This window comes from Streptomyces albiflavescens, assembly GCF_014645835.1.
Classification (GTDB): domain Bacteria; phylum Actinomycetota; class Actinomycetes; order Streptomycetales; family Streptomycetaceae; genus Streptomyces; species Streptomyces albiflavescens.
Genome location: NZ_BMMM01000005.1, coordinates 415092 through 472762, shown reverse-complemented (window position 1 = coordinate 472762; position 57671 = coordinate 415092). Strand labels below are relative to the sequence as shown.

The 57671-nt window shown below is 69.7% G+C and carries 50 protein-coding genes and 8 pseudogenes (2 of these 58 cut by a window edge); 34 read left to right on the top strand and 24 right to left on the bottom strand.

The annotated features are described in order from the left end of the window. Positions 1-648, bottom strand: the 5' portion of a protein-coding gene (locus IEY95_RS17335; RefSeq protein ID WP_229703050.1) for an IclR family transcriptional regulator. 99 nt of this gene lie to the left of the window's left edge; the window shows 648 of its 747 coding nt (coding positions 1-648); the start codon lies at positions 646-648; its stop codon lies beyond the left edge, outside the window. 202 nt (positions 649-850) lie between these two features. Here IEY95_RS17335 and betA point away from each other — a divergent pair, with 202 nt between their 5' ends. The 3 genes from betA to IEY95_RS17320 are packed head-to-tail and all read left to right on the top strand — an operon-like array spanning position 851 to position 4217. After that, positions 851-2521: a choline dehydrogenase gene (gene betA / locus IEY95_RS17330; RefSeq protein WP_189186902.1), complete on the top strand. Its 1671-nt coding sequence runs from the start codon at positions 851-853 to the stop codon at positions 2519-2521. Positions 2522-2524: 3 nt separating this feature from the next. Then, on the top strand, positions 2525-3361 hold the full coding sequence (locus IEY95_RS17325) for a methylenetetrahydrofolate reductase (protein WP_189186901.1): 837 nt from the start codon (positions 2525-2527) through the stop codon (positions 3359-3361). Positions 3362-3374: 13 nt separating this feature from the next. Beyond that, a complete protein-coding gene (locus tag IEY95_RS17320) occupies positions 3375-4217 on the top strand; it encodes an alpha/beta fold hydrolase (protein ID WP_189186900.1) in 843 nt (280 codons plus the stop codon). A 90-nt stretch (positions 4218-4307) separates the two neighbouring features. On the opposite strand, the gene purU (IEY95_RS17315) is transcribed toward IEY95_RS17320, so the two are convergent. Beyond that, positions 4308-5180: a formyltetrahydrofolate deformylase gene (gene purU, locus IEY95_RS17315; RefSeq protein ID WP_189186899.1), complete on the bottom strand. Its 873-nt coding sequence runs from the start codon at positions 5178-5180 to the stop codon at positions 4308-4310. A gap of 218 nt (positions 5181-5398) precedes the next feature. On the opposite strand from purU (IEY95_RS17315), the gene IEY95_RS17310 reads away from it, so the two are divergent. The 10 genes from IEY95_RS17310 (at position 5399) to folP (ending at position 20735) form a co-directional block, all read left to right on the top strand. After that, positions 5399-6868, top strand: coding sequence for an aldehyde dehydrogenase family protein (locus tag IEY95_RS17310; RefSeq protein WP_189186898.1), 1470 nt, complete (start codon positions 5399-5401; stop codon positions 6866-6868). A 38-nt stretch (positions 6869-6906) separates the two neighbouring features. Further along, positions 6907-7974, top strand: a complete 1068-nt coding sequence (locus tag IEY95_RS17305; protein WP_189186959.1) for a quaternary amine ABC transporter ATP-binding protein — start codon at positions 6907-6909, stop codon at positions 7972-7974. Continuing rightward, positions 7974-9974, top strand: a complete 2001-nt coding sequence (locus tag IEY95_RS17300; protein WP_189186897.1) for an ABC transporter permease — start codon at positions 7974-7976, stop codon at positions 9972-9974. The genes IEY95_RS17305 and IEY95_RS17300 overlap by 1 nt, the downstream gene beginning before the upstream one ends. A 13-nt stretch (positions 9975-9987) precedes the next feature. Then, complete coding sequence (locus IEY95_RS17295) at positions 9988-10950, top strand: ABC transporter substrate-binding protein (protein WP_189186896.1); 963 nt, start codon at positions 9988-9990, stop codon at positions 10948-10950. 236 nt (positions 10951-11186) lie between these two features. After that, positions 11187-13625: a GcvT family protein gene (locus tag IEY95_RS17290; RefSeq protein ID WP_189186895.1), complete on the top strand. Its 2439-nt coding sequence runs from the start codon at positions 11187-11189 to the stop codon at positions 13623-13625. 37 nt (positions 13626-13662) lie between these two features. Then, positions 13663-14523, top strand: coding sequence for a bifunctional methylenetetrahydrofolate dehydrogenase/methenyltetrahydrofolate cyclohydrolase (locus tag IEY95_RS17285; RefSeq protein WP_189186894.1), 861 nt, complete (start codon positions 13663-13665; stop codon positions 14521-14523). A 58-nt stretch (positions 14524-14581) separates the two neighbouring features. After that, positions 14582-15814 (top strand): sarcosine oxidase subunit beta family protein, encoded by a 1233-nt coding sequence (locus tag IEY95_RS17280; protein ID WP_189186893.1) that lies wholly within the window; start codon positions 14582-14584, stop codon positions 15812-15814. Between the two features lie 26 nt (positions 15815-15840). Further along, positions 15841-19098, top strand: a complete 3258-nt coding sequence (locus IEY95_RS17275; protein WP_189186892.1) for a sarcosine oxidase subunit delta family protein — start codon at positions 15841-15843, stop codon at positions 19096-19098. Then, entirely contained in the window at positions 19091-19693 is a 603-nt protein-coding gene (locus IEY95_RS17270; RefSeq protein ID WP_189186891.1) for a sarcosine oxidase subunit gamma, read from the top strand. Before IEY95_RS17275 ends, IEY95_RS17270 begins: the two co-directional genes overlap by 8 nt. Positions 19694-19799: 106 nt before the next feature. Next, positions 19800-20735, top strand: a complete 936-nt coding sequence (gene folP, locus IEY95_RS17265) for a dihydropteroate synthase (protein WP_189186890.1) — start codon at positions 19800-19802, stop codon at positions 20733-20735. A gap of 16 nt (positions 20736-20751) precedes the next feature. Here the strand turns inward: folP and IEY95_RS17260 are convergent, their stop codons facing one another. Both IEY95_RS17260 and purU (IEY95_RS17255) read right to left on the bottom strand, forming a co-directional pair. Then, positions 20752-21498, bottom strand: coding sequence for an IclR family transcriptional regulator (locus tag IEY95_RS17260; RefSeq protein ID WP_189186958.1), 747 nt, complete (start codon positions 21496-21498; stop codon positions 20752-20754). Between the two features lie 158 nt (positions 21499-21656). Then, entirely contained in the window at positions 21657-22529 is an 873-nt protein-coding gene (gene purU / locus IEY95_RS17255; protein WP_189186889.1) for a formyltetrahydrofolate deformylase, read from the bottom strand. A gap of 89 nt (positions 22530-22618) precedes the next feature. Here purU (IEY95_RS17255) and IEY95_RS17250 point away from each other — a divergent pair, with 89 nt between their 5' ends. The 12 genes and pseudogenes from IEY95_RS17250 (at position 22619) to IEY95_RS17200 (ending at position 31756) form a co-directional block, all read left to right on the top strand. Next, on the top strand, positions 22619-22777 hold the full coding sequence (locus IEY95_RS17250; protein WP_189186888.1) for a hypothetical protein: 159 nt from the start codon (positions 22619-22621) through the stop codon (positions 22775-22777). Between the two features lie 170 nt (positions 22778-22947). After that, positions 22948-23067, top strand: a pseudogene (locus IEY95_RS50710) (NAD(P)/FAD-dependent oxidoreductase); the annotation flags it as partial. Between the two features lie 100 nt (positions 23068-23167). After that, positions 23168-23416 (top strand): oxidoreductase C-terminal domain-containing protein, encoded by a 249-nt coding sequence (locus IEY95_RS49065; RefSeq protein ID WP_229703046.1) that lies wholly within the window; start codon positions 23168-23170, stop codon positions 23414-23416. Positions 23417-23463: 47 nt separating this feature from the next. Continuing rightward, entirely contained in the window at positions 23464-23853 is a 390-nt protein-coding gene (gene gcvH, locus IEY95_RS17240) for a glycine cleavage system protein GcvH (RefSeq protein ID WP_189186887.1), read from the top strand. Next, complete coding sequence (gene glyA, locus IEY95_RS17235; protein WP_189186886.1) at positions 23850-25106, top strand: serine hydroxymethyltransferase; 1257 nt, start codon at positions 23850-23852, stop codon at positions 25104-25106. Before gcvH ends, glyA begins: the two co-directional genes overlap by 4 nt. 68 nt (positions 25107-25174) lie before the next feature. After that, positions 25175-26557 carry an L-serine ammonia-lyase gene (locus tag IEY95_RS17230; RefSeq protein ID WP_189186885.1) on the top strand — a complete coding sequence of 461 codons (1383 nt, stop codon included), beginning with the start codon at positions 25175-25177 and terminating at the stop codon, positions 26555-26557. A gap of 59 nt (positions 26558-26616) precedes the next feature. After that, a pseudogene (locus tag IEY95_RS17225) lies at positions 26617-27296 on the top strand (GTP 3',8-cyclase MoaA family protein); the annotation flags it as partial. A 53-nt stretch (positions 27297-27349) separates the two neighbouring features. Next, a complete protein-coding gene (gene fdhD, locus IEY95_RS17220) occupies positions 27350-28210 on the top strand; it encodes a formate dehydrogenase accessory sulfurtransferase FdhD (protein ID WP_189186884.1) in 861 nt (286 codons plus the stop codon). A 56-nt stretch (positions 28211-28266) separates the two neighbouring features. Beyond that, positions 28267-29592 carry a D-inositol-3-phosphate glycosyltransferase gene (gene mshA, locus IEY95_RS17215; protein ID WP_189186957.1) on the top strand — a complete coding sequence of 442 codons (1326 nt, stop codon included), beginning with the start codon at positions 28267-28269 and terminating at the stop codon, positions 29590-29592. A 283-nt stretch (positions 29593-29875) separates the two neighbouring features. Beyond that, complete coding sequence (locus tag IEY95_RS17210; RefSeq protein ID WP_189186883.1) at positions 29876-30367, top strand: transposase; 492 nt, start codon at positions 29876-29878, stop codon at positions 30365-30367. Between the two features lie 147 nt (positions 30368-30514). Continuing rightward, entirely contained in the window at positions 30515-31174 is a 660-nt protein-coding gene (locus tag IEY95_RS17205) for a DUF1707 SHOCT-like domain-containing protein (protein ID WP_189186882.1), read from the top strand. Positions 31175-31477: 303 nt separating this feature from the next. Beyond that, positions 31478-31756, top strand: a complete 279-nt coding sequence (locus tag IEY95_RS17200) for a hypothetical protein (protein ID WP_229703044.1) — start codon at positions 31478-31480, stop codon at positions 31754-31756. Between the two features lie 267 nt (positions 31757-32023). On the opposite strand, the gene IEY95_RS17195 is transcribed toward IEY95_RS17200, so the two are convergent. Next, positions 32024-32959, bottom strand: a complete 936-nt coding sequence (locus IEY95_RS17195; RefSeq protein WP_189186881.1) for a LysR family transcriptional regulator — start codon at positions 32957-32959, stop codon at positions 32024-32026. A gap of 133 nt (positions 32960-33092) precedes the next feature. On the opposite strand from IEY95_RS17195, the gene IEY95_RS17190 reads away from it, so the two are divergent. Both IEY95_RS17190 and IEY95_RS49060 read left to right on the top strand, forming a co-directional pair. Continuing rightward, positions 33093-34373 carry an MFS transporter gene (locus IEY95_RS17190; protein ID WP_189186880.1) on the top strand — a complete coding sequence of 427 codons (1281 nt, stop codon included), beginning with the start codon at positions 33093-33095 and terminating at the stop codon, positions 34371-34373. A gap of 238 nt (positions 34374-34611) precedes the next feature. Continuing rightward, positions 34612-34733, top strand: a pseudogene (locus IEY95_RS49060) (plasmid stabilization protein); the annotation flags it as partial. A gap of 63 nt (positions 34734-34796) precedes the next feature. Here IEY95_RS49060 and IEY95_RS17185 read toward each other — a convergent pair. Beyond that, complete coding sequence (locus tag IEY95_RS17185) at positions 34797-35180, bottom strand: VOC family protein (protein WP_189186879.1); 384 nt, start codon at positions 35178-35180, stop codon at positions 34797-34799. Positions 35181-35265: 85 nt separating this feature from the next. Between IEY95_RS17185 and IEY95_RS17180 the strand changes: the two are divergent. Next, positions 35266-35630 (top strand): annotated as a pseudogene (locus IEY95_RS17180) (helix-hairpin-helix domain-containing protein); the annotation flags it as partial. On the opposite strand, the gene IEY95_RS17175 reads toward IEY95_RS17180, so the two are convergent. The 5 genes from IEY95_RS17175 to IEY95_RS17155 form a co-directional block, all read right to left on the bottom strand. Then, positions 35530-37098, bottom strand: a complete 1569-nt coding sequence (locus IEY95_RS17175; protein WP_189186878.1) for a glycosyltransferase family 39 protein — start codon at positions 37096-37098, stop codon at positions 35530-35532. The pseudogene IEY95_RS17180 and the gene IEY95_RS17175 overlap by 101 nt on opposite strands. Positions 37099-37535: 437 nt before the next feature. Beyond that, positions 37536-38615, bottom strand: coding sequence for a sensor histidine kinase (locus IEY95_RS17170; RefSeq protein WP_189186877.1), 1080 nt, complete (start codon positions 38613-38615; stop codon positions 37536-37538). After that, positions 38608-39303, bottom strand: coding sequence for a response regulator transcription factor (locus tag IEY95_RS17165; RefSeq protein WP_189186876.1), 696 nt, complete (start codon positions 39301-39303; stop codon positions 38608-38610). Before IEY95_RS17165 ends, IEY95_RS17170 begins: the two co-directional genes overlap by 8 nt. 92 nt (positions 39304-39395) lie before the next feature. Next, entirely contained in the window at positions 39396-40100 is a 705-nt protein-coding gene (locus IEY95_RS17160; protein WP_189186875.1) for a VanZ family protein, read from the bottom strand. Positions 40101-40423: 323 nt separating this feature from the next. Beyond that, positions 40424-40747, bottom strand: coding sequence for a hypothetical protein (locus IEY95_RS17155; protein ID WP_189186874.1), 324 nt, complete (start codon positions 40745-40747; stop codon positions 40424-40426). A 747-nt stretch (positions 40748-41494) separates the two neighbouring features. On the opposite strand from IEY95_RS17155, the gene IEY95_RS17150 reads away from it, so the two are divergent. Both IEY95_RS17150 and IEY95_RS17145 read left to right on the top strand, forming a co-directional pair. Beyond that, positions 41495-41710, top strand: coding sequence for a hypothetical protein (locus tag IEY95_RS17150; protein ID WP_189186873.1), 216 nt, complete (start codon positions 41495-41497; stop codon positions 41708-41710). Positions 41711-42270: 560 nt separating this feature from the next. Further along, positions 42271-42425, top strand: a pseudogene (locus IEY95_RS17145) (IS5/IS1182 family transposase); the annotation flags it as partial. 292 nt (positions 42426-42717) lie between these two features. Here IEY95_RS17145 and IEY95_RS17140 read toward each other — a convergent pair. From IEY95_RS17140 to IEY95_RS17100, 9 genes and pseudogenes are all read right to left on the bottom strand, one after another. Next, positions 42718-43299, bottom strand: a complete 582-nt coding sequence (locus IEY95_RS17140; RefSeq protein ID WP_373294478.1) for a maleylpyruvate isomerase N-terminal domain-containing protein — start codon at positions 43297-43299, stop codon at positions 42718-42720. Positions 43300-43408: 109 nt separating this feature from the next. Continuing rightward, positions 43409-43585: a group II intron maturase-specific domain-containing protein gene (locus IEY95_RS50705; protein WP_373294485.1), complete on the bottom strand. Its 177-nt coding sequence runs from the start codon at positions 43583-43585 to the stop codon at positions 43409-43411. Between the two features lie 100 nt (positions 43586-43685). Then, a complete protein-coding gene (locus IEY95_RS17130; protein WP_189186871.1) occupies positions 43686-43988 on the bottom strand; it encodes a putative quinol monooxygenase in 303 nt (100 codons plus the stop codon). A 6-nt stretch (positions 43989-43994) separates the two neighbouring features. After that, a complete protein-coding gene (locus IEY95_RS17125) occupies positions 43995-44657 on the bottom strand; it encodes a glycerol-3-phosphate responsive antiterminator (RefSeq protein WP_189186870.1) in 663 nt (220 codons plus the stop codon). Between the two features lie 42 nt (positions 44658-44699). Then, positions 44700-46253, bottom strand: coding sequence for an FAD-binding oxidoreductase (locus IEY95_RS17120; RefSeq protein WP_189186869.1), 1554 nt, complete (start codon positions 46251-46253; stop codon positions 44700-44702). Next, entirely contained in the window at positions 46250-47923 is a 1674-nt protein-coding gene (locus IEY95_RS17115; protein WP_189186868.1) for a glycerol-3-phosphate dehydrogenase/oxidase, read from the bottom strand. The genes IEY95_RS17120 and IEY95_RS17115 overlap by 4 nt, the downstream gene beginning before the upstream one ends. 74 nt (positions 47924-47997) lie before the next feature. Next, on the bottom strand, positions 47998-49569 hold the full coding sequence (locus IEY95_RS17110) for an FGGY family carbohydrate kinase (RefSeq protein ID WP_189186867.1): 1572 nt from the start codon (positions 49567-49569) through the stop codon (positions 47998-48000). Between the two features lie 92 nt (positions 49570-49661). Then, positions 49662-51092 carry an MFS transporter gene (locus IEY95_RS17105; protein WP_189186866.1) on the bottom strand — a complete coding sequence of 477 codons (1431 nt, stop codon included), beginning with the start codon at positions 51090-51092 and terminating at the stop codon, positions 49662-49664. A 343-nt stretch (positions 51093-51435) separates the two neighbouring features. After that, positions 51436-51567, bottom strand: a pseudogene (locus IEY95_RS17100) (ABC transporter); the annotation flags it as partial. A 257-nt stretch (positions 51568-51824) separates the two neighbouring features. Here IEY95_RS17100 and IEY95_RS17095 point away from each other — a divergent pair. Next, on the top strand, positions 51825-52211 hold the full coding sequence (locus tag IEY95_RS17095) for a hypothetical protein (RefSeq protein ID WP_189186968.1): 387 nt from the start codon (positions 51825-51827) through the stop codon (positions 52209-52211). A gap of 48 nt (positions 52212-52259) precedes the next feature. Here the strand turns inward: IEY95_RS17095 and IEY95_RS17090 are convergent. Beyond that, a pseudogene (locus IEY95_RS17090) lies at positions 52260-52691 on the bottom strand (helix-turn-helix domain-containing protein); the annotation flags it as partial. A gap of 20 nt (positions 52692-52711) precedes the next feature. Between IEY95_RS17090 and IEY95_RS17085 the strand changes: the two are divergent. Then, positions 52712-53254 (top strand): GNAT family N-acetyltransferase, encoded by a 543-nt coding sequence (locus tag IEY95_RS17085; protein WP_189186865.1) that lies wholly within the window; start codon positions 52712-52714, stop codon positions 53252-53254. A gap of 304 nt (positions 53255-53558) precedes the next feature. Next, the gene (locus IEY95_RS17080; RefSeq protein WP_308429314.1) at positions 53559-54482 is read left to right on the top strand and encodes an immunity 49 family protein; all 924 of its coding nucleotides are present in this window, start codon (positions 53559-53561) and stop codon (positions 54480-54482) included. An 89-nt stretch (positions 54483-54571) separates the two neighbouring features. On the opposite strand, the gene IEY95_RS17075 is transcribed toward IEY95_RS17080, so the two are convergent. Both IEY95_RS17075 and IEY95_RS17070 read right to left on the bottom strand, forming a co-directional pair. Next, positions 54572-56713: a serine/threonine-protein kinase gene (locus IEY95_RS17075; protein ID WP_189186864.1), complete on the bottom strand. Its 2142-nt coding sequence runs from the start codon at positions 56711-56713 to the stop codon at positions 54572-54574. Between the two features lie 195 nt (positions 56714-56908). Beyond that, the gene (locus IEY95_RS17070) at positions 56909-57184 is read right to left on the bottom strand and encodes a hypothetical protein (RefSeq protein WP_189186863.1); all 276 of its coding nucleotides are present in this window, start codon (positions 57182-57184) and stop codon (positions 56909-56911) included. An 82-nt stretch (positions 57185-57266) separates the two neighbouring features. Between IEY95_RS17070 and IEY95_RS17065 the strand changes: the two are divergent. After that, positions 57267-57395, top strand: a pseudogene (locus IEY95_RS17065) (IS5/IS1182 family transposase); the annotation flags it as partial. 82 nt (positions 57396-57477) lie between these two features. On the opposite strand, the gene IEY95_RS17060 reads toward IEY95_RS17065, so the two are convergent. Further along, on the bottom strand, positions 57478-57671 hold the 3' end of the coding sequence (locus IEY95_RS17060; RefSeq protein WP_189186862.1) for an aldo/keto reductase. It continues 646 nt past the right edge of the window; 194 of the gene's 840 nt are visible here — the last part of the coding sequence; the start codon falls outside the window, past its right edge; the stop codon is at positions 57478-57480.

The window sequence follows — 57671 nt, the reverse complement described above, 5'->3', positions numbered from 1 at the left end:
TCCGGAGGCGCTGAGCGCCGCGATGACCTCGCCGTCCCGGTTGCGGACCGGGGCGGCCATCGCGTGCAGACCGACCTCCAACTCCTCCAGGGTGAAGGCGTATCCCCGCTCCCGGGCCTCGGCGAGGTTCTTCTCGAGCTTCGTCTTCGCGGTGATGGTGTGCGGGGTGATCTTCTTCATGCCGGCGGCGGACAGCAGCGCGGCGCGCTCCTTGCCGGGCAGATGAGCCAGCAGGATCTTGCCGCTGGACGTGGCGTGCAGGGGCGTCAGCTGGCCGACCCAGTTGTGCGCGGTGACGGCTCCCGGACCACGCACCTGGAACAGGTTGATCGCGTAGTGCTCCTGCATGACGGCGATGTTGACGGTCTCGCCGATCTCCTCGGCGAGACGTTCGCACACCGGGCGGCCCTGCTGTGTGATGTCGATACGGCCCGTGACCGCCCCGGCCAGGCGGACGATGCCGAAGCCGAGCCGGTACTTGCCGCGCTCACCGGCCTGCTCCACCAGACCGCGCGCCTCCAGCGCGCCGAGCAGGCGGAACGCGGTGGACTTGTGCACCTCGATCTCGCCCGCTACCTCGCTGACGCCCGCTTCGCCACGCTGGGCGAGGATCTCCAGGACGCTGATGGCGCGATCGACCGACTGCACGCCGCCGGTTTGCGAATTTGACGTTTCTGAGTCAGGGCTGTAGTTGCTCACAGTGAAACTATACGCGCAGTAAACAACGTAGCTGCAAGTGACCATGCCGAAATGAAGACCTCGAAAGTTGCGCGGTTCGCAACCTGGTGCGTATGGCGCTACCGGGTTTAACATGCCTCGCATATCTACGGCGCGAGCGAGACGAGGCACCATGGCTCCCCAGCAGTACGACTTCGTCATCGTCGGCGGCGGTTCGGCCGGCAGTGCACTGGCGAACAGACTCTCCGCTGACCCGGCCAACCGCGTGCTGGTCCTGGAGGCCGGCCGGTCGGACTACCCGTGGGACGTGTTCATCCACATGCCCGCGGCGCTGACCTACCCGATCGGCAGCCGCTTCTACGACTGGAAGTACGAGTCCGAGCCCGAACCCCACATGGGCGGCCGTCGCGTCTACCACGCGCGCGGCAAGGTACTGGGCGGCTCCAGCAGCATCAACGGCATGATCTTCCAGCGCGGCAACCCCATGGACTACGAGCGCTGGGCCGCCGACCCGGGCATGGAGACCTGGGACTACGCACACTGTCTGCCGTACTTCCGGCGCATGGAGAACTGTCTGGCGGCCGACCCCGACGACGAGTTCCGCGGCCACGACGGCCCCCTCGTCCTCGAACGCGGTCCGGCCGACAACCCCCTCTTCAGCGCCTTCCTCAAGGCCACCCAGGAGGCGGGCTACGCGCCCACGGACGACGTCAACGGCTACCGGCAGGAAGGTTTCGCCAAGTTCGACCGGAATGTCCACCGTGGGCGCCGGCTGTCGGCCTCGAAGGCGTACCTCAAGCCCGCCATGAAGCGGCCCAACCTCACGGTCACGACCCGTGCCCTCGTCACGCGCGTCCTCTTCGAGGGCAAGCGCGCCGTAGGTGTCGAGTACCAGCGCGGCAAGGGCGCGCTCCAGCAGGTCCGCGCCAGGGAGGTCATCCTGTGCGGCGGAGCCATCAACTCCCCGCAGTTGCTCCAGCTCTCCGGCGTCGGCAACGCCGAGGAACTGCGAGCCCTCGGCATCGACGTCGTCCACGACCTCCCCGGCGTCGGCGAGAACATGCAGGACCACCTGGAGGTGTACATCCAGTACGCCTGCAAGCAACCCGTCTCCATGCAGCCGTACCTGGCGAAGTGGCGGGCCCCATTCATCGGCCTGCAATGGCTGTTCAGGAAGGGCCCGGCCGCGACCAACCACTTCGAGGCCGGCGGCTTCGCCCGCAGCAACGAGGACGTGGACTACCCCAACCTGATGTTCCACTTCCTGCCCATCGCGGTCCGTTACGACGGCTCCGTGCCTGCCGGCGGCCACGGCTACCAGGTGCACGTCGGACCCATGTACTCCGACGCCATCGGCTCCGTGAAGATCAAGAGCAGGGACCCGCGCGAGCACCCGGCACTGCGCTTCAACTATCTCTCCACCGAGCAGGACCGCCGCGAGTGGGTCGAGGCGATCAGGGTGGCGCGCAAGCTCCTCAGCCAGCCCGCGCTTGCTCCCTACAACGACGGGGAGATCTCGCCCGGACCGTCGGTGGAGACCGACGAGGAGATCCTCGCGTGGGTGGCCAAGGACGGCGAGACCGCCCTGCACCCGTCCTGCACCTGCAAGATGGGCACCGACGAGATGTCCGTCGTCGACCCCACCAGCATGCGGGTGCACGGCGTCGAGGGCCTGCGCGTGGTGGACGCGTCGGTGATGCCGTACGTCACCAACGGCAACATCTACGCCCCGGTGATGATGGTCGCCGAGAAGGCCGCAGACCTGATCCTCGGCAAGGAGCCGGCGGCGCCGTCGAAGGCCGCGTACTACCGCCACCGTGACGTCCAGACGCAGGTGGAGTAGGCGTTGGGCGCGACAGGGCTCACGGCGCTGCTGAACAGCGTCCGCTACGAGGTGCTGCCCGCGAAGGCGACCGAGGACAAGGTCCTCGCCCATGTCCCGCGCGACGTCGTCGTCACCGTGACCGCGTCGCCGGTCAAGGGCCTGGAACCCACGCTCGGCCTCACTGAGAGGCTCGCGGCACACGGCTACCGGGTCGTCCCGCACGTGGCGGCGCGGCTGCTGCGGGACGAGGTGCATCTGAAGGAGGTCGCGGACCGGCTGCGCGAGGCCGGTGTGGACGACGTCTTCGTCCCGGCCGGTGACGCGGACCCGCCGGCCGGGGTGTACGACGGGGCGCTGCCGGTGCTGCGTCGGCTGAGCGAGCTGGGCAGCCCCTTCGCCCGCGTCGGCATCACCGGCTATCCCGAGAGCCATCCGCTCATCCACGACGACCTCACCATCCAGGCGATGTGGGACAAGCGTGAGCACGCCACGTACCTCGTGAGCAACCTCTGCTTCGACCCGCGGGTGCTGGGGGACTGGCTCGCTCGTATACGGCGCCGGGACGTCACCCTGCCGGTCCATGTGGGTGTCGCGGGGCCCGTGCAGCGGGCGAAGCTGCTGACGATGGCCACGAAGATCGGGGTGGGGGAGTCGACGCGCTTCCTGACGAAGCACGCCTCGTGGTTCGTGCGTTTCGCGGCCCCCGGAGGGTATGCGCCCGAGCGGCTGCTGTCCCGCACCGAGGAGGCTCTCACCGCACCCTCGGCGGGGGTGGCGGGTTTGCACCTGTTCACGTTCAACCAGATCGCCGAGACGGAGCGGTGGCGCCGCGCGCTGCTCGACCGCTTGGGCGGCTGAACCGGGGAGAAGGATGACCACCGGCACCGACTGGCAGCTGACTCGAACCTTCACCAGCTCCTCGGGCGACGTCTGCTGGGACCGGCTGGGGCAGCCCGGCCGGCCGCCGGTCGTCCTGCTGCACGGCACCCCCTTCTCGTCGTTCGTCTGGCGTGCCGTCGCCCGCTCCCTCGCCCGCGACCATCGGGTGTTCGTCTGGGACATGCCCGGCTACGGAACCTCCGAGAAGGCGGAGGGACAGGATGTGTCCCTGGCCGCCCAGGGCCGCGTCTTCACCGAGCTCCTGAGCCACTGGGGCCTCGCGGAACCGCTCGTGGTGGCGCACGACTTCGGCGGCGCCGTCGCCCTGCGGGCACACCTGTTGCACGGCGTCGGCTACCGCGCTCTGGCGCTGGTGGACCCGGTCGCGCTGGCGCCGTGGGGCTCGCCGTTCTTCCGGCTGGTCCGCGAACACGCCGATGTCTTCGAGCGGTTGCCGCCCACGCTCCACGCCGCCCTGGTGCGTGAGTACGTCACGTCCGCCAGTGCCCCTGGCCTGCACCCGGCGGTCCTGGACCGGCTTGTCGAGCCCTGGCTGGACGACCCCGGCCAGGCGGCCTTCTACCGGCAGATCGCCCAGGCCGAGCAGCGCTACACCGACGAGATCCAGGGCCGCTACGCCGGGATCGATATCCCCACGCTCGTCTGCTGGGGCGAGGACGACACCTGGATCCCGGTGGCGAAGGGGCGCGAGCTCGCCGCGCTGGTCCCCGGCGCGCGGTTCGAATCGATCGCCGGCGCGGGCCACCTCGTCCAGGAGGACGGCCCCGCGGAGCTCACGGCCGCGCTCATCGCCTTCTTCCGGCTGCCGCGGTGACCGAAGGACAGCATGTCCGGGGCCGTATACGACAGCCGTATACGGCAGGGGCGGGACCGGAATCCGGTCCCGCCCCACTGTGGCCGCGGTTCAGCGGAAGACCACCGTGCGGTTGCCGTCCACCATCACGCGGCTCTCGCTGTGCCACTTCACCGCGTGCGCGAGCACCTGCGCCTCCACGTCCCGCCCGACCGTGACCAGTTCGCCCGGGTCGAGCGAGTGGTCCACCCGGACCACGTCCTGCTCGATGATTTGGCCCTCGTCCAGGTCCGACGTCACATAGTGCGCCGTAGCGCCGACGAGCTTCACTCCGCGCTGGTAGGCCTGGTCGTAGGGGCGCGCCCCCTTGAAGCTGGGGAGGAAGGAGTGGTGGATGTTGATGGCGCGGCCCTCCAGCTGCTTGCACAGGTCGTCGGAGAGGATCTGCATGTAGCGGGCCAGCACCACGAGGTCGATGTCCAGCTCACGCATCAGCTCCAGCAGCCGTGCCTCGGCCTCGGGCTTGGTGTCCTTGGTGACCGGGACGTGGTGGAAGGGGATGCCGTAGGTCTCCGCGAGCCCCTCGAAGTCCTGGTGGTTGGAGACGATCGCGGGGATCTCGATGTTGAGGGCGCCGGTGCGCCGGCGGAAGAGCAGGTCGTTCAGGCAGTGGCCGAACTTGGACACCATGATCAGCGTCCGGGTCGGCGTGGCCGCTTCGCTCAGGGCCCAGGAGATGCCGTAGGCCTGGGCCACGGGACCGAACCGGTAGCGCAGATTTTCCAGCTGGACGTTCGGATCGGACACGTCGAAGTGGACCCGCATGAAGAAACGACCTTGAAGTCGGTCGTCGAACTGCTGGCTTTCCAGGATGTTGCCGGAGTTCCTGACGAGAAAGCCGCTCACGGCGTGAACCAGTCCCGCGCTGTCGGGGCAGGAGAGGGTGAGGACGTACTCACGGCCAGGTTGTGGGCGAGGGGACATGCGCGGCCTCCGTTGGTGCGTATTGCACAACATGGTGAGCTATACGCAACATGGTCGGCTCGGCGCCGCTCGCGGTCAAGGGTGGGTGGGCAAAGGTGCGCATGGTGAAATCGTCATCCGCCAACCTCTTGACGTCGGTCTGCCTATTCGACACTGTGTTCCACCACAAGCAATTGGGTGCACGATGCGCAACGAATTTCCATGGAAAGGCTCGGCGCGTGGCAGACCTGTATGTGGATGGCGAATGGCGGGATCCAGTGGCCGGCGGTCACCGGGAGATCCGATGTCCCGCCGACGGCACGCTCGCGGCGACCGTATCGGAAGCGACACGCCCCGACGCCGAGGCCGCGATCGCCGCGGCCCGCCGCGCCTTCGACGCCGGGCACTGGCCGAACACCTCCGAGCGTGAGCGGGGCGCGCTGCTGCTGCGCACCGCCGACATCCTGGAGCGCGACGCCAAGGCTTTCGCCCGCGCCGAGTCCCTGGACACCGGCAAGCGACTGGTGGAGAGCGAGTACGACATCGCCGATGTCGTCTCCTGCTTCCGCTACTACGGCGGCCTCGCGGGCACGGACGCCGGCCGGGCGATCGACACCGGCCGCGACGACGCCGTGAGCCGGGTCGTATACGAGCCGGTCGGCGTGTGCGGGCTGATCACCCCCTGGAACTACCCGCTGCTGCAAGCCAGTTGGAAGGTCGCCCCGGCGCTGCTCGCCGGCAACACGATCGTCCTCAAGCCCAGCGAGCTCACCCCCTCCACATCGATCCTGCTGATGAAGGCGCTGGAGGAGGCCGGGGTCCCGGCCGGCGTCGCGAACCTTGTGCTGGGCACCGGGCCCGAGGTGGGCGCGCCGCTGTCCGAGGACCCCGCCGTGGACATGGTCTCCTTCACCGGAGGCCTGGAGACCGGCAAGCGGATCATGGCCACCGCCGCCGCGACCGTGAAAAAGGTGGCATTGGAACTCGGCGGCAAGAACCCCAACGTCGTGTTCGCCGACGCCGACTTCGAGACGGCCGTCGACTTCGCCCTCACGGCCGTCTTCCTGCACTCGGGACAGGTCTGCTCGGCCGGTGCCCGGCTGATCGTCGAGGACTCCCTGCACGACCGCTTCGTCGATGAGGTCGTCCGCCGGGCCCGGCAGATCCGCCTCGGCGGCCCCTTCGACCCCGACGCCGAGACCGGGGCGCTGATCTCCGCGGCGCACCGGGACAAGGTCGAGGCCTACGTGGCCGCGGGGATCGCCGAGGGCGCCGTACTGCGCTGCGGCGGCGCCCGGCCCGTAGACCCCGCGCTGGCGAACGGCCATTACTACCTGCCCGCCGTGCTCGACGAGTGCCGGCAGGACATGCGCGTGGTGCACGAGGAGTCCTTCGGGCCCGTGCTGACCGTGGAGCGTTTCACCGACGAGGACGACGCCGTACGCATCGCCAACGACACCGAGTACGGACTTGCCGGGGCCGTATGGACGCAGGACGCCGGCAAGGCCCAGCGGGTCGCCCGGCGGCTGCGTCACGGCACGGTGTGGATCAACGACTACCACCCCTATGTGCCGCAAGCGGAATGGGGTGGCTTCGGGCACTCGGGCGTGGGCCGGGAGCTGGGACCGACCGGCCTGAACGAATACCGAGAGCCCAAGCACATCTGGCAGAACATCCAACCCCGGCCGCAGCACTGGTTCCGCGGCTGAACGCCGAAAGAAGGTCGAACGTGACCACACAGACCGAGATGCCGCAGCGGCGCGGCACGCCCCAGGACTCGGGCTCCACCCCGGTCATCTCCGTGCGCAGGCTGTGGAAGGTGTTCGGGCCGAAGGCCGACCAGGTCCCGGACTCCGAGGAGCTGTGCGGCCTCACCCGCCGCGAGCTCATGGACCGCACCGGCTGCACCGCCGCCGTACGCGACGTCCACTTCGATGTCTCGCCCGGCGAGGTCTTCGTCGTCATGGGCCTGTCCGGTTCCGGCAAGTCCACGCTGGTGCGATGTCTGACCCGGCTGATCGAACCCACCGCCGGTGAGGTCGTCTTCGAGGGCGAGGACATCCGCCAGGCCGACGACAAACGCCTGCGCGACCTGCGCCGCCGCAAGTTCTCCATGGTCTTCCAGCACTTCGGTCTGCTGCCCCACCGCCGCGTCGTGGACAACGTGGCGTTCGGTCTGGAGATCCGGGGCATGGGCCGGGCCGAGCGCGTCAAGCGGGCCCAGGAGGTCGTCGAGCTGGTCGGCCTCGCGGGCTACGAGAACTCCTACCCCGACCAGCTGTCCGGCGGTATGCAGCAGCGTGTGGGCCTCGCCCGGGCGCTGGCCGGCGATCCGGACGTGCTCTTCTTCGACGAGCCGTTCTCGGCGCTCGACCCGCTGATCCGCCGTGACATGCAGAACGAGGTCATCCGCCTGCACCACGAGGTCGGCAAGACGATGGTGTTCATCACCCACGACCTCTCCGAGGCCCTCAAGCTGGGCGACCGCATCCTGATCATGCGTGACGGCAAGATGGTCCAGTGCGGCACCGGCGACGAGCTCGTAGGCGCCCCGGCGGACGACTACGTCCGCGAGTTCGTCAAGGACGTGCCGCGCGGCGACGTACTCACCCTGCGCTGGATCATGCGCCCGCCGACGGACGACGACGCCCTGGACGGCCCCGAGTTGGGCCCGGACGTCGTGGTGAAGGAGGCCACCCGGGCGGTGCTCGCGGCCGACAAGCCGGTCAAGGTCGTCGAGAAGGGCAAGCTGCTCGGCATCGTCGGCGACGAGGAGATCCTCGCGGTGGTCGCCGGGCAGGAAGGCGGCGCGTGATGACCGTCGCCATGGAGAAACCCGAGAAGACGCAGCCGGCCGAGCCGGCCGCGCCCGTCAAAGAGGCACGCAAGGTCAGCCGGTCCATGGTGGTCGGCGCCATCCTGGTCGCCTGGCTGGTGCTGTTCTTCGTACTGCGCGGAAAGCAGACCCTCGCCCTTGCGGCGGCCGACCTGACCGACCTGCACCGGTGGTTCAACGACGTCAACGACTCGATCGGCGCGAACCGCAACTCCAACCCGCTCTTCCTCTACTTCTTCAACGAGATCCGCCTGGTCATCGACTCCCTGGTGACCTTCGTCCAGGAGCTGATCTCACAGTCCTCAGGCGACCGGCCCGTCCCGCAGATCGGCTGGCTCGGTGTCGTCGGCCTCGCCGGCTATGTCTCCTGGGCCATGGGCAACTGGCGGGTCGCGCTGCTGGCGGTCGCCGGCTTCACCTTCCTCGGCCTGCAGGGGCTGTGGCAGGAGAGCATGGACACCCTGGCGCTCACCGTCTCCGCCGTCTTCGTGGCGTTGCTGTTCGCTATCCCGCTGGGCGTGTGGGCGGGGCTGTCCGACCGGTTCAACCGGATCATCACGCCCCTCCTGGACTTCATGCAGACGATGCCGACCTTCGTCTACCTGGCCCCGCTGACGCTGTTCTTCCTCATCGGCGGAGCCTCCGCCACCATCGCCACGGTGATCTACGCGGCACCACCCGCGATCCGCATCACCGCGCACGCCATCCGGACCGTGCCCGAGACCACCGTCGAGGCGGCCGACTCCCTGGGCGCGACACGACGGCAGGCCCTGCTGAAGGTCCTGCTGCCGATGTCCAAGCGAACCGTGGTGATGGGCGTCAACCAGACCATCATGGCCGCGCTGGCCATGGTCACCATCGCGGCCCTGATCGACGCGCCCGGCCTCGGCAAGACCGTCGTACAGGCGCTGCAGTCGCTGGACGTGGGCACGGCCTTCAACGCGGGCCTGTCCATCGTCGTCATGGCGATCGTCCTCGACCGGGTCACGACCGCGGCCAGCACGCGCGAGGAGGAGGCCCGGCGCTCGAAGAACCGCGTCCTCGCCTGGCGGCGGCCGCTGCTGGGCGCGGGCGCGGCGGTGACGGGCGTCCTGATCTACATGTCGCACACCTACGTGTGGGCGGCGGAGTTCCCCGGCGAGGGCGGTATCGGAAGCTCCATCGCGAGCGCGGCCGACACCGCGACGACCTGGGTGCAGGACAACCTCTCGGGCCTCACCAACACCATCCGCGACGTCATCACCAACGGGCTGCTCAACCCGTTCCAGTCGCTGCTCACCGACTCCCCGTGGTGGCTCGTCGGTGCTGTGCTGATCGCGGTCGGCGTCGTCCTCGGCGGCCTGCGCGCCGGCCTCACCACGGCGGTGTGCGTGGGCCTGCTGGTCGCCACCGGCGTGTGGTCGGACGGCATGACGACGCTGGCGTCGACCGTCGTCGCCACCGTGCTCGTGATGCTGCTCGGCATCGTCTTCGGTGTATGGATGGGTCGCAGCGCCCTCGTGGACCGGATGCTGCGGCCCAGCCTGGATGCGGCACAGGTCATGCCGCCGTTCGTCTATCTCGTGCCGTTCCTCGCGCTGTTCGGCGCGACCCGCTTCACGGCGATCGTCGCGGCCATCGTCTACGCGGCTCCCGTCGCCATGAAGATCATCGCGGACGGCGTGCGGAACGTGCCCGCGACGACCGTGGAGGCGGCCACCTCCGCCGGGTGCAACACCTGGCAGATCATCACCAAGGTCCAACTGCCGATGGCACGCAGCGCCCTGACTCTCGCCACCAACCAGGGCCTGATCTACGTGCTGTCGATGGTTGTGGTGGGCGGCCTGGTAGGAGCGGGCGCCCTCGGCTACGACGTCGTGGCCGGCTTCTCGCAGGGACAGCTGTTCGGGAAGGGGCTCGCCGCAGGGCTCGCCATCGTCCTTCTCGGAGTCATGTTCGACCGGATCACTCAGGCAGCGGCTCGCCGCACCAGCGCATAAAAGGAGCACCACCATGGCAAGACACTGGCGAGCCGGAGCGGCCGGCCTGGCCGTCCTCGGCCTCACCCTCACGGCCTGCGGCGGCGCGAAGGTCGGGGACGACAAGGCCGGCAGCTCGGGTAGTTCCGGCAAGTGCGGCACCTTCAACCTCGCGGTCAACCCCTGGGTGGGCTACGAGGCGGATGCCGCGGTCGTCGCCTACGTCGCGGAGAAGGACCTCGGCTGCAAGGTCACCAAGAAGGACCTGAAGGAAGAGATCGCCTGGCAGGGCTTCGGCACGGGCGAGGTCGACGCCGTTCTGGAGAACTGGGGTCACGACGACCTGAAGAAGAAGTACATCACCGACCAGAAGACCGCCGTGGAGGCCGGCTCGACCGGCAACAAGGGCATCATCGGCTGGTTCGTGCCGCCGTGGCTGGCGAAGGCCCACCCGGACATCACCAACTGGAAGAACCTCAACAAGTACGCGGCCAAGTTCAAGACCTCGGAGTCGGGCGGAAAGGGCCAACTCCTGGACGGCGACCCGTCGTACGTCACCAACGACGAGGCGCTGGCGAAGAACCTGAAGCTGGACTTCAAGGTGGTGTACGCGGGGAGCGAGACCGCGCTCATCCAGGCGTACCGCAACGCCGAGAAGAACAAGCAGTGGGTGATCGGCTACTTCTACGAACCGCAGTGGTTCCTGTCCGAGGTGCCGCTGGTGAAGGTCGAACTGCCCGCGTACAAGGACGGCTGCGACGCCAACGCGGAGAAGGTCGCCTGCGACTATCCCGAGTACGACCTGAACAAGATCGTCAGCGCGAAGTTCGCCAAGTCCGGCAGCCCTGCCTACGACCTGGTGAAGAACTTCAACTGGACGAACGACGACCAGAACACCGTGGCCAAGTACATCGCGGTGGACAAGATGACCCCCGAGGCGGCTGCGAAGAAGTGGGTCGAGGCCAACCGAGACAAGGTCGACGCCTGGATCAAGTAGCGCCGGAAACAGGGAGTAGGACGCCGGTCGGAACATGCCCGGCGGGCGGTGCGCACCCCACGCGCACCGCCCGCCGGGCATCGCCGTGTTCCGGCCTGTGTTCCGTCCGTTTTCCGAGGTCCCGCAACCCTTGACACCCACCTGTGCGGAAGGCACATTGAGTTGCGCAACCTGAATCAAGTTGCGTACACAGCAACTGGATCGACTCGACTGGTTAATAAACCGGAGGTGCGGCGATGGCGGGACCGCGTGTGGTCATCATCGGAGCGGGAGTCGTTGGCGCGGCGCTCGCGGACGAGATCTCGGCGCGGGGCTGGACCGAGGTGACGGTGGTCGACCAGGGGCCGCTCCCGGCCACCGGGGGCTCGACCTCGCACGCCCCTGGCCTGGTCTTCCAGACGAACTCCTCGAAGACCATGACCGAGTTGGCCCGCTACACCGTCGAGAAGTTCTGTTCTCTCGACGTCGACGGCAAGCCCTGTTTCCTCCAGGTCGGCGGCCTGGAGGTGGCGACCACCCCCGAGCGCCTCTCCGAATTGCACCGCCGCCACGGCTGGATCACCGCCTGGGGCATCGAGTCGCGGATCCTGACCGCCGACGAGTGCGTCGAGCGGCACCCGCTGGTCGACCGTGACAAGGTTCTCGGCGGCCTCCTCGTCCCGACCGACGGTCTCGCCAAGGCGGTTCTCGCCGTCGAGGCCCAGATCCGCCGGGCCACCGAGCGCGGCGTGCGTTTCCTGGCCCGCCACGAGGTCCTCGACGTCCTGAAGGCCGACGGCGAGGTGACCGGCGTCCTGACCGACCAGGGCGAGATCCCCGCCGACATCGTCGTGTGCTGCGCCGGCATCTGGGGCCCGAAGATCGCCCGCATGGTCGGCATGAACCTCCCGCTGACCCCGCTGGCCCACCAGCTCGCCTGGACCGGCCCGATACCGGCCCTCGCCGGCCAGACCGAGGAGGCGGTGCGCCCGATCCTGCGCCACCAGGACGCCGACCTCTACTACCGCGACCGCTTCGACGGCATCGGCATCGGCTACTACGGCCACCGCCCGATGCCGATCTCCGCCGACGACATCCTCTCCGTGGACGAGGCCGACGAGATGCCCTCGATCCTGAAGTTCACCGAGGAGGACTTCGAGGACGCCTGGACCGAGACCCAGTCCCTGCTTCCCTCGACGCGCGAGGCGAAGGTCGAGGAGGGCATCAACGGCCTGTTCTCCTTCACCACCGACAACTTCCCGCTCCTCGGCGAGTCCACGGACGTCAAGGGCTTCTGGGTCGCCGAGGCGGTCTGGGTCACCCACTCCGCGGGCGTCGGCCGGGCGATGGCCGAGTGGCTGGTCGACGGCCACTGCTCGTCCTTCGACCTGCACGAGTGCGACGTCAACCGCTTCGAGCCGCACCAGCTCTCCCCGCAGTACGTGCTGGCCCGCGACTGCCAGAACTTCGTCGAGGTCTACGACATCCTCCACCCCCTCCAGCCGTCCGGGGACCCGCGCCCGATCCGCACCAGCCCCTTCCATGCCCGCCAGCAGGAGCACGGCGCCTTCTTCCTGGAGGCGAACGGATGGGAGCGCCCGCAGTGGTACGAGGCCAACACGAAGCTGGTAGAGGGCCGCAGCATCTCCACCCCCAACGACTGGGCCGCGCAGTTCTGGTCACCCATCGTCGGCGCCGAGGCGCAGGCCACCCGCGAGACCGTCGCGATGTATGACATGACGGCCCTCAAGCGCCTGGAGGTGAGCGGCCCCGGCTCCGCCGAGTTCCTGGAGCGCCTGTGCACCGGCAAGGTCGCCAAGTCCGTCGGCTCGGTGACGTACACGCTGCTCCTCGACCACGACGGCGGCATCCGCAGCGACATCACGGTCGCCCGCCTCGCCCGCGACCTCTTCCAGGTCGGCGCCAACGGCAACCTGGACCTCGACTGGTTCAGCCGCCACCTCCCCGCCGACGGCACGGTCCAGGTCCGCGACATCACGCCGGGCACCTGCTGCATTGGCCTGTGGGGCCCGCTGGCCCGCAAGGTCCTCCAGCAGCTGACGGACGAGGACTTCTCCAACGACGGCCTGAAGTACTTCCGCGCCAAGCGCGCCTACATCGGCAGTGTCCCGGTGACGGCGATGCGCCTGTCGTACGTCGGTGAACTCGGCTGGGAGCTGTACACCACCGCCGACCAGGGCCTGAAGCTGTGGGACACCCTGTGGGAGGCGGCGAGCCCCCTCGGCGGCGTCATCGCCGGCCGCGGCGCCTTCAACAGCCTCCGCCTGGAGAAGGGCTACCGCTCCTTCGGCACCGACATGACCTACGAGCACGACCCCTACGAGGCCGGCGTCGGCTTCGCCGTCAAGCTCGACAAGGGCGACTTCATCGGCAAGGCCGCGCTGGAGCGCCGCAAGTCCGACGTACGGCGGAAGCTGACCTGCCTCACCATCGACGACCCGCAGTCGGTCGTCCTCGGCAAGGAGCCGGTGTACGACGGCGACCACGCGGTCGGCTACGTCACCAGCGCCGCCTACGGCTACACCACCGGCAAGGGCATCGCCTACGCCTGGCTCCCGGCCGAGCTGGCCACCCCCGGCACGCCCGTGCAGATCGGCTACTTCGACCAGCGCATCGAGGCGGTCGTCGCCGCGGAGCCCCTGTTCGACCCCACGATGTCCCGCCTCCGTGGCTGACACCCCGCGTCGACTCCCGAGGGAAGGAACACCGCCGGTGAACGCACAGCTGCTCGACGGCAAGTCGACCGCGGCCGACATCCGCCGCGAACTCGCGGAGCGTGTGGCCAAGTTGACGGCAACGAACGGCCGTCCGCCGGGCCTCGGCACGGTCCTGGTCGGTGACGACCCGGGCAGCCATGCCTACGTCGGCGGAAAGCACCGCGACTGCGCCCAGGTCGGCATCGCCTCGATCCGCCGGGACCTGCCCGCCGACGCCTCCCAGCAGCAGGTCGAGGAGACGATCGACGAACTCAACGCCGACCCGGCCTGCACCGGCTACATCGTCCAGCTCCCGCTCCCGCGCCACCTGGACGCCAACGCCGTACTGGAGCGCATGGACCCGGCCAAGGACGCCGACGGCCTGCACCCCGTCAACCTCGGCCGGCTCACCCTGGGCGTCGAGGCCCCGCTGCCGTGCACCCCACGCGGCATCGTCGAACTGCTCCGCCGCTACGAGGTGCCCCTCGCCGGGGCACGGGTGTGTGTGATCGGCCGCGGCATCACGGTAGGACGCCCCATCGGCCTCCTCCTCACCCGCCGCTCCGAGAACGCCACCGTCACCCTCTGCCACACCGGGACCACGGGCCTGGCCTGGCACGTACGCGAGGCCGACATCGTCATCGCGGCCGCCGGGTCGCCCGGCCTGGTCACCAAGGACATGCTGCGCCCCGGTGCCGCGGTTCTGGACGTCGGCATCACCCGCACCGACCAGGGCCTGGTCGGCGACATCCACCCGGACGCCGCCCAGATCGCCGGATGGATCGCGCCCATGCCGGGCGGAGTGGGCCCCATGACCCGAGCGATGTTGCTCGCCAACGTCGTCGAGGCCGCCGAGAGGAACGCCACCGCCGCATGAACGCGCACGTCCCCAAGCACCCGCAGTATCCGTACCTTTCAGAAGACGGAGACGTCCGATGAGCCCCCGCATCCCCGGCGCCGACCTCCCCGACCACCCCGACTGGCTGTGGCGCAATCCCGAGCCCAAGCGGTCGTACGACGTAGTGATCGTCGGCGGCGGCGGACACGGCCTGGCCACCGCCCACTACCTCGCCAAGAACCACGGCATCACCAATGTGGCGGTGCTGGAGAAGGGCTGGCTTGCGGGCGGCAACATGGCCCGCAACACCACGATCATCCGCTCCAACTACCTGTGGGACGAGAGCGCCGGCATCTACGAGCACGCCCTCAAGCTGTGGGAGGGGCTGGCGGAAGAGCTCGACTACCCGATCCTCTTCTCCCAGCGGGGCGTGCTGAACCTCGCGCACAGCCTCCAGGACGTCCGCGACAGCGTCCGCCGCGTGGAGGCGAACCGCCTCAACGGCGTGGACGCGGAGTGGCTCGACGCGGACGGCGTCAAGGAAGTCTGCCCGATCGTCAACATCTCGCAGGACGTGCGCTACCCGGTCCTGGGCGCCACCTACCAGCCGCGCGCGGGCATCGCCAAGCACGACTACGTCGCCTGGGGCCTGGCCCGCTCGGCGGACGCGGCGGGCATCGACATCATCCAGAACTGCGAGGTCACGGGCCTGGACGTGGTCGGCAACCGTGTCGTCGGCGTCCAGACCGACCTCGGCCCCATCGCGGCGGGCAAGGTGGCGCTCTGCTCGGCGGGCCACACCTCGGTCCTCGCCGCCATGGCGGGCATCGAACTCCCCGTCCAGAGCCACCCGTTGCAGGCCCTGGTCTCCGAGCTCCTGGAGCCGGTGCACCCGACGGTCGTCATGTCCAACGCCGTCCACGTGTACGTCAGCCAGGCGCACAAGGGCGAACTGGTGATGGGAGCGGGCATCGATGCCTACAACTCCTACACCCAGCGCGGCGCCTTCCACATCATCGAAGAGCAGATGTCCGCGGCCCTGGAGCTGTTCCCGGTCTTCGCCCGCGCCCATGTCCTGCGCACCTGGGGCGGCATCGTCGACGTCAGCCCCGACGCCTCGCCGATCATCGGGCTCAGCCCCGTCGACAACCTCTATCTCAACTGCGGCTGGGGAACGGGCGGTTTCAAGGCCACCCCGGGCGTCGGCTGGGTCTACGCCCACACCATCGCCCATGACACCCCGCACGCCCTCAACGCCCCCTTCTCGCTCGACCGTTTCACCACCGGCGCGCTCGTCGACGAGCACGGCGCGGCCGCGGTGGCCCACTAGGACCACTGGAATCTGGGAGCCGATCCATGCTGCTCATCCCCTGCCCGTGGTGCGGGCCCCGCGACGAGGCCGAGTTCCACTACGGCGGCCAGGCCCACGTGCCGTACCCGGAGGACCCGGCGTCCCTCTCCGACGAGGAGTGGGCCCGCTACCTGTTCTTCCGCGACAACCCGAAGGGCCCTTTCGCCGAACGCTGGAGCCACGCGGCCGGCTGCCGCCGCTGGTTCAACGCGGTACGGGATACGGCGACGAACGAGATCCTGACGGTGTACAGGTCGGGCGAGGAACGCCCGGCACCTGTTGAGCCCCGTCCAGCCCCTTCGGCCCGTCCGGGGGTCCCCCCTCTGGGGGAGCTTGAGGACGAGGCCCCTTCAGGGCCGACGGGGGGCCAGGGGGCGGAGCCCCTTCAGGACGGGACGGGGAAGGGCGGCGGGGGCGCTGCATCCATCAGCGGCTCCGCCGCGGGCCGGCCGTTCCGCCACGCCACCCGCGGCCGAATCGACCGCGACACCCCCCTCACCTTCACCTTCGACGGCACCGAATACCGAGGCTTCCGCGGCGACACCCTCGCCTCCGCCCTCCTCGCCAACGGCGTCATCCAGGCCGGCACCAGCATCAAGCTCGGCCGCCCCCGGGGCATCTTCTCGGCCGGCGTCGAAGAACCCAACGCGGTCGTCCAGATCGAGGAGCCCTTCCCGGAGCCCATGCTGCCCGCGACGACCGTCGAGCTCTACGACGGCCTGGTCGCAAGCAGCCTCCCCGGCCAGGGCCGCCTCGGCACCGACCCGGACCCCGCCCGCTACGACGCCGTACACGCCCACTGCGACCTGCTGATCGTGGGTGCGGGCCCGGCCGGCCTCGCGGCCGCGGCGGCGGCGGCGAGCAGCGGCGCCCGCGTCATCCTCGCCGACGACCGGCCGGAGCCGGGCGGCAGCCTCCTGGGCACGGCCGAACACCTCGACTGGGTGCAGGAGGTCACCGGCCAACTGGCCACCGCCCCCGAGGTCCGCGTCCTGTCCCGCACCACCGTCTTCGGCTACTACGACGACAACCACCTCCTCGCCGTCGAGCGCCGCACCAACCACCTCGGCGCCGACGCTCCCGAGAACGTCTCCCGCGAACGCGTCTGGCGCATCCGCGCCCGCCGCGTCGTCCTCGCCACCGGCGCCCACGAGCGCTCCCTGGCCTTCGCGGACAATGACCGCCCCGGCGTGATGCTGGCCTCCTCGGCCCGCACGCACCTCAACCGCCAGGGCGTCCTGCCGGGCCGCCAAGCGGTCGTCTTCACCACCAACGACAGTGCCTACGCGGCAGCGCTGGACCTCGCCGCGGCGGGCCTGGCCATCGCGGCGATCGTCGACACCCGCCCCGAACCGGGGGAGTGGGCCGAGCAGGCGAGGGCGGCCGGCATCGAGGTGCTGGCCGGGCACGCCGTCACCGGCACGGAGGGCGAGGCCCGCCTCACCGCCGTGACCGTCGCGCCGTACGGAGAGTCGGCGGGGCAGCGGGAGTTCGCCGTCGACCTGCTGCTGGTCTCCGGCGGCTGGAACCCGGTGGCGCACCTGTTCAGCCAGTCGGGCGGCAAGCTGCGCCACGACGAGACGCTGGGCTCCTTCGTCCCCGACACCTGCCGCCAGGCGGTCGAGGTCGCGGGCAGCGCGAGCGGCGTCCTCGACCCGGCCACGGTCCTGGCACAGGGCGCGGCCGCCGGTGCACGCGCTGTCGAGGCCGAGGGCTACACCTCCGAGGCGCCCCGCCTCCCGGAGGTGGCCGCGCAGCCGCGGCAGACGCCCCCGATGCACGTGTACGTCGTGCCGGGCGCCTCGGACGCCCCCCGTTTCGTCGACCTCCAGCGCGACGTCACCGTAGACGACCTGGCCCGTGCGACCGGCGCCGGTCTGCGCTCGGTCGAGCACACCAAGCGCTACACCACGGCCGGTACCGCCAACGACCAGGGCAAGACCTCCGGCGTCCTCGCCAGCGGCGTCGTCGCCGAACTGCTCGGCGTGGACATCTCGGCGCTCGGCACGACCACGTTCCGCCCGCCGTACACGCCGGTCTCCTTCGCCGCCCTCGCGGGCCGCGACCGGGGTGCGCTGAGCGATCCGGTCCGCACGACCGCCGTCCACGAGTGGCATGTCGCGCACGGCGCCCTGTTCGAGAACGTCGGCCAGTGGAAGCGCCCCTGGTACTACCCGCAGGACGGCGAGGACATCGAAGCCGCCGTGCTGCGCGAGTGCCGGGCCACTCGCGAGAGCGTCGGCTTCATGGACGCCTCCACCCTCGGCAAGATCGACGTCCAGGGCCCGGACGCCGGTGTCTTCCTCGACCGGCTCTACACCAACATGATGAGCACCCTGAAGGTCGGCATGATCCGCTACGGCGTCATGTGCCGCCCGGACGGCATGGTCTTCGATGACGGCACGGTCATCCGCGTCGCCCCGGAGCGCTTCCTGGTCACCACGACGACCGGCAACGCCGCCGCCGTACTCGACTGGATGGAGGAGTGGCTCCAGACCGAGTGGCCCGAGCTGAGGGTCCACTGCACGTCGGTGACCGAGCAGTGGGCCACGGTCGCCCTGGTCGGTCCGAAGTCCCGTGCGGTCCTCGCCGAGCTCGCGCCCCAACTGGCCGTCGCCAACGAGGACTTCCCGTTCATGGCCTGGCGGGAGACGACCGTCGCGGGCATCGCGGCGCGGGTTTGCCGGATCAGCTTCTCCGGCGAACTCGCCTTCGAGATCAATGTGTCCCCCTGGCAGGCCCTCGCCCTGTGGAAGGCCGTCTACGAGGCCGGCGCTCCGTACGGCATCACCCCGTACGGCACGGAGACCATGCACGTCCTGCGCGCCGAGAAGGGCTACCCGATCATCGGCCAGGACACCGACGGCACCGTCACACCCCAGGACCTCGGCATGAGCTGGGTGGTGTCGAAGAAGAAGCCGGACTTCATCGGCAAGCGGTCCCACGCCCGAGCGGACACCGTCCGCCCCGACCGCAAGCACCTGGTCGGCCTCCTTCCGGAGGACCCGGGCGCTTTCCTCCCCGAGGGCACCCACCTGGTCGCCGACAGCGTGCTGCCGGCCCCACCCGTCCCCATGCTCGGCCACGTCACCTCCAGCTACCGCAGCGCGGCGCTGGGCCGGACGTTCGCGCTCGCCCTGATCAAGGGCGGCCGGGACCGCATCGGCGAGCGGCTGTACGCCCCCGTCGGCGACCAACTGGTGCCGGTGACCGTCGCCAGTCCTGTCCTCTACGACTCCGAGGGAGCCCGCCGCGATGGCTGAGACCGCCCTTACCGCCCCACTCCGCAGCCCGCTGGCGCAGGTCGCGGACCGCCTGGCCGCCGCGACACGCACGTCCGGGGGCGCGATCCGGCTGGCCGAACTCCCCTTTCTGGCCCAGCTCAACGTGCGCCTCGACGCCAAGGGAGCGGCGGCGGCAGCCGTCGGGCTCGCACTGGACCTCCCGCTGCCGCTCCAGCCGAACACCGTTGTCCGCGCGGGGGAGTTGACCGCGCTGTGGCTCGGTCCGGACGAGTGGCTGCTGGTGGGACCGCCGGGGAGCGAGCGGGACCTGGAGAGCCGGATCCGGGAGGCCGCCGGCGAGGAGCCCGTCTCCGTCATCGATGTCTCCGCGCAGCGCACCACACTCCTCGTCACGGGCCCCCGCGCCCATGACCTGCTGGCCCACGGTTGTCCGCTGGACCTGCACCCACGGGCCTTCGGCGCCGGACACTGCGCCCAGACGACACTGGGCCGCGCGCAGGTCGTCCTGGTCTCCCGGGACGAACCCAGGGCCGGATTCTGGGTCCTGGTCCGCTCGACGTTCGCCGGCTATCTGGCGGACTGGTTGCTCGACGCGGCGACGGAATACGTCTGAGCGACACGGACGGGGTTGCCCGTCGTCCCTGTGGGAGCTCCGCCGAGGGGCTCCCACAGGGCTTTGTGCAGTAAGTCATCGTCGTACGTTCGAAGGCTGGACTCCTGTGACCGCCACGGCTCACGCCACCACCTCTCCGCACCCGGGAACGCCCGAACTCCATCCGCACGGGCTGCCACGGCCCGGCCGGACGCTGGTCATGGGCGTCGTGAACGTCACGCCGGACTCGTTCTCCGACGGTGGGCTGTCGTTCGCCGCGGACGCGGCCGTCGCGCAGGGGCTCGCGCTGCTCGAACAGGGTGCGGACATCGTGGACGTGGGCGGCGAGTCGACCCGCCCCGGTGCGGCGCGTCCGCCGGTGGAGGAGGAGCTGCGACGTGTCCTGCCCGTCGTCCGGGAACTCGCCGCGGCGGGCGCGATCGTGAGTGTCGACACCATGCGGGCCGAGGTGGCCGCCCGCGCGCTGGACGTGGGTGCGCGGCTGGTCAACGATGTCTCAGGGGGCCTCGCCGACCCCGCGATGCTGCCGCTGATGGCCCGGGCGGGCACGCCGTACGTGCTGATGCACTGGCGTGGGCACTCCGCCGGCATGCAGGCGAACGCCGTCTACGACGATGTCGTCACCGACATCCTCGACGAGCTGCGACTGAGGATCGAGGCCGGGCTGGAGGCGGGGATCGCGCCCGGCTGTCTGGTCGTCGACCCCGGGCTGGGCTTCGCCAAGACGCCCGCGCACAACTGGGAGGTGCTGGGCCGCCTGGGGGACGTCGTCGCCCTGGGACACCCCGTCCTCGTGGGCGCGTCACGCAAGTCGTTCCTGGGCAGTCTGCTGGCGGACCCGGCGACGGGACAACCCCGTCCCGCACGGCTGCGCGATGCGGCGACCACCGCAGTGTCCGTGCTCGCCTCGGCTCGGGGCGTCTGGTGCCTGCGCGTGCACGATGTCGCCTCGACGGCCGACGCGGTACGCGTGACGGCCCGCTGGGGCATCGAGGTGGCGGCGGTCGACGCGGCGGCGTCGGCGGGGTCGCCGCTGGGTTGAGCGCCTCTGTGAAGCCTCAGCCGAGATAGCCCATCCGGCGGCTGATCTCCTCCGCGCCACTGATCAGCACGGGCGCGAGCTCGTGGATGCGTCCCTCGGTGAAGCGGTACCCGGGGCCGGAGGCGCTGAGCGCGGCGACGACCTCGCCGTCGCGGGAGCGGATCGGGGCCGCGATGGCGTGCAGTCCGATCTCCAGTTCCTCCAGGGTCACCGCGTAGCCGCGCTCGCGCGCCTCGGCGAGGTGCTTCTCCAGCTTGGCTCTGGCTGTCAGGGTGCGCGGCGTCAGCTGCTGCATCCCGGACGCCGCGAGCACGTCGGCGCACTCCTTCGCCGGCAGGTGTGCCAGCAGGATCTTGCCGCTCGACGTGGCGTACACCGGGGTGAGCTGCCCGACCCAGTTGTGGGTGCCGACCGCGCCCGGGCCGCGGACCTGGTAGAGGTTGACCGCGTAGTGCTCCTGAAGGACCGCGATGTTGACCGTCTCGCCGATCTCCTCACTGAGGCGCTCGCACACCGGCCGACCCTGCTGGGTGATGTCGAGGCGGCCCGTGACCGCGCCGGCCAGGCGTACGATCCCGAAGCCCAGCCGGTACTTGCCCCGCTCGGCCGTCTGCTCGACCAGGCCGCGTGCCTCCAGCGCTCCGAGCAGGCGGAACGCCGTGGACTTGTGGACGTCGATCTCGGCGGCCACCTCGCTGACCCCGGCCTCGCCGCGCTGGGCGAGGATCTCCAGGACGCTGACGGCACGGTCGACGGACTGCACCCCGTTCACCGCGGGACCTGCTGTTGCTGTTGCGTCCTCAGCCGTGTGGTTGCTCATGGCGCAACTATACTCAAGGTGTCCGAGGGGCCCGCAGGGGCCGCGGAAGGCGGCGGGGATGGCTGGATCCGGCCGCCCGCATGGTCGCACGGCCCGCCCGGTCAGCGGAAGACCACGGTGCAGTTCCCGTTCACCAGCACCCGGCTTTCGCTGTGCCACTCGACGGCGCGGGCGAGCACCTGCGCCTCGACGTCGCGGCCGATGGTGACCAGCTCGTCGGGGTCGGGCGAGTGGTCCACGCGGACGACGTCCTGCTCGACGATCGGGCCTTCGTCCAGGTCGGACGTGACGTAGTGAGCCGTGGCCCCGACCAGCTTCACGCCGCGCTGGTGTGCCTGGACGTAGGGCCGGGCCCCCTTGAAGCTCGGCAGGAACGAGTGGTGGATGTTGATGGCCCGGCCGTCGAGCTGCTTGCACAGGTCGTCGGAGAGGATCTGCATGTAGCGGGCCAGTACCACCAGGTCGACGTCCAACTCGCTCACGAGCTCCAGCAGTCGCGCCTCGGCCTGGGCCTTGGTGTCCTTGGTCACCGGGATGTGGTGGAAGGGGATGCCGTAGCTCTGCGCCAGTGGCTCGAAGTCGCGGTGGTTGGAGACGATCGCCGGGATCTCGATGTTGAGCGCGCCCGTGGACTTGCGGAAGAGCAGGTCGTTCAGGCAGTGGCCGAACTTCGAGACCATGATCAGCGTGCGCGTCGGGGTCGAGGCGTCGTGCAGTTGCCAGCTGATCCCGTACGCCCGGCTGACGGGGCTGAAGCCGGTGCGCAGGTCCTCCAGTGAGATGCCGGGATCCGAGACGTCGAAGTGCACCCGCATGAAGAAGCGGTCCTGCTGCCGGTCGTCGAACTGCCGGCTCTCCAGGATGTTGCCGCAGTGGCCCACCAGGTAGGTGGTCACGGCGTGGACGAGACCGGCCTGGTCGGGGCACGAAAGGGTGAGCACGAACTCGCGGCCGGGCTTCGGTCGAGGAGACATGTCTTCCTCCGTCGTCGAGTGATGCAAACTGCGCAACTCAGTGAGCAATACGCAACATGCTTCATGGGGTGTGACCGCGCGGTCAAGGGGTGATCCGTCGGAAGTGGCCCAGGCGCTCCGAGATCTTCTCGGCGGCCGCCCGCGCCGCGTCGGAAACCTCCGGCAGCCGCTGCTCCGTCAGCCGGAAGGACGGCCCCGAGGTGCTGGGTGACCTCCTGCTGGATCAGTGGGACGAGCCGACGCCGTAACCGCGAACGTGTGAGTCTCGCTCAGGCTTGGTTGCGAAATGCGCAACATTGAGCGTCATCGGAAATTGATGTGCGACGGCTCCCTTGACAATCCCCGCACCGCGCAGAAAGCATGTTGCGTATAGCGACTATCGTTGTGTCATGTGAGACACCTCCCTTCTGGAGCCCGCATGAGGAGCATCACCGTCGTCGGAGCGTCGCTGGCAGGCCTGAGCACGGTCCGCGCGCTGCGCGCAGAGGGCCCCGACGGCGAGATCGTCGTCGTGGGAGAGGAACGCCGCACCCCCTATGACCGTCCGCCGCTGTCCAAGGACTTCCTCAGGGGGGACCTGGACGCCGACGCGCTGGCGCTCGGCGACAAGGCCGAGTACGAGGACCGGGACGTGCGGTGTGCCGGCCCCGGCGCCGCTCACCGCGCCGTACTTCTGGTCCGACCAGTACGAGGTACGCATCCAGGTCGCCGGACATGTCGCTCCCGGTGCCGAGCCCGAAGTCGTCGAGGGCGACATCGACAGCCGTTCCTTCACGGCGGTCTACCGGCGCGAGGGCACCCCCGTCGCCGTGCTCTCCCTCAATCAGCCGAAGTTCTTCAACCGGCTCCGCCGCACCCTGGTCCCCGCAGCGGCCGCCGTCTCATGAGTGGCCCGCTGAGTGCCCTGCCGCTGAAGTCCACAAGGGAGACCGTCATGAGCATTCCGCGGCACCTGCGGTACACCTGGGACCACGAGTGGCTGGTCGTGGACGAGGGCAATGCCACCGTCGGCATCACCGCGTTCGCGGCGAAGGCCCTCGGCGACGTCGTCAACCTCCGCCTGCCCGAGGTCGGATCCTGGGTCGAGGCGGGGGAGAGCTGCGGACAGATCGAGTCGCTCACCGCCGTCAGCGGCCTGTACGCCCCCGCCTCGGGCCGGGTTCTGGAAGTCAACACCGCGCTGGCCGACGACCCCGGCGTCGTCAACGCCGCTCCCTACACCGGCGGCTGGCTGTTCCGGCTACGCGTCGAGAACATCGCCGGCGCGCTGTCCGCCGATGCCTATGCCGCCCACTGTGCCCACACCCAAGGAGACCGCCGATGACCCTGCTCAACCAGCCCCTGCACGAGCTCGACCCCGAGGTCGCCGCGGCGGTCGACGCCGAGCTGGTGCGCCAGCAGTCCACCCTGGAGATGATCGCCTCGGAGAACTTCGCGCCGGTCGCGGTGATGGAGGCGCAGGGTTCGGTCCTCACCAACAAGTACGCCGAGGGCTACCCGGGCCGTCGCTACTACGGCGGCTGCGAGCACGTCGACGTCGCCGAGCAGATCGCGATCGACCGGGTCAAGGAGCTGTTCGGCGCCGAGTACGCCAATGTGCAGCCCCACTCCGGCGCCTCCGCCAACCAGGCGGCCCTGTTCGCGCTGGCCCAGCCCGGCGACACCATCCTCGGGCTGGACCTGGCCCACGGCGGTCACCTGACCCACGGCATGAAGATCAACTTCTCGGGCAAGCAGTTCAACGTGGTCGCGTACCACGTGGACGACGCCGGCCTGGTCGACATGGCCGAGGTCGAGCGGCTCGCCAAGGAGCACCGGCCGAAGGTGATCATCGCGGGCTGGTCGGCGTACCCGCGGCAGTTGGACTTCGCCGAGTTCCGCCGGATCGCGGACGAGGTCGAGGCATACCTGTGGGTCGACATGGCGCACTTCGCGGGCCTGGTCGCGGCGGGTCTGCACCCGAACCCGGTCGAGTACGCGGACGTGGTCACCTCCACGACCCACAAGACGCTGGGCGGGCCGCGCGGCGGCATCATCCTTGCCAGGAAGGACTTCGCGAAGAAGCTCAACTCCTCCGTATTCCCGGGCTTCCAGGGCGGTCCCCTGGAGCACGTGATCGCGGCGAAGGCGGTCTCCTTCAAGGTCGCCGCCTCCGAGGACTTCAAGGAGCGCCAGCGTCGTACGGTGGACGGTGCGCGGATCCTCGCCGAGCGTCTGACGGCCGCGGACGCTCGCGAGGCGGGGGTCAACGTGCTCTCCGGCGGCACCGACGTACACCTCATCCTCGTCGACCTGCGCGAGTCCGAGTTGGACGGCCGGCAGGCCGAGGACCGTCTCCACGAGGTCGGCATCACGGTCAACCGCAACGCCGTCCCGAACGACCCGCGCCCGCCGATGGTGACGTCAGGTCTGCGGATCGGCACACCGGCCCTGGCCACCCGCGGCTTCACGGCCGAGGACTTCGCCGAGGTCGCGGACGTCATCGCCGCGGCGCTGAAGCCGTCGTACGACGCCGAAGCGCTCAAGGCCCGGGTGAAGGCACTTGCAGACAAGCACCCGCTTTATCCCGGCCTGTAACCGACAACCTCCCGCAGGGGTGTGCCCGCGACTGCTCGGCACACCCCTTCAATCCCACGGAGTATGGCGTGGCAATCAGCGTCTTCGACCTGTTCTCCATAGGCATCGGCCCCTCCAGCTCGCACACCGTCGGCCCGATGCGAGCCGCCGGGATGTTCGTCGCCAGGCTGAAGCAGGATGGCGCGCTCGCCCAGACCGCCGCGGTACGGGCGGAGCTGTTCGGCTCCCTCGGCGCCACCGGCCACGGCCACGGCACCCCCAAGGCGGTGCTGCTCGGCCTGGAGGGCAACGAGCCGCACACGGTCGACGTCGCCCAGGCCGACCTGGACGTCGAGCGGATCCGCAGCACCGGCCGCATCCGCCTCCTCGGTGCCGAGATAGGTCCGGCCCACGAGATCGACTTCGACGCCTCGACCCAGTTGGTCCTGCACCGTCGGCGCTCGCTGCCCTACCACGCCAACGGCATGATCCTCTTCGCGTACGACGCCGACGGCGTGCCGCTGCTGGAGAAGACGTACTACTCCGTGGGCGGCGGCTTCGTGGTCGACGAGGACGCGGTCGGCGCGGACCGTATCAAGCCCGACGACACCGTGCCGGCCCACCCGTTCAGCACCGGCGACGAGCTGCTGCGCCTCACGAAGGAGACCGGTCTGTCGATCTCCGCGCTGATGCTGGAGAACGAGAAGGCATGGCGCACCGAGGAGGAGATCCGCGCGGGCCTGCTGGAGATCTGGCGCGTCATGGAGGCCTGCGTCGCACAAGGACTGGGCCGTGAGGGCATCCTCCCCGGCGGTCTGAAGGTCCGGCGCCGGGCCGCGGCGGCGGCCCGGGCCCTGCGCGGCGAGGGAGACCCGGCGGGCCGCGCCATGGAGTGGGTGACTCTCTACGCGATGGCCGTGAACGAGGAGAACGCCGCGGGCGGCCGGGTCGTCACCGCGCCGACCAACGGAGCCGCGGGCATCATTCCCGCCGTCCTGCGCTACTACCTCACCTTCGTGCCGGGAGCCGACGAGGACGGAGTGGTCCGCTTCCTGCTCGCCGCAGGCGCCATCGGCATGCTCTTCAAGGAGAACGCGTCCATCTCCGGCGCCGAGGTCGGCTGCCAGGGCGAGGTCGGCTCCGCCTGCTCGATGGCCGCCGGCGCCCTCGCCGAGGTCCTGGGCGGCAGCCCCGAACAGGTCGAGAACGCCGCCGAGATCGGCATGGAACACAACCTCGGCCTGACCTGCGACCCGGTCGGCGGCCTCGTCCAGATCCCCTGCATCGAACGCAACGGCATGGCCGCGGTCAAGGCCGTCACCGCCGCCCGGATGGCCCTGCGCGGCGACGGCCGCCACCACGTGTCCCTCGACAAGGTCATCAAGACCATGAAGGAGACCGGCGCCGACATGAAGGTCAAGTACAAGGAGACCGCCCGCGGCGGCCTCGCCGTCAACGTCATCGAGTGCTGAAAACGGAGGCGGACGGAGCAGGAGAAGGGGCCGCAGCCATGCTCATCGACACCTACGGTCGCGTCGCCACCGACCTGCGGGTCTCGCTCACCGACCGGGTCAACGTCTCGCTGGACACCCTGCGCTCTGGCGTCTTCAGGGCCCTGACCCGGCGTGACCGCCACCACGAGGTGGTGGAGGGCCCGGCGGCGGCCGGCGCCGCCGGGCTCACCCCGGTGAAGGTCAACACCGTCCTGATGCCCGGCTTCCATGACGACGAGGCACCCGAACTGCTCGCCTGGGTCCTGGAGAACGACTATGCACGCCGGTTCATCGAGCAGATGCCGCTCGACGCCCAGCACGGCTGGAAGCGCGACGGCGTGATCACCGCCGGGCACGGCCCGGAGAGTCTGCGTACCCGCTTCACGCTCACCCGGGAGCCGGACGAGGCACGTGGCTCCGCGCCCGCCGAGCGCTGGATCCTCCACGGCGGCCCGGCCCGGGTCGGCGTCATCGCCTCCGTCCCCCGCCCGTTCTGCGGCGCCTGCGACCGCACCCGGCTCACCGCCGACGGCCAGGTGCGCACGTGCCTGTTCGCCCGGGAGGAGTCCGACCTGCCCGCAACGCTGCGCTCCGGGGGCCGGACGAGGAGATCGCGGGGTCGTGGAAGCACGCGATGTGGGAGAAGAAGGCCGGCTCCGGACTCGACGAGCCGTCCTTCCGGCAGCCCGACCGGCCGATGTCGGCCATCGGGGGCTGACGCCCGAGCCCGCAGGGGGAACGACGTCCACCGACAGAACTGGGAGTGAGGCCATGGGACGGGTCACCGAGCGACGGCGCGTGCTGCGCATCCGGGACGGTGCGCCGAGCACGCGCCCGGACACCCTGGTGGCGGAGGAGCCACTGGAGATCCGGCTCGGCGGCAAACCGCTGGCCATCACCATGCGCACGCCCGGGGACGACTTCGCGCTCGCCGCCGGATTCCTGGTGAGCGAGGGCGTCGTGAGCCGGGCCGAGGACGTGGCGAACATCGTGTACTGCGCGGGCGCCACGCAGGACGGCTCGAACACATACAACGTCGTCGACGTACAGCTCGCCCTCGGTGTACCGCTGCCCGACATCACCCTCGAACGGAACGTGTACACCACGTCGTCGTGCGGGCTGTGCGGCAAGGCCAGCCTGGACGCCGTACGGACCACGGCGCGCTGGCCGATCGCCGACGCACCCCCGGTCCGGTTCACCCCGGAGCTGCTGGCCGCCCTGCCCGACCGGCTCCGGGCCGCGCAGCGGGTGTTCGACCGCACCGGTGGACTGCATGCCGCCGGGCTGTTCTCGCGGGAGGGCGAACTGCTCGACCTGCGCGAGGACGTCGGCCGGCACAACGCCGTCGACAAACTGATCGGCCGCGCGCTGCGCAACGGCCAACTGCCGCTGTCCCGGGCCATCCTGCTCGTGTCGGGGCGGGCCTCCTTCGAGCTGGTGCAGAAGGCGGTCATGGCGGGCATCCCCGTGCTGGCGGCGGTCTCGGCGCCGTCCTCCCTCGCCGTGGACCTGGCGGCGGAGACGGGGCTCACGCTCGTCGGCTTCCTGCGCGGCGGCTCCATGAACGTGTACGCGGGCGAGCAGCGCCTCGACCTGTGTGCCGGAGCCATGCCCGGGGGACCGGCGAGGTGAGCCAGTACAGGACCCAGCTCGAAGAGCTTCGGCACAGCCGCACCCCCGGCAGCACACTGGTCGCTCCGCCCTGGTCGCGGCCACCTGGCGCCCGTCGCCGCCCCCGCCGCGTCGCCATGCTCAGCGTGCACACCTCTCCGCTGCACCAGCCCGGAACCGGCAACGCGGGCGGCATGAACGTCTACATCGTCGAGCTGGCCAAGCGGCTTGCCGCCATGGACATCGAGGTGGAGATCTTCACCCGGGCCACCTCCGCCGCACTCCCGCCCAGCGTCGAACTCGCGCCCGGCGTCCTCGTACGGCACGTGGCCGCCGGACCCTACGAGGGCCTGGCCAAGGAGGACCTGCCGGCCCAGCTCTGCGCCTTCACGCACGGCGTGACGCAGGCCTGGGCCGGCCACTACGACCTCGTCCATTCCCATTACTGGCTCTCCGGCCACGTCGGCCGCCTCGCCGCCGAGCGCTGGGGCGTCCCGCTCGTCCACGCCATGCACACCATGGCCAAGGTCAAGAACGCCAACCTGGCCGACGGCGACACCCCTGAACCCGCCGCCCGCGTGCTCGGCGAGACCCAAGTCGTACGGGCCGCGGACCGGTTGATAGCCAACACCGAGAAGGAGGCGGAGGAACTGCTCCGCCACTACGACGCCGACACCGGCCGGGTCGCGGTCGTCCACCCCGGTGTCAACCTGGAGCGCTTCCGCCCCGACGCCCGGGGTGTCGAGGCCGGTCGGGCCGCGGCCCGGTCCCGCCTCGGCCTCGCGCAGGACGCGCTGATCCTCCTGTTCGCGGGCCGGATACAGCCGCTGAAGGCGCCCGACGTCCTGCTGCGCGCCGTGGCCCGGCTGGTGGCGGAGCGACCGTGGCTGCGTGAGCGGATCGTGGTGCCGGTCGTGGGCGGACCCAGCGGCAGCGGCCTGGCCAAGCCGGAAGGGCTGCAGAAGCTGGCGGCCCGCCTCGGCATCTCCGACGTCGTGCTGTTCCGGCCGCCGGTCGGCCAGGACCGGCTCGCCGACTGGTACCGGGCGGCGTCCGTCCTGGTCGTGCCGTCCCACAGCGAGTCCTTCGGTCTGGTGGCCGTCGAGGCACAGGCCTGCGGCACCCCGGTGATCGCCGCGGAGGTCGGTGGCCTGCCGGTGGCCGTACGGGACGGGGTGAGCGGCGTACTCGTACCCGGGCACGATCCGGCTGACTACGCACGGGCGTTGTACGGTTTCGCCGACGACCCGGCCCGCTCCGCCCGGATGAGCGAGGCCGCGGTCCGGCATGCCCGGTCCTTCGGCTGGGCCACGGCCGCGGCGGCGACGGCGGACGTGTACACGGCGGCCCTGTGGGCGCGCGGGCCGCACCGAATCCCCGCAACAGGTGACCATTCCGCGTAGGGCCCTGGTGGACGAGTCGGGCGAGCTCAGGCGACGGGTGTCGGATCACTGCCGACCGTCCTCGCCAGGAGCTCACCAGCCGTCTCCCGCGTGATCACCAGCCGTGACAACCGTTCGCGCTCAGCCTCCAGCCGCATCGCCAACTCCACGACCTGAGCCTCGAGTTGCTGTGGGCCACCGGCCGACCATGAGCGGCGAGTTCTTCGCTCACCCGACCACAGCCGGTGGCGTTCGTAGACGGTCTTGGACGAACTTGTAGGTGAGGAAGGCCAGGCCGTCACCGATGGTTTTGGCGTCGACCAAGCGCATGGGTTTCTTGCCGCTCACCGAAGGCGAGATCGCTCAGCTCAAGGCCGTTCGGGCCGCCTGCCCCGAGCTGGAAAAGGCGCATCAACCAGTGCGTGACTTCGGGCAGATGCGCACCTTGCGCACCAGCGCTGTGCTGCCAGACCGGATCAACGACGCCCGCACCGTTCAGCCCCCCGGCATCACCGGCTGCGCCCGCGGCTTGACCTGCGATCTGGAGGCCGTGGCTGCCGGGCTCACCCTGCCCTGGAACTCAGGAGGCACCGAAGGCGCCGTCAATAGAATGAAAAGGGTCAAGAGACAGCTATACGGCCGAGTTGGATGTGAACTACTCCGCAAGATGATCCTGCTTCAGTGCCCCTCCGCGACCGCTCCCCAAGATCTGCGCCAGAGCCGTTCAGCGGCCCCGGGGAACGGTGTGAACTGGCCCCTGGGATGCGGTTGTTGTCGCGACCGGGCCTCGGCATGATGGATGCCGCATGCCGTGAATCGACGCTGACCATCGCCTTTCCGTGATGAGGCCCAGCCGGGATCCACGTCGCGATATAGCGTTAGTCTCCTACTCGCGCCGCTACCTGCGTCGCGCAGAGACGTTCGACAGGACTAGGACGGAAGCATGTCGGGAGAGATTTCGCCCACCGGGAAGCGCTCCGGCCCCGGCTCGTCGCCCGAGCTGCGAGCCTCTCATGCGGACCGGGACCGGGTGGTGGATGTGCTGCGTATCGCGGCGGGGGACGGCCTGCTGACCGCGGACGAGTTGGACGAGCGCCTGGAAACTGCCCTGTCGGCGCGGACTCTGAGTGAACTGACCCCGCTCACCGCTGACCTGCCGCCCGTATCGGCTACGGTCGGCGTGACGGGAGCAGAGGTCAAGGACATAGTTCGGATCGAACAGGTCCACAGCGGCGCGGTCGAGCGCGTAGGGCGCTGGGTGGTACCGCGGAGGCTGGAGCTCGCGGTGACGTTCTGCGAGGTGACGCTTGACTTCACTGATGCAGTGATCACGCACAACACCTTGCGGATCGACGTGGCCATGACGGGGAAGACCCTGACGCTGGTCACGAGGCCGGGCATCGTGGTCGATACTGATGGTCTGCAGCTGGCACACAGCAGGGTCAAGTACCGTCAGACTCCGACGAATCCTGATACACCGGTCACTCTGCGAGTGGAGCTGGTCGGTCAGAAGGCCCACGGCCGCGTGGTGGTGCGGCCCCCGCGTCGGACGTTCGGGCAGTGGCTGCTGCGCAGGCCCGCGTCCCTTTCTGTAGACGCTTGACTCGATCGTTGTGAACTGCCGGCGGGGCGGTCGCTGAGGTCTCCCAAACTGGGCGACGATCGGGCATTGCGGGCACCGGCTTCGTCGTTGCCCATGCGACCGCTGCCCCGCGCCGTGCCCGCTACCGCGCGAACAACACCTCACCCCCGACCAGCACGCCCACTACCTTCGCGCTCGCCGGCTGCCAGCACTGACTTCGGCAATCAATGGCGGGATGTCGGTTCTCTTGCCCGGCTGGGCGCGCAGCTTGGCAAACCGGCACAGCGGATCGGCCTGTCCACGACGGCCCAGCCGGTCGAGGAGGTGAGCACCTTGCTCTCCGGCGAGCAGCCGGTCGAGATCGTGCGGCCGGCGAACCAGACATCGGTCCGGCCGCCGGTGGAAGTCTCGGTGGCGGACATGGTCACGCTTGGCCTCGCGCTGGCCGCGCACCCGGACGACTTTCCCGCCGCCGTCAAAGAATACGAATGCGAGATGTGCGAACGCACCTGCATTGCCGGCCGGCAGTCCGCGCACGTGCAGGAAATCCTGGCGTCGCCCGACGCCAGCCGGAAAATGCTTGCGTTCTTCCAACCTGGCTGAATGCAACCGAATACGACCAGGCAACCGGCCGCCCAGCCAGCGCGATCACCCTCAGTTCGGGTCCCTCGGTTGTCTCACAGGACGTCACGCGACATGAGTCCCATCGCGGACTTCGTCGCCAAACACGCCACCTGACCGAACCAGCCCCGGTCGTCCAACCCCAGCCCGTCGGCCGCAGCGCCCCCGACACGGCCACCACGGCCGTGCAGGCGGCGCGTCCTCAAGCGTCCGTCGATCCGCCCAGGATGACCGCAGACGCGGTGGCGTTCAGCGCGGAGTCACCCAGCCCGGCGCCCAGGTCCCGGCGGCGTCGTGGTCGGCCGCTCTGGCGGCGAGGTGGGCGCGGAGGGTGGCCAGCGCTGGGTGGGGGTTGTCGCGGTGCCAGAGGAGCGAGTGCGGGTAGACGGGCGTCGGGTCGGTCACCGGGATGCGGCGCAGGCCGTGGTCGGCGGGCCAGACGAGGCGGGTCTGCTCGCCCATGAAGGTGGCCAAGGCCGGGGTGTCGGCGATGGTGTCGAGGAGTGCGTCGGAGCCGAAGTTGGGGCCGGTCGCCTCGATGGTGAGGCCGAACTCGGCGACGAGGTCGTCGTAGTAGGCGGCCCACTCGGTACCGGGGACGATGCCGGGCATCCAGATCCGGTGTCCGGCGAGCTGAGCGACGGTCACCGACCGGGCGCCCGCCAGCGCGTGGACGGGGCCGGTGAGGAGCTGGAGCTGCTCGTCGAGCACCCGGACGGACTCGATGTTCTCGGGAAGGGGCCGGCCGGGCACGGCGACGGCGCGGAAGGACGCGTCGATCGCACCGGACCGGATGGCGGCGACGGCCGTCTCGATGTCGAACAGCCACACCACGTCGAGCTCGATCTCGGGGTGCGCGCGGTGGAATCCGCGCATCAGGCCCGACGCCGCGCTGCGCGAGGCGATCACGTCGACGCGCAGCGGACGGCGGCCGGTGCGTACGGACGCGACTGCGCGCTCGGCGACGCGGAGCAGCTCGCGCGCGTGGGGCAGGAACGCCTGCCCGTCGATGGTGAGCTCGGCGCCGCGCGCGGTGCGGGTGAACAGCCGCACGCCGAGGTTGCGCTCCAGCGCGGCGATGCGCTTGGAGACGGCCTGCTGAGTGACCGCCAGCTCCGCGGCGGCCTCCTGGAACTGCCCCGCGTCGGCGGCGGCGACGAAGGTCCGGACGGTGTCGAGGTCCATGCCGATACCCTATGGACACAACTGTTGGTTGTGGCCGACGGCTCTGCAGTTGTTTGATCCCTCGTTGCGGTGCTCGCTTTGATGGTTCCGATCGCGGATCGGTTGTGCGGGTGAGTTACGGGGGGTGTCGGGCATGAGGAGCGGGCACCGGCTGGGACATCTGCGCGGAGATCTGCGCGGACATCGGCTGGGGCGGCGGTTCGGGTGGCTCTGGGGCGCGTACGGGACCAGCGCGCTCGGCACGTGGCTCGCCTTCGGCGCGTTCCCGCTGATCGCCATCAGGGTGCTGCACGCGGGACCGGCCGAGGTCGCCGCGCTCTCCTCCGTGGGGTCTGCGGTGGGCGCGGCCGCGGCGGTGCCGCTCGGCCCGTGGGTGGAGTTCCGCCGCAAGCGGCCGGTGCTGATCGCGATGGACCTGGTGCGATTCGCGGCGCTGCTGACGATCCCCACCGCGTTCGCACTCGGCGTGCTCACCTTCCTTCAGCTCCTGCTGGTCTCGGTCGTCGTCGCGGCGGCCGACATCACCTTCCGCGCCGCCTCCGGCGCATACTTGAAGACGCTGCTGCCGGCCGAGGACCTGCTCGTCGCCAACGCCCGCTTCGAGTCCACGGCCTGGACGACCACGATCATCGGACCGCCGCTGGGCGGCGCCGCGATCGGGCTCCTCGGTCCGGTGGCGACGGTGGTGGCCGACGCGGTCAGCTACCTGCTCTCGGCCCTGGGCATCCGCGCGACGGGCGGGCACGAGCCGCGGCCCGAACGCCGGGAGGCCGCGCGCATGCGGGCCGGGGACCTGCTCGACGGCTGGCGGTACATCCTCGCCGACGCGACGCTGCGCCCACTGTTCTTCAACACCACCCTCTTCAACGGCCTGGTGATGGCCGCCCAGCCGCTGCTGGCCGTCCTGATGCTCGGCCGACTCGGGTTCACACCGTGGCAGTACGGCCTCGCCTTCGCCGCGCCCTCGATCGGCGGGCTGCTCGGTTCACGGCTGGCCCGACCGCTCGTCACCCGGTACGGGCAGCACCAGGTCCTGGTCGTGGCCGGGACGCTGCGCGCGCTCTGGCCCATCGGCCTGGCCTTCCTGGGGCCGGGCACCGGAGGGCTGCTGCTGGTCATCGGCGTCGAGCTCGGGCTCATCTTCTCCTGCGGGGTCTTCAACCCCGTCTACACCACCTACCGCCTCGAACGCACCGCGACCGACCAGGTCACCCGCACGCTGACCGCCTGGGCGGTGACGACCAAGGCCTCGACCGCCCTCCTGACGGCCGTCTGGGGCGTGCTGGGCAGCCTGCTCGGCCCGCGTACAGCCATCGGCCTCGCCGGCGTGCTCCTGCTGGCGACCCCGCTGCTGCTCTCCCGCCGCGCGGCAGCACATCTCCCCGAGTCGGAGCCGGCACCGAACCGCACCTGACGGGCCGCCACGGCCCTCACCGCGACCGGGCTGCGCCGCCCTTCTTCGGAGCGGCCCCCCTCCGCGTGCAGCTCGAAGATGAGCGCGACGGCCTCCGCCGCGGCCGGCGGGGGTCACGGCGCGGCCCATCGTGGCTCACGTGCCCAATGTGCTTCAACAGCCCCCGGATAGTTGTGCGGCACGTACGGCGCACAGCCTCTTGCCTCACATACCTGAAGCCTTCTGCCCAGACAACCAGCGCTCTCACTCCGGTGCCGACGCCCCACCTATGACCAGCTCTACGCGGAGGCCCGCCGCCGCAACATCCGCGGCCGCTCGTCGATGAACAAGGCGGGACGCAAGCGCAAGCTCGGGAGCTGACACCGACGAGCAAACCCCCGGCCCCACTCGAACGGCCGAGCGTCTTGGCGCCAGGACGCGTGGTCAGAGGGGCTGGAGCCGGGTGTGCAGGAGGCAGAATTCGTTGCCTTCCGGGTCGGCCAGGGTGTGCCAGTTCTCGGTGCCGGTCTGGCCGACGTCGGCGGGCCTGGCACCGAGGGCGAGCAGCCGTTCCAGCTCGGCGTCCTGGTCGCGGTCGGTGGCATTGACGTCGATGTGCAGTCGGAGCCTCCCGGTCCGCGGGTCGCTGCTGGGGCTGAGGACGAGGGTGGGCTGCGGGCCGCCGAAGCCGGCGCCGGGCGGCCCGATCTCGATGCTTCCGTCCTCCTCCCGGCCGAGTTCGACGTAGCCGAGGACCTCGCTCCAGAATGCGGCGAGCCGGTCGGGGTCGGCGCAGTCGATGACCAGTTCACTGATGCGGCATGCCATGCCCGTCAGTGTACGTAGACAACCCGCGAGCTGATCGCGCCGCTGGAGCGGTCAAGTCATCGACTCCAAAGCTTAGTTCGGAGAAGGTTTCTGCCGCGCCCACGCGGTCGCCTTCGCTGTCCCCGCCCTCCAGTCCGCCTTCTTGAAAGCCCATCACCCCGCCGTGCTGTATGCGGGGCTGCTGGAACACGACCCCGGATGTGACCGCGCCGGGTCATCGTCGCCGACGCGCGCCGCCACGACGTACCCGTGCTGCCCGTCGACGTCAATCACTCACGGCCGCAGCACAGTGTGGAGGAGACGCCGCAGGGGTTCGGAGTCCGGCCGGCCCTGTCCACGGTCAAGGGCATCAGCACGGACGAGGTCGCCCGTATGGTGGCCGGCCAGCCCTACACCGGCCTGCAGGACCCGTGGCAGCGCGCCCGCCCGTCGCCGCCGATCTCTCTTCGGGAAGCGACGGCCCGGCGTCGGGCGGCCCGAATTCGTCGTGCCGAGTGCTGCGGCGCTGGTACACCGTGACCCGGCGGCCGTGCTCGTCGGATTCGGAGCAGCGGACGAAGTACGCCTGCAGGACGCGCTGTTTGGCCCGGTCGCGATGTGTGGGGGCGGATGGCGCGCTCTCGTCGCTGACGACGACGATGCGGTGTACGGCCAGCATGGCGTCCGCTATCTGCTGTGGAGTGCCCTCCACGCCGTTCAAGGTGCCCGATTCCAGCGGGCCGCGGACCAGCGCCAGGTCGTGGACCCCGGTGAATTCGGCGGGCGAGACAAGGGCGGTGTCACGACGGGCTGCGGGGATGTACAGCACCCCGTCGCCCGCCTCATGGACCGCAGCGACCATCTTGGCCGTGGACAGTACGTCATCAACTCGGCTGGCCGCACTGTGCAGTGACAGTTCGACGGGATGCAGCCCGAGAAAGGTGAGAGCCATGACCGCGACGATCAGTCGGCAAGGCGGCGCGTGCAGGCGGTACGCGAGTGCGCGGAGCGCCGCGCCGATGAGGAGGGCGAGCCCGAGATAGCTGAAGAGGACGTAGCGGGAGAGGTAGACGGGATGGGCCAGGGAGACGGCGAGCAGCAGGAGTGGAGGAAGGACAAGCAGGGGCAGGGCAAGCACGGTGAGCGAGAGCCGAGTGCCGTTGGGCGTGCGGTGCTCGCGGCTCGGACGTGCGAGCCATGCGCAGAGTGCGCCCGCAAGCAGTGTTGATAAGAGGCCGAACAGGGTGCTCTGGCTGATCGGAGGGATCCAGGCGACCTGCCCCGACTGCGCCGTACTGGCCATGACGAGGGGCAGCGTGCCGATCACGGCGGCGGACGAGGCGACTGCCCAGCGCAGGACGGTCCCTCTGGGCGGGCGGGCGAGGGCAATCGTCACTGCGTGTGCGAACAGCACAAGGAGCGAGAACCAGTTGAACAGTGCGCCTGCCAGAACAGCCATGCTGTACGCAAACCAGTGGCCGGCGCCCGGGCTGTCGACTGCCTCGACCAACAGCCGGCAGGCGAGGGCGACGCAGGCCGCGACCAGTGCGTAGGGGCGTCCTTCCTGCGCGTGCTGCTGGACGGCGGGGATCAGGGCGAAAGCCAGGCCCGCGGCCAGGCCCGTGTACCCGTCGGCCAGTCGGGTGCCCAGGAGAGTGATCAGGGTGGCAGCGCCGGCCATGGCCAGGACGGAGGGCAGTCGTAGAGCGAGGAGGCTGTCACCGAAGACGGCGAAAATACCGTGCATGAACAGGTAGTAGAGGCCGTGGACGACATCGATCCGGTCCAGCATGTGCCAGATTTCGGGAACGGTCCTGTGGGCCACCTGCCACGTTGCCGCCTCGTCGCGCCACATGCTGTTCTCGCGCCTGATCCCCCACAGGCCAAGGAGAAGGGTGAGGGCTGCCGGACCGGCAGCACCGATTGAGTTTTTGGGCATGACAAGTTCCTGGATCGACGTGAAGGAGGAGTTGAGCAGAACGCCAGGCAGTCGCCGGACGATCCTGATCACTTGCAGGACGTTAGGCGGCGGAAGGGATCGAGGTCGTCACCTGCGATGACGACCAAGCGGGCCCGCCGTAGGAACGACGGCGGCCCCGGATACGGCCGGTGGACGTAGTCCTCAGGTGCCAGGCCGACCGGGAACTGCAGGGGGATATCAACAGCGAGCCTCATCGAGACAGCGCCGCAGCAGCCCGACCTGGTCGAAGGCGGCCCGCCGGGCGCCCATGCACGAGATCGTTCAGGCTGTTCCGTAACTGTGGAACGAACCCAAAAGCCTCTCGAAGCTCCGCTGACCAATCGCTGCCACGGGTCACCCTGGCCTGCACCGAACTTCCAGTCAACGATCTAGTGTGCCCCGCTCGGGGACGACGCCTACGGTGTGCCGGGAAGCCGGACCGTGATGAGGAGACCGCCGGCGGGGCGGGGGACGAAGTCGAGCGTCCCGCCGTGGGCGCGGACGATGCTGTGCACGATGGCCAGGCCGAGGCCGACGCCGGCGTGTTCGTCGGTGCGTACCCGTTCCGTTCCGCGCTGGAAGGGTTCGGTGAGGGTCGGTACCAGTTCCGGTGGCACTGGATGGCCCGTGTTCTCGACCCGCAGCACGCTGGTGTCGTGCTGTGCTTCGGTGTGGACCGTCACGGTGCCGCCGGCGGGGAGGTTGTGGACGATGGCGTTCTGGACGAGGTTCGTCACCATCCGCAGCAGGAGCTCCGCGGAACCGCTGGTCTGGGCCGCCCCGCCGGTGAGGTCGAGCGTGATCCGGCGCTGTTCGGCGAGGGGAAGCAGCGTTTCGGCGGCTTCTTCGGCGATGAGGGAGAGGTCGACGCTCTGGGGGGTGAAGTTTCCGCGGTCGCTGCGGCTGAGCAGCAGGAGGGCCTCGGTGAGGTCGATCGCGCGCGTATTGACAGCGTGTAGGCGTTCGATGAGTTCGCCCCGGTCCCGCGTGGGGTCCTTGCGGGCGACGTCGAGGAGCGTCCGCGAGATGGCCAGCGGGGTGCGCAGTTCGTGGGAGGCGTTCGCGGCGAACCTCTGCTGTTCGGCGACGTGCGACTCGAGTTGTTCGAGCATGGTGTCGAACACGTCGGCGAGTTCACGGAATTCGTCCTGGCGGCCTTCCATGCGAATCCGGTGGGACAGCGATCCGTTCCCGGCCGTCCGTGCCGCGGTCGTGATCTGTGTGAGCGGTGCGAGCATCCGGCCGGCGAGGATCCACCCCCCGACGAGGCCGAACACGAGCAGGAAGACCATCGCCACGGCCGCGGCGGGGGCGAAGGTGCGCACAAGGAGGTAGCGGTTGGGCGAGATACCCAGAAGGCCCTGGGAGTTGTCGGGTACGTAGCGCAGCAGGAACACCCACACCACGGCCAGCAGGAGAGCGCCGGCGACGGCGAGGAACCCGGCGTAGCTGAGGGTGAGTTTCAGTCGGGCGCTGAGCCCCGGTCGTCTATGCATGCCTGCTGCCGGGGCGGGTGGTGTCGGGGCCGGTGTCGATGCGGTAGCCGACACCTGGCACCGTGGCGATGATCCATGGTTCGCCGAGCCGTTTGCGCAGTGCGGAGACGGTGATGCGGGCGGCGTTGGTGAAGGGGTCGGTGTTCGCGTCCCAGGCCCGCTCCAGTAGCTCTTCGGTGCTGACGACACCGCCTTCGGCGGCGACGAGGACTTCGAGCACGGCGAACTGTTTGCGGGTGAGCGCGACGTAGCGTCCGTCGCGGAAGACCTCCCGGCGGAAGGGGTCGAGGCGCAGGCCCGCGATCTCGCGGACCGGGGGCCGGGCGTACGCGCGTCTGCGGTCGAGCGCCCTCAGCCGCAGGACGAGCTCCCGCAGCTCGAACGGTTTGGTGAGGTAGTCGTCGGCGCCGAGCTCGAACCCGGAAGCCTTGTCGTCGATCCGGTCGGCAGCGGTGAGCATGAGGATCGGGATGCCACTGCCGGAGGCTACGATGCGCCGGGCGACCTCGTCGCCGGAGGGGCCGGGGATGTCGCGGTCGAGGACTGCGAGGTCGTAGGAGTTGACGCTGAGCAGTTCCAGGGCGGAGTCGCCGTCGCCGGCGATGTCGGCGGCGATCCCCTCCAGCCGCAGACCGTCACGGACGGCTTCGGCCAGGTAGGGCTCGTCCTCCACGATCAGTACGCGCATGTCTGAAGCCTAAGCAGCACTACATATCGCCGACGTATGCAAAGGCATATGCAAAGACATATGCAAAGACATGTGCACACCGGACACGCGACTCAGCCTGCCGGTGCCGGCACGGGGCGGGGCTGGTCCGACGGCGCTTCCGTCGCGGTGCGCCACCAGCGGCGCGACGCCAGCGCGGCCAGCACGGCGCCGGCGGCGTTGACCAGTACGTCGTCCACGGAGGACACCCGGTCAAGGCGCAGGACGTACTGTGCGGTTTCGACCAGGACCGAGCAGCCCGCCCCGAGCGCCAGGATCCGCGGCACGGACGCCAGCGCCGCGAACCGCATCGGGGCGAAGAACCCCAGCGCCGCGAAGACCAGCAGGTTGCCGACGATCCCGAGCGGCCCCATCGTGACCAGGTCCCGCAGCGGTACCAGGCTCACCCGGTTGGGGACGGTGCCGGCCCCGGCGCCCGGCATCATGGTCAGCCATAGGAACGGCACCGTCCCGTGGACCATGCCCACCTCGGCCAGCGACATCCGCCACGCCGATGTGACACCGGCAACGCGCCGACGGCGCGCCAGAGCCCACACCACCAGTGCGGCCAACGGCAGCGCGACCAACGTCATGAGCACCACACCGTTGAACGTGTCGAAGCAGCCGTGCCACCGCCCGGCCATGCACATCGGAGCGGACATCATGAGCGGCCGCCGCACGACGAACACGGCGCTCGCCATGCCGAGGATCGCCAGGCCGAAGAGCACGATCCTGCGCGTGCGGCGGGGCGATGCCGACAGCGATGCGTTGTGGTTCATGCCCCCATTGGAGACGGCGGGCTGTTGCGGTGACGTATGCGATTTTCGATACGCCCGCGATACACGGAATCCCCGGCATCAAGGAACTGGCGCAGGCTGGCAGTGAGATGGTCCCGCCGCTGGTGGTAGCGCCAGCCCAGAGTGAACAAGAGCAGGGCAGGAGGCAACAACCCGATCGGTGAGCGACTGGCACGTCACGTTCAAGGTCCCCGGCCCGGTAGACCGCGCCACCAAGTAGAGAGGGAACGGGAGACGTCTGGCCCAGCTCTTGCTGGACCAGACGTGGGAAGGTTCCGGGCCCACCCGGAGCCTCCGTGAGTCCGTTACGTCGCCGGGCGGCTCTCCAACTCCCGCCGCCTGGCAGCCAGTGCCCTCGCCAATACCTTCGCCCGGTAGGGGTTCGCGACGCCGAGGGCTGTCGCCACTGTCACCGCCTCGTCCAACAGCGCCAGCCGTTGCCCCGGCATCTCCCGTACCAGAGGTGAGGCGCTGGCCTCCACCAGGACGTACGCCAGCTTTGACCCGTACACCTCCGGCTCGACCTGTGTGAGAAGGCGGTAAATCCACAGCCCCTCTGCACCGCGCACCACCCGTCGATTGGCGCTGAGTAGCTTGACCCTCGCCAGCACAACCATGTCCTGATCCACCGATCCCCCTTCATTCCCCTACTCCCGACCCGCGCCCGTCGCACGACGAGACAGCACAGCGAACGCGCCGGCAACCGAGAGCGGATGCCGGCACGAACGCCGGAGAGTGGATGACGACGAGTCTGCGGGGGGACCAGCACCTGCGACAAGCCCGAACGGACGTGCGCTCCGTCCTACCGCAACGGCCTCCGAGCAGGCATGATGGACCTGACACTCACCCAGGCTCGGCCCGTGGACCGCCCGTCTTTGGAGGCGCACCTCCCGCGGAGCACCTGAACGAGCCTGAGCTCTCCACCTGCTCGCTCAGATGTTGGACGAGGCCGGACCTCGGCGACACCGGCCGCGCCGACCAGCTCATCACCGAAGGCGAACACCCGCTGCCCGGCCGCTGGAGCGGGCGTGCGCCTTCGGCGCAGAACCTGGCATCTCGCGACGACCTTGACCAGCTCATGGGCCGCCGGCCCATGCTGGTCGCTCTGAAGACCGGCCACAACAGATTCGGCGAGGTCATTGATCGCTTGCTTTGGAACGACAGCCCGTTGCCCCAGAAATGATCCGTCTGGCTTGGCGCCCCGGGAGTAGGAGAGAGGGGGCCAAGCCACTCGTCTGGCGAGGACCCCATCCGACGTTGTTGTACTGCCGGCCGGGGCCATCCGAGTGTGCTGCGGCTGTGTCGGGCGGCAGTCGTCGAGCCGATTGACCATGCTGAGCGAGGACCAGCACCAAGCCGACGATGAGGGGTTAAGCATGCCGAACGACTCGGTCGCGCGCTTCCTGGCGGCCTTGGGACCTGACGACCGAGAGGCCGTAGCAGCCAAACCGAGGGAGGAGCAGGAGCGCCTCGCCGCGGCCTGGGAGCGGGAGTTGGAGGGCGACGACGAGCTCGACGTCCTCGACGAGGTGTCCCCGCCGGCGGCGGAGGCTGAGGCAGCTCGCCGCGTCCTTGGCCAAGTCCGCGACTAGACACCACCGATTCGCCGGGGGCACACGGGCGCAGCCTTCGACCGGGGGCCGGTCAGACTGCGCGGCTGCCTGGAGGCCACGAGCGGGCTTGGGCTGTCAACCGTCCGAGAGAGGACGAGATGGAGCCGGATCCGGAGTTCCGTGTACGTAGGGTCTACGATCCGCCGGAGCCGGCGGGGCGGGAGCTTACCCGGACCGAGGTTCCTCGCGACCCGCGCGACATCCTCGCGGAACTCTTCCGGATACGGCTTCGGCACAGCGACATCCTTCCGACCCGCCCCACGGGGCAAGCCAGTTCAGATGTCACCCGATCGTGCAGCAGACCCCGGCGCCGGGAAGATTGACGCTGGAGCAGGTGGCCGCCGACTTCGGTGTCCATGCGATGACGCTGTCCAAGTGGATGCGCCGTGCGGGCATCGACGACGGTGTGAAGCCCGGAACGACCACGCAGGAGAACACGGAACTGCGGGAGGCGCGTCGTCGAATCAAACTGCTGGAGCAGGAGAACGAGGCTGCGGCGGGTCGTGGCCTACCTGTCGCAGGCGAATCTGCCGGGAAAAGGATCTACCCGCTCGTGAAAGAACCGGCCTTCGCCTGGCTGCACCAGTTCAAACGACTCCGCATCCGCTACGAACGACGCGCCGACCTCCACCAGGGCCTGCTCGAACTCGCCTGCGGCCTCATCTGCCTCCGCCGCCTGCGTACCTCATCCTGAGACGGTCGCCGGTCCATGTGGTTTCAGAGCACATGCGGCCAGGCCGGCAGAGGCAGAGGCAGAGGCAGAGGTGAACCGGCCTACGGCTCGGCGAGCACGGCCAGGGTGTCGACCCCGACCCGGAACCAGGGTGCCAGCACGCTGCCTTGGAGCAGTGAGCCGGCCTGGCCCGAGGCATCCAGGGGAACTTGGCCGGAGATCGGGATCAGCGCACCCGAGCCGCCACGGCGTGGTTGTAGCCGTTGGCCGGAGGCCTGCCCTCGGGGCGGACGAGGTGGCGCACCGTCACGCTCTACCGCTCCGGGTCCCAGGCCACGAGCTGGTCGAAGAGACGTCGGTTGCCGTCGAGCTTCAGGGAGTCCAACGGAATACGGTCGTAGAGGGCGAGGACCAGCTCATTGGCCGTGCCTCGGGCGGAGGCGTCGGCCGCGTCCGGGTCCTCGTCGGCGGCGGTGGCGGGCATCGTGCCGGGTGTGGGCAGGCGGGCGGCCCGTGCGCCGTCGTCGGAGAGCCGGTTGCGCCAGGAGCGGCCCTCGGTGGCGTGGTAATCGACGGCAGCGGGCTCGTGCCGCCAGGCGACCGTCGTTGTGCAGATGGTGGACAGGAACTCCTCGACACCGTCGAGTGCCACCTCGTCCGGCAGCGGCTGCGGGGCGCCCAGGGTGAGCTGGGCGTCGTAGGTGTGCACCGCGATCTCGTGGAGCTGGCGTCGGGCGGCGGCAGCGCAGGTCTGCGGCGACTGCGACTTACCCCACCACGCCCAGCAACCGCGATCCGGGCCGGCCTCCCGCAGTGAGCAGGTCGGGGAAGTCCAGAGTGTTTTGCACTCCGGATATCTATCACTGTGCTCCGGCAACCGGACAGCGATTTTCATAGCCGACGCGGCTGGCGCGTGGCACGGGCCATGCGCCCTCGGATGATGCGGTGTCCTCATTCTGATCTCACCTCCCGGCTCTCACAGATCCGTGCGTAACGGTCTCCCGTTACACGGCTCTTGTCGTTCTGTTCGTCATGTCATCACGGCTGCGACGGTGCAGCGCCAGTGCGCGAACATGCGGGGGAATCGACGGGCGATCTCCGAACCGGCCGTAGTAATTGATCCAGCCGGCCACGACAGGGTTGATCCTGCGGGCAAGCTCCTTGAAGGAAAGATCGGTCATCCCGGAGAAGGAGGACCAGGAGATCTCGTGCAAGCAGCCGATTGATCAGCGGAGTAGGGGCGGGCGGTCGACACGCCGCGCAGCACCACCGCACGGGTCTTCATACCCGTACCTCCGGACGCGGGGCGCAGCGCAGCACGTCACGGCTGTCCAGCAGCGGGACGACCTTGCCGAGCACGATCTCCTGGAAGTGCGGGGTGGCGCAGTGCGCGGTGAAGTCGGCTTCCGAGACGTACTCCTCGTACAACAGGATCGCCCGCGGGTCCTCGGTGCCCTGGTGGACGCGGTAGGCGAGGTTGCCCGGCTCCTGGCGGGACGCGGCGGCCATGGTGTCGAGCAGGGGGAGGACGGTGTTCTCCTCGCCCTCTTTGGTGTGGTAACGGGCGACGACGACGTATGACATGGCGGCTTACTCCTGGGATGGCGCGGCAGGCCTCTTCAGAGCGGTGGGCGGAACCGGAGGCAGCTGGTCCCGGCGCAGGTGCCAGAGGCGGGGGTCGGACGTGGCAGCGGCAACGGACCCGAGGGCCAGTGCGAGCGCCACGTCCGAGGGGGTCTCCACGAAGCCCGCGGCGACCGACGGGGACATCGCGCGCAGTGCCTGCTCGTTCATCCGGGCGACGATCGGGGCGGGCATGATCTCGACCAGGTCCGGCGCCCCGCGCGAGACCGCGTCCGTGGAGCGGCGGAGATTGGACCGGTCGGTGACGAACACCTTCATCATCGTCAGCAGGCCGAGCGGCCGGCCCTTCTCTATCAGCGAGAGCCGGGTGCTGACCACGCCGTGCGCGCCCATGCTCTTGATGAACTCCAGCGCGCCCCGGTCCTGGGCCAGACCGGGGCTGCTGTCCACGTTCACGAACACGGTCTTCCCCGCACGGCACAGCGCCGGCACGACCTGGGGCAGCTGCCCCACCGTGAGCGACGCGACGATGCACACCTTGGCCGGTGCGGTCAGGAACTGCCGCAGCGGCTGGGGGGTGACGACCGACGCGATGACCGGGACCTCGGCCAGTGCGGAGGCCAGCCGGGCATCGATGGGGGCACCGGACCGGGACGGGGAAGGAGTCATGGCAAGGGCCTACCTGGGGTCGAGGGTCGGTGGCAGCTGAGGTCAGCTCAGCGGAGACGTACCGAAGCGGCTGGGAAGGCCCAGCTTGCCAGGGTTGAGGATGCCGGCCGGGTCCAGGGCGTTCTTCACCGCGACGAACGTCGCGAAGCCCGTCCCGAGGGATTCCTCCAGGTAGGGACCGCGCAGCAGGCCGCAGCCGTGGTGGTGGCTGAGCACCGCGGCGTGCTTGATGAGCACGGCGTTGGCCGCGTCCCACACCTTGCGGTACCAGTCGCGCCGTGACTCGGGCGCCACGTTTCCGCGGAGCGAGAAATAGACGCAGGCGCCGTCGGTGTACGCGTGGGACTGGTGGGCCGAGGCGGCCAGGGTGCCGTCCACCGCCTGAATCGCGGCGACGACCTCGTCGTAGATCAACGGGAGGTCGGTCCAGGACGCAGCCATCTCCAGGGTGTCGGCGACAAAGCCCGGACCCGGCTTGAAGCCGTCGGCGGACTTGCCGACCAACATCCGCTCGTCCAGCCAGCGCTCGAAGACGGCCTGGCTGTCCAGCTCGGGGCCGTACTCCTCGCAGACCTCCTTCGCCACCTTGACCGACGCGTCGACGATGGCCGGGTCGCCCTCGTCGGCGATGAGCAGGAGGTTGGTCTCCGGGTGGCCGAAGTGGGTGCCCGACTCCAGGGTGTCGTACAGCCGCAGGACGGCCGGGGTGGCACCGCGCTGCATGATCCTGCGGCAGGCGTCCAGGCCCTCCGCGAAGGTCTTGAAGCCGTACGCGGCGGCGCTCGCGTACTCCGGCAGCGGGTGAACCCGCAGCCGGGCCGAGATGATGACGCCGAGGGTGCCCTCGGAGCCGACGAACAGCTGGCGCAAGTCAGGGCCGATCGCGGCGCGGGCGTAGTCGCCGTATGTGGCCCGGGTGCCGTCCGCGTGCACGACGTCGACGCCGACGACCATGTCCTCGATCTTGCCGTACCGCGTGGAGAGCTGACCGGCGCCGCGGCAGGCGATCCAGCCGCCGACGGTGGAGACGGCGAACGCGGACGGCCAGTGGCCGGTGGTGACGCCGTACTCCTCCTGGAGCTGCTTCTCGAAGAGGTCGCCGAACATGCCGGCTTGGACGTCCACGATGTTCGACTCGGCGTCGAAGGCGATGATCTGGTTCAGCCCGCACACGTCCAGGACGACGCCACCGAAGACGGGGAGCGCGGCGCCGGTGACGTTGGAGCGGCCCGCCGAGGGGGTGACCGGGATGCCGGCCTCGTGGCAGATGCGCAGCACGGCCGCGACTTGGTCGGCGTCGGCCGCCTCGACGATCACGGCGTTCGGCGTCGCCGGACGGCCCTCGGTCTCGCCGATCATCGAACCGGCCCACCAGTCACGAGTCCGGGTGACGACCTCCTCGTGGGAGGTGTGCACCGCGTGCGCGGCCTCGCGCAGCGCCTCGACCACGGACTCCGGGACCTCGACCGGGTCGACCTGGAGCGCGGCCTCGCCGTCGCCGATCGGGGTGTTCTGCGCCCACTTGGCGACGCTGGGGGCGCCGACGGTGTAGTTGCCCCGGTTGAACGGGTGGGTGATGGTCTGACGGCTGATCATGCTGCTGCCCCTTCGAGAAGTACGGACTTTTCGTGACGGACGGCTGCGAGGTACTCGGCGACCGAGCGCTCGACCTCCGCCTCCGTGAGGTTCAGTTCCTGGCCGAGGATCGCGCCGACGGCCTCGGCGGCGTCGACGGAGGCGTCCCGGGCGAACAGCCGGGCGCGCGTGCGGCGGGAGAGGACGTCGTCGACCGACCGGGCCAGCTCGGCACGGGCCGCGTACACGACCTCCGCCTTCGTGTACGGAAGTCCCGCGACGATCGGCTCGGCCAGCGACGGGTCGTCCTGGATGAGGTCGCCGACGAAGCGGGCCTCGGTGCCGAAGCGTTCGCCCAGGTGCGCGGCGATGCCGCCGGACGCGGCGACGGCCTCGGCGTCGTAACCGGCACCGCCGAGGAGCGGCAGGTCGGTGGTGCGGCTCTTCCCCTTGCGGCCGAGGACCGTCATCACCTCGTCGATGACGAGCTCACCCATGTGCCGGCTGGTGGTGAGCTTCCCACCGGTCACCGTCACCATGCCGGTGCGGCCGACGGTGATGTGGTGGTCGCGGCGCATGTCGAGGGTGGCGCCTTCCTTGCCGCCGACCAGCGGACGCAGACCGCCGATGGAGCCGACCACGTCGTCCGGGGTGAGCTTCCCCTCGAAGGCGGTGTTGGCGCCCTCCAGCAGGAAGTCCATCTCCTCACGGGTGCAGTGCACGTCGTCGGGGGAGCCCTGGTAGTCCTCGTCCGTGGTGCCGAGCACGACGCTGTTGCCCCAGCGGGTGCAGGTCGCGCGGCGGGCTCGGCCGGGGATCGGCACGGTCACTGTGCAGTTGATCCGCACCTTGCCCCACGGCACGACGACGTGGACGCCCTTGGCGGGCCGTACCTGCGGCTTGTGACCGTCGTCCGCCTTCGCGTCGAGCTCGTCGGCCCACACCCCGGTGGCGTTGACGACGGCCCGCGAGCGGATGTCGATGGTGTCGCCGTCCGCCGAGACCCGGGCACCGGCCACCCTGCCCATCTGCATCAGCAGACCCTCGGCCCTGGCACCGTTGAGAACCGTCGCGCCGAGCGCGGCGGCGGTGCGGACGATCGTGAGGACGAGGCGGGCGTCATCGGTGCGGGCGTCGAAGTACATCAGCCCGCCCTTGAGGTTTTCGGCGCGCAGCGTCGGCGCCTGTGCGAGGACCTCGGGGACGGTGAGCCGCTGGTGGAGCCTGCCGATCCGCCAGCCGCCGACCAGGTCGTACGTCCACAGCAGACCTTCGAAGCCCTTGGCGAGGCGGGCGTCGAAGATGCCCTCCTTCTCCAGGATCGGGAAGAGGAACGGCAGCCGATGCACCAGATGCGGGGCGTTCTTGCGGAAGCGGTGACGCTCAAGGAGCGAGTGGCGGACCAGGTTGACGTTGCCCTGCTCGATGTAGCGCAGGCCGCCGTGCACCATCTTCGAGGACTTCGACGACGTACCGGATGCGAAGTCGTCCTTCTCGATGAGCGCGGCACGCAGCCCGCGCGAGGCGGCGTCGAGCACGGCATACGCCCCGGTGATGCCGCCGCCGATGACGAGCACGTCGTACGTGTCGTCGGCCAGCCGGTGCTTGAGGGCTGCCCGGTCAAGCAGCAGTGGCGTTCGGCGGGTCGCCGCGGCGCTGCGCCGCGGCTTCCGGGCGGGCATGGTGATCACAACATCAACTCCTGGTGTTTCGGTGCGGCGGCCGCGTGGTCGGATACGGGCGCCGGTGCGACGGCGAGGGGCCGTCAGCGGGGGGTGTGAGGTTCGGGGTCCTTCAGGGGGAGCAGTGCGGGGTCGTTCAGATGGGCGATCAGCACATCGCGCCAGGCGGTGCGCAGTTCGGTGCGCTCGGCCGTCGTGATCGACGGCTCGAAGACCCGGCCCTGAGGCTGCGCCTCGACGACCTCTTCGAGCGAGGACCACAGGCCCTGGGCGACCCCGGCCAGATACGCGGTGCCGCGCAGGCTCGCGGAGGCGGAGTCACAGACCCGTTCCAGCGGCAGGCCGGTCAGGTCGGCCTGAATCTGCATCAGCAGGTCGCTGCCGGAGACGCCGCCGCCGACCCGGAGCCGGGTGAACGGGGCGCCCATGGTGTCGACGACCCCGTCGATCAGGTCGCACACCGAGTGCGCGATCCCGTCGAGCACGGCGCGTGCGAGGTCGGCGCGAGTGGTGGCCAGGGTGAGCCCGGTGAGCGACGCGGTGGCCTCCGGGTGCCAGACCGGCGTACGGACCCCGGCGAACGCCGGGACGAGACGCGGGGTGCGGCCCGGCCGGGTGGGGACCCGGCCCGCTTCCTCACCGAGCTCTTTCGGCGACGCGAACAGGCCCAGATCGTCGCAGAGCCAGCGCAGCGTCGAACCCACGGTGGAGGTGTACGCCTCCAGGCTGTAGTGGCTGATGCCGCCCTGCCGCCGGCCGGGCTGGGCGAGCACCCCGGAGATGTCCGGCCGGGGCAGGGCGGGCGTGGTACCGGTCGCCGCGTCGACGAACGCGCCGGTCCCGTACATGCACATGCCCTGCCCGGCGTCGAGACCGCCGAGCGCGACGAGTGCGGCGTGCTGGTCGCCCATGGAGGCGGCCAGCGGGACGGCGATACCGAGGGCGGCCGGGTCGGTCGTGCCGAAACCGGTGTCGTCGGAGCGGAGTTCCGGCAGCAGGTCGAGGGGGAAGCCCAAGCGGCCGATCCATTCCTCGTCCCAGACGTGCCGCTCCAGCAGGTAGCCGCCGGTGGACGCGGCGTTGGTCGGGGTGGTGGCGTGTACGACGCCACCGGTGAGGCGCCAGATCAGCCAGGTGTCGACGGTGCCGAAGAGCAGCCGTCCCGCCCGGTGTGCCTCGGCCACCTCCGGGTGCGCGGCGATCTGCCGGGCCGCCCAGAGGAACGGGGCGCGGGCGCCGACCGGCCGGCCCTGCCGGGCCAGCAGGACGGCGTCCCACTCCGCCTCGTAGGCGGTGAGCTCGTGCGCATACCGGCGGTCCTGCCACACCACCGCGGGCAGCAGAGGCCGCCCGGTGACCCGGTCCCACAGCATCGCCGTGGCCCGCTGTGTGGACAGCGCGACCGAGGTGATCTCGATGCCCTCCTCGCGTGCCCCGCCGACGGCCCGGCGCGCCACCTCGACGGTGGCGGTCCAGATCTCCATCGGGTCCTGCTCGACCGAGAGGTCATTCGGATGGCTGACCTTGAGCGGCCGGTAGAACACCTCGTGGGTGGCGCCCGAGTCGAGCACGACTCCGGCCCTGGTGCCCGTGGTGCCCTCGTCGATGGACAGCACACCACGCCGTGGGGAGGCGCCGGGGAACGTCTGCGTCATGGCAGCCCTTTCATTCGAGCATCGCGAGCGAGCCGTGCGGAGGGATACGGAGGGGAGGGGACCTTCGCGCGGTAGCCAGGTCCGGCGGGGGGTCAGCGCGCAGTCACGGAGGGCGCCGCAGTGATGTCGCGGTCCTGGCCGGCGACCTTGTCGGGCGAGGCGGCCTTCGTCGGGTCCCACTTGATCATCAGGCAGGTGATCAGGCCGATCAGCGGTACGACGGACAACACCAGGAAGGTGCCGGCGAGTCCGAGCGAGTCCTTGATCTGCGGAAAGGCGTACAGGCCGGCGACACTGCCGAAGCTGCCGATCATCCCGGTGACGCCGGTGCCCAGGGCGCGGACGTCACTGCTGTAGGAGAGCGCGGCGATGGACTTGCCGTTGGCGCCGGGGCCCGCCGAGTGGCAGAGGATGAACAGCACCGGCAGCAGGAACGCCACGGCCGTGGGCACCTTCTCGAAGGTCAGCCCCATCGCCACCAGGGCCACGAAGACCCCGGCAAAACCGGCAGCGGAGCTGAGCCGCAGCCCGACGCGGCGGCCGAAGTACGCGGACAGCAGCCCGCCCGCAATACCGAAGGCATTGAACACCAGCGAGCCGATGGTGGCCTTCTCGAAGCTCTCGCCGAAGATCGCCAGGCTGATCAGCGGGAGGTACCAGCCGACCGCGAAATACTGCATCGACTGCCCGAGCGAGATCACCGAGGAGAGGATCGTGCGCGGCAGGTACTCGCCCTTGAACAGGAGCCCGGCCTGGCGGAACCCGATGGCGGGTGCCTCGGCTGCGGTGCGGGTCACCGCGTCGGGCGTACCGACGACGGCCTTGATCCCGTAGATCCGATCCAGGTTGGCGACGGACTCGTCCAGCCGGCCCTTGCTGGCCAGCCAGGTTGGGCTCTCCTTGAGCATCAGCGCCTGGCTCAGCAGCAGCGCGACGGCGACGACTGCGGCCGAGCCGACCGACCAGCGCCAGATGTCGGCGCCGACGTCCAGGTTGAAGAAGACCAGGGCCAGGGCGAGGTTGCTGGTGGTGGCGATGTACCAGACGGCTTGCCACAGGTTGAGCCGGCCGCGCAGCTTCGCGGGCGTGTACTCGGCGAGCAGTGCCATGGCGACCGCGAAGTCCATGCCGTACGCGACACCCACGAGGACCCGGCCGAGCCAGACGACGGTGAAGTCACCGGCGAACGCGGCGACCAGGCCACCCGCGATCGCAAACACCTTGGCGATGAGCAGCGGGGGAACGCGGCCGATGCGGGTGGCGAGCCAGCCACCGAAGGGGTTGAAGATGATCGCCAGCGCCGGGGCAGTGGCCGTGAGGATCGAGACTTGGGTGGTGGTGAGCTCCATCTGGGACGTCATCGGTCCCAGACCGGCGCTCAGCGCCGCGTTCGAGTAGGCGTCGAGGAACAGCCCGCCGAACACAAGGAACCAGATGACCCGCGCCCGGCCGGTGATCTTTCCCAGCCCATCAATAAGCGCAACGACGTCGGCGACGCCCCTGACGCTCGGATGTTGTGCCATGAATCCGCCTTCGAGGGAGACCCATCGGCGGCACGGGGGGAGGCACAGAAAAAGGCATGACGAAGCCACCGACAGGTGGTCTGTGTCTATGCCTGTCAAAACACTGCGGAAAGCGCCGCAGCAAGTGAACTGCTGGAACTGCCAATTACGCTGTGCAGTGAGGTTAAGAACGAGTCAGGAGAAACGTCAAGGGTTTCAGCCAGGTTACCGAAACGTGACGGGTGCCCAGTACGAGGCGCAGGCGGGTGGGGTCTGTCCAACGAACGGCCCTGTCGCAGATTCGGTGGTGACGGAGTGTGAGTCAGCTGAGCAGGTTCCGGTGCCGGAGGAGGGGGAAGCCGGCGCCGTCGGAGACGAGCTCGCGGATGATCTGCCACATGGTGTGGCGACTGCGCGGGTCGAGGCCGGTGGTCGGCTCGTCGAGGAAGATGATCCGCGGGTTGCCGACCAGGGTCATCGCGAGGTCGCGCGCACGAAGCGTCTCCACCAGTTGGCCGAACAGTGGAACGACGGCCCCACCCTGGACGCGTCCATGTACCGATGGTCGACGGTCCATGCCGACCCTGACGAAGCACTGGGCCCGCGAGGAAAGCCCGTAAGTGCCTGGCGGCCGCACACGGGCGGATCACCTTCGTCGACCGCACCAACGAATCCACCGCGCACGCCGAACTGTTCACGGGGCACGGCAAGGCGGCCGTCATCGCCTCCCGCAAGCTCGGCGACCTCGACCTGATGCAGGGTGCGGCCGGCCGAGTGTTCCTCACCGGACACCCCACCGGCACTCCACGCACCAAGGGCACCGGGGTCACCCGCGTCAACGCCCCCTCGAACACGGATGTCTCCACCCTGGGGCGTCTCGCCGTCCACCCGGTCCTCACTCCCGGCGTCCGCGCCGGCATGGAACGGGTCAAGAACGCGGGCAAGGGCTTCACCAAGGCCGAAGCCTCCGCGCAGGACGGGTCCGCGCAGGCCCCCGCAAGCGTGCCGACGGACGCGCCGACGACGGTGACCTCCACCGCCCACCACGTCGTGCACCTTGTCGACGAAGTACGGGTCCGTCGACAACTTGAACGTCTGAGAGCGGTGCGGTTGGAGGCCGAACGCCCGCCAGATCCGTGACACGATCGACTGCGACAGGCCCATCTCCTTGGCCATTGCCCTCGTCGACCAGCGAGTTGCGTTCTTCGGCGTGCTCTCCAGCGTCTTGGTGACCACCGCGGCGACCTGTTCGTCGGTGACCGTTCTCGGGCCGCCCGAACGCGGCATGTCACCCAGGCCGGCGATCCGGTGCTCGACGAACCGCGCCCGCCAGCGCCCCACCGCGTGCGGTGTTGAGCCGAGTTGGGCGGCCACGTCCTTGTTGGACGCCCCACTCGCGCACGCGAGGATGATGCGGCACCGCAGGGCCCAAGCCTGCGGCGTAGAACGGCGCCGCACCCAGCCCTCCAGCGCAGCCCGTTCCTCATCCGACAGAACTAACTCGGCCTTCGGCCGTCCAGTACGCGCCACCCCGTCACCCTGCACATCTGAACGCAACTCCTGACTCGGAAGACCAGGGCGTGTATCGAAAGTGCCTGGTGAGGATGGCGGAGAGCCCATTTGTGATCCAGAATGATTGGATGGTCACGCTTGAGACTCCCCGTTTGATCCTGCGTCGCTGGCGCGAGGAAGACGTTGCGCCCATGGCTGCCGTCAATGCCGACCCTGAGGTCATGCGGTGGATCCGTGACGGCAGCGTCCGTGACGAACAGCAGACTCGCAGCGGGGTCCAGGCATGGGAGAGCGAGTGGGAGTCACAGGGCTTCGGTCTGTTCGCCGTGGAGATCCGGTCCACTGGCGAGCTGGCCGGGTTCACCGGCCTTTCGGTGCCCGACTTCTTGCCGGAGGTACTGCCGGCGGTTGAGGTCGGCTGGCGGTTGGGACGTTCCCACTGGGGGCAGGGCTTGGCCACCGAGGCCGCTGCGGCCGCTGTACGGTTCGGGTTCGAAGAGCGAGGGCTGGAGCGGATCGTCAGCATCACTCAAGTGGGCAACGACGCCTCCGAACGGATCATGACCAAACTGGGGATGCATCCGGTCCGTGAGACCGTCAATCCCACCTGCTGCCGGCGAGTACGGGTGTTCGAGTTGTCGTCGGACCAGTACGTCACAACCACTCGTTGATGGCGGCAACGAGGCCGCGATACTGATCATCGGCGCCCTGTACGAGTCCGGTGGGCGAGCTTGAACACCCTCGTGACCGTCATGACCGCAGTCTCCCTCGGACGCCCTCTGGCGCGCGTACGCCTGGCGCGGATCTGGTGTATGTCGTCTACTCCGTGGGCGTGGGAAGTAACCACAGCCCAGTGCGTCGGCGATACACCAAGCCCATAAGCCGTATTTGGGCTATGCAGAGTCGAGTCATGCGTTCGAGTGTGGTCACGGCTGGGTCCCGGTGATGTCAGTGGCAGCTGTCAGGATGACGCGCATGACGATCAAGGATGTAGCCCGGCATGACGTGAGTGAGCAGCGGATCGAGCAGGCGCTCGAGGACATTCGGTGGCGGGCCCGTCGTCGTTGGCACACGATGCAGTACGACTGCTACTCCGATGAGGAGCTGACGGCGATGCGTGACGACCTCCTCGACCACGTCGCTGCCAGCACGGTGACGGACCCTCAGCTCAGCGCCGTTCAGTCACGCATCGTCCTGCGCACCGCGGCGGAGTGCTCCCTGGGATTCTTGGAGCTCGGCCTCTATCCCAACGGCGATCAAGAGATCTTCTTTCCTCTCATTGACGAGAGCATCAGCAGCGAGGACAAGGACTTCGAGGCCGTGGTGGAGCACGCATCCACCGCAGGGGACTGGTTGGACGCGTTCGCTCTGTGCGTGATCAGCGGCATGATCTGGGAACGGGACCGTGTGATCGGGTTGCTGCTGCGTGACCACGCGCCCGCGATCGACGACGGGGCGCCGTACTCGAAGCTGGAATCAAAGTCGGATCCGGCCGAACTGGTGGAGATGGACACCCTGGCCTGCTACCTCACCAAGGCCCGTGGGCATCTGCCCCGGGACTGGCCCTCGGTGACGTTGTGCATGCCGGAGGTCGACGAGCGACTCGATGCCGCGCTGCGCTTCAAAGCGCTCGGCTCCTTGACGCCGGATCAGCAGCTGTTGCGCGTGCTGCTGGAGGATGACCAGGCAGCCTTCGAACGGGCTCTGGCGCATCGTCTTGTCCAGCACCGCGAGAGCGCACCCTCCGATGCGGCACCCTGTAGCCTCCTGCCGCAGAAGACGATCGCCCTGGCCGCTCTGGCAGTCCAGGTACACGGCTGGGACTTGCGCGTCCGATCTGACTACCTGCCGCAGGCCTTGACAAGTGCTCCGGAAGGCGCGCCCTCTGTCAGAGGCTGAGCCGCCTACGGGCGCAGCTCCCCGGAGTTGACCTGCGACACCGGGCAGCACACGCGCGGCGGGCAGCTGGGCCTCGCCAGCTCTGTTCTCTAGCTCTTCTCGAGGGCGGCGATGCCCCGGTCCGTGGCGACGTAGACGCGTCCGCCGTGGACGAGGGGGCGGTGGGTCGACCCGGACTCCGGTCCTTCGAAGCCGATCTTCCAACGCTGCCTGCCGAGCCGGTCCAGGGCGTAGAGTCGCGAGCCCAGGCAGGCGTAGACGGTGTCCCCGAAGACCGTCGGGTCGCTGTACGACGAGGCGTCGCCGCCGCCCTTGAAGATCCATGACGTGGACCCGGCGGCCGGGTTGAGGGCCACCACGCTGCCCTGGCCCGAAGCGACGGCGAGGTCGCCGAAGCGGGCGGAGGTGAAGTACCTCCCGCCGCCGATGTCGTCTTTGCTCGTCTTCCACAGCTGCTTGCCCGCAAGGCTGAAGCCGTGCAGGAACATCTCTTCCCACCCCGACTCGCCATCCCCGGAAGCGACAACCAGCGTGTCGCCGATGCGTGTGGGCCGCCCGGTGTTGCGTCCGGTCCGGACCGCCCAGGTCCGCGTCCCGTCCTTGGCATCCAGCGCGACCAGCCTCTTCCCGAAGGTGCCGACGTACACCGAACCGCCGGCCACCGCCGGCTCGCTGGTCGGCCCAGCCGGGGTCGGCGCCTCCCAGGCCACGCTGCCGTCGGGGGCGTACGCGCGCACGCTGCCCCTGCTCTCCGTGCCGGTCGTCACCAGTACGAGGTCCCCCGCGGCCACGGGGAACTGGCTGCCGCCCCCGTCGATCGTCCGCTTCCAGCGCACCCTGCCCCGCGGATCGACGGCGTACAGCTCGGCAGCCCCCTCCCCGTTGCCCGCGGTCAGGCAGTACGCGCCGTCGGCCGTGGCCAGGGGAGACAACACCGGCCGGCGCAGCTTGACGCTCCAGAGCTTCCTGCCGTTCGGGGAGACGGCGTGCAGTGCGCCGTCCATGCCTCCGACGTACAGCCGGCTCCCGTCGGGCGACAGCGCCGCACACGCGCCGCGGCCCCCTAGCCCTCCTGTCCCGTACTCCCAGCGCACCCCCGTGGACCGCGGCCCGGCCGGGGAACCCGTCGCTCCGGCCTTGTCGTCCCCCCGGTCGCGCAGCCACAGCCATCCGCCCGCCCCCGCACCGGCGACCACCGCGGCGCCTCCCACCGCGGCTGGCAGGAGGCCGCGCCGGGACGGCGGCACGTGAGGCGGCTCGGAGGCCGGGACGTCCGTGAGGGTCACCGGCGCGACGTACTCGACCCGGCTCTCCCGCTCCGCCGACTCCCACGCGGGCACCCATCGCTCACCGCTGCCGGACGGTTCGGGAGCGGCATCGCCGGTGAACCATCCCGGCCACACGCCCGCCTGTAGCGATCCCGCGTCGTGCCCCGCGGCCGCCACCACCTCCCGGGGAGTGGGCCGCTCCCCGGGCTCCTCCCGCAGGCACGACTCCACCAGCGGCAGCACCGGCTCCGGCACCCCGGTCAGATCGAAGTCCCGGGTCAGGATCCGCAGCAGGATGACCGAATCCCGGCCCTCGCCGAAGGGCTCACGCCCACTGGAGGCGTACGCGAGGACCGCCCCCAGCGAGAAGACGTCGCTGGGCGGCCCCACCTCGGCACCGTTGCGGATCTGCTCCGGCGAGACGTAACCGACCGAGCCGACGATGGTCCCGGTCGTGGTCAGCGCAGTCGCCTCCAGCGCCCATACGATCCCGAAGTCGATGACGCGCGGACCTTCGGGCGCGAGCAGGATGTTGGATGGCTTGAGGTCCCGGTGGACCATGCCCTTGGCGTGGATCGCGGCGAGCGCCTCGCCGAGCGCCGCCGCGAGCACGCGGACCGCGTCCTCGGGCAGCGGACCGCCGTCCAGGACGGCCTCGCGCAGGTTCGGGCCGTCGATGAACTCGGTGGCCATCCACGGCCGTTCGCCCTCGGTGTCCGCGTCGACCACCCGCGCGGTGTACGTCCCGGTGCCGCCGACGGTCTGCGCGGCCCGTACCTCCTGACGGAACCGGGCGCGGAAGGTGCGGTCTTCGGCGTGCTCGGCCCGCACCACCTTCACGGCGAGGCGGAGCCCGGTCCGCGACTCGGCGAGATACACCTCGCCCATGCCTCCCGCTCCGAGCCTGCCGAGTACCTCGTACGGGCCGATCCGGCGCGGATCCGTCTCACGCAGCGCCTGCACCCCGTGCTCCCCCTGTCCGCCGTACTGTCGCCAGAGGGAGCGTATACGCCGTGTACTGGCTGTGTACGCGTCAGGCGGCCATCGGGGCGGTCAGAGCGCGGGGACGCAACGCCCGTCCTCCGTACGGCAGTTCCACTGCGCGCTGTCCCGGACGAGCTCCTGGCAGGGCAGATGACACGCTGTGTGCCATGGTGTTCATGATGGATTGGTGCCGGGACGGATGGTCTTGCGCAGTGCGACCCGGAGCGATTCGACGGTTTGTACTGTCTCGGCAAGGCTGCGGGTCAGGTCCGCGGCCCGGCTGTTCGATTCGGCGAGATCCGCGGTCGGCATTGCATTCTGTTGCTCCAGGCCCTGGATCGTGAACGGTCCACAGGTGGCCCGTGAGCAGCCGGGTTCGGTGATCTCGTCCAGGACGTTGCGGTGTTCGGCGGCGTGATCGGCGACCTTGCGCACGTCCGCGGCGTCCAAGCCGACGCGGCTGACACCCCATGCTTAGTGCTCGGCGGCACTTCAATGCCGACGGCTTCCAGGCGCTCTGCACAAGGTTGCCCGCCTGCGCCGAGGTTCACCCGGCGGACGCCCGCCGGGCTTTGACAAGGACCGGTACAGGGAACGCAACACCGTTGAGCGGGCGATCAACAAGCTGAAACAGTTCACAGCTGTCGCAACCCGTTATGACATGCGCGGATACGTCTTCCAGGGCACCGTCACCGACGCCTCAGTCCTCATCGGGCTTCGGTCATGACCGAAGAGACGGAGCCCTATGCCACCTCGGGCAGTCGGTCGAGGCGATCGCGGTGCACCGGGGTCATTTCGAGACATTCCGCAGCGAGGTTCTCCTCCAGGTGATCGATCCGGGCGGTACCGGGGATCGGGAGGATGACCGGGGAGCGGCCGAGGAGCCAGGCGAGGGCAACCTGCGTGGGGGTGGCGTCAACCTCGGCCGCCACGGCGG

Excerpts from the sequence above, each read along its gene's own strand:
- betA (WP_189186902.1), top strand. The coding sequence starts at position 851 with ATGGCTCCCCAGCAGTACGACTTCGTCATCGTCGGCGGCGGTTCGGCC.
- IEY95_RS17320 (WP_189186900.1), top strand. The coding sequence starts at position 3,375 with ATGACCACCGGCACCGACTGGCAGCTGACTCGAACCTTCACCAGCTCC.
- purU (WP_189186899.1), bottom strand. The coding sequence starts at position 5,180 with ATGTCCCCTCGCCCACAACCTGGCCGTGAGTACGTCCTCACCCTCTCC.
- IEY95_RS17305 (WP_189186959.1), top strand. The coding sequence starts at position 6,907 with ATGCCGCAGCGGCGCGGCACGCCCCAGGACTCGGGCTCCACCCCGGTC.
- IEY95_RS17300 (WP_189186897.1), top strand. The coding sequence starts at position 7,974 with ATGACCGTCGCCATGGAGAAACCCGAGAAGACGCAGCCGGCCGAGCCG.
- IEY95_RS17295 (WP_189186896.1), top strand. The coding sequence starts at position 9,988 with ATGGCAAGACACTGGCGAGCCGGAGCGGCCGGCCTGGCCGTCCTCGGC.
- IEY95_RS17290 (WP_189186895.1), top strand. The coding sequence starts at position 11,187 with ATGGCGGGACCGCGTGTGGTCATCATCGGAGCGGGAGTCGTTGGCGCG.
- IEY95_RS17280 (WP_189186893.1), top strand. The coding sequence starts at position 14,582 with ATGAGCCCCCGCATCCCCGGCGCCGACCTCCCCGACCACCCCGACTGG.
- IEY95_RS17275 (WP_189186892.1), top strand. The coding sequence starts at position 15,841 with ATGCTGCTCATCCCCTGCCCGTGGTGCGGGCCCCGCGACGAGGCCGAG.
- IEY95_RS17270 (WP_189186891.1), top strand. The coding sequence starts at position 19,091 with ATGGCTGAGACCGCCCTTACCGCCCCACTCCGCAGCCCGCTGGCGCAG.
- purU (WP_189186889.1), bottom strand. The coding sequence starts at position 22,529 with ATGTCTCCTCGACCGAAGCCCGGCCGCGAGTTCGTGCTCACCCTTTCG.
- gcvH (WP_189186887.1), top strand. The coding sequence starts at position 23,464 with ATGAGCATTCCGCGGCACCTGCGGTACACCTGGGACCACGAGTGGCTG.
- glyA (WP_189186886.1), top strand. The coding sequence starts at position 23,850 with ATGACCCTGCTCAACCAGCCCCTGCACGAGCTCGACCCCGAGGTCGCC.
- fdhD (WP_189186884.1), top strand. The coding sequence starts at position 27,350 with ATGGGACGGGTCACCGAGCGACGGCGCGTGCTGCGCATCCGGGACGGT.
- IEY95_RS17210 (WP_189186883.1), top strand. The coding sequence starts at position 29,876 with ATGGTTTTGGCGTCGACCAAGCGCATGGGTTTCTTGCCGCTCACCGAA.
- IEY95_RS17205 (WP_189186882.1), top strand. The coding sequence starts at position 30,515 with ATGTCGGGAGAGATTTCGCCCACCGGGAAGCGCTCCGGCCCCGGCTCG.
- IEY95_RS17195 (WP_189186881.1), bottom strand. The coding sequence starts at position 32,959 with ATGGACCTCGACACCGTCCGGACCTTCGTCGCCGCCGCCGACGCGGGG.
- IEY95_RS17190 (WP_189186880.1), top strand. The coding sequence starts at position 33,093 with ATGAGGAGCGGGCACCGGCTGGGACATCTGCGCGGAGATCTGCGCGGA.
- IEY95_RS17185 (WP_189186879.1), bottom strand. The coding sequence starts at position 35,180 with ATGGCATGCCGCATCAGTGAACTGGTCATCGACTGCGCCGACCCCGAC.
- IEY95_RS17175 (WP_189186878.1), bottom strand. The coding sequence starts at position 37,098 with ATGCCCAAAAACTCAATCGGTGCTGCCGGTCCGGCAGCCCTCACCCTT.
- IEY95_RS17170 (WP_189186877.1), bottom strand. The coding sequence starts at position 38,615 with ATGCATAGACGACCGGGGCTCAGCGCCCGACTGAAACTCACCCTCAGC.
- IEY95_RS17165 (WP_189186876.1), bottom strand. The coding sequence starts at position 39,303 with ATGCGCGTACTGATCGTGGAGGACGAGCCCTACCTGGCCGAAGCCGTC.
- IEY95_RS17160 (WP_189186875.1), bottom strand. The coding sequence starts at position 40,100 with ATGAACCACAACGCATCGCTGTCGGCATCGCCCCGCCGCACGCGCAGG.
- IEY95_RS17150 (WP_189186873.1), top strand. The coding sequence starts at position 41,495 with ATGCCGAACGACTCGGTCGCGCGCTTCCTGGCGGCCTTGGGACCTGAC.
- IEY95_RS17140 (WP_373294478.1), bottom strand. The coding sequence starts at position 43,299 with ATGAAAATCGCTGTCCGGTTGCCGGAGCACAGTGATAGATATCCGGAG.
- IEY95_RS50705 (WP_373294485.1), bottom strand. The coding sequence starts at position 43,585 with ATGACCGATCTTTCCTTCAAGGAGCTTGCCCGCAGGATCAACCCTGTC.
- IEY95_RS17130 (WP_189186871.1), bottom strand. The coding sequence starts at position 43,988 with ATGTCATACGTCGTCGTCGCCCGTTACCACACCAAAGAGGGCGAGGAG.
- IEY95_RS17125 (WP_189186870.1), bottom strand. The coding sequence starts at position 44,657 with ATGACTCCTTCCCCGTCCCGGTCCGGTGCCCCCATCGATGCCCGGCTG.
- IEY95_RS17120 (WP_189186869.1), bottom strand. The coding sequence starts at position 46,253 with ATGATCAGCCGTCAGACCATCACCCACCCGTTCAACCGGGGCAACTAC.
- IEY95_RS17110 (WP_189186867.1), bottom strand. The coding sequence starts at position 49,569 with ATGACGCAGACGTTCCCCGGCGCCTCCCCACGGCGTGGTGTGCTGTCC.
- IEY95_RS17105 (WP_189186866.1), bottom strand. The coding sequence starts at position 51,092 with ATGGCACAACATCCGAGCGTCAGGGGCGTCGCCGACGTCGTTGCGCTT.
- IEY95_RS17095 (WP_189186968.1), top strand. The coding sequence starts at position 51,825 with ATGCAGGGTGCGGCCGGCCGAGTGTTCCTCACCGGACACCCCACCGGC.
- IEY95_RS17085 (WP_189186865.1), top strand. The coding sequence starts at position 52,712 with ATGGTCACGCTTGAGACTCCCCGTTTGATCCTGCGTCGCTGGCGCGAG.
- IEY95_RS17080 (WP_308429314.1), top strand. The coding sequence starts at position 53,559 with ATGACGATCAAGGATGTAGCCCGGCATGACGTGAGTGAGCAGCGGATC.